The organism is Flavivirga aquimarina (assembly GCF_030540835.1).
Classification (GTDB): Bacteria; Bacteroidota; Bacteroidia; order Flavobacteriales; family Flavobacteriaceae; genus Flavivirga; species Flavivirga aquimarina.
The window spans coordinates 1-57,671 of sequence record NZ_JAUOEK010000071.1; the positions used below are offsets into that span (position 1 = coordinate 1).

Consider the following 57,671-nt stretch of genomic DNA (forward strand, 5'->3'; position numbering starts at 1 on the left):
ATTTACTTTTAGTTCACAAATCTTATTTGATAAATAGGAGTTCATGAATCTTCGATTTCTTTGCTCGTCCAAAGAAAAGTAACAAACCTGCCTGCCGGCAGGCAGGAGAAAAGACGCCCCTTCGAAGGAATTTCTTCTCTCGCTGCGCTTAAGAAAAACCAAAAACAAAATTTCGCGTCGCCCCATCACAGCATCCAAGGCTATGCTCCTGAGTTTCGAAATTTTGTTCTTTATTCTTACGAAGGGTCTGGGCTTGCCCTATGGTCTGTTCTTAACGATTATTTTTGAGCCTTTAAAAATTTATAAATAGCTATTCCTACTCCAATATTTGTGGGCACACCATAGCCGTCCGGCAGACGGGCGTTCAGTATTAAAGGCTCAGTGACCATAGCTCGATTAAGCTTAGTGACTGCACTTCCGCTATGATTTATACTATGTTCTTTTATTTAACTGTTAAAAAACCAAGTAAGTTTCTCAATTTACGGTAAGCCACTTTTTTATGATCTTTTACAGTATTGATAGATATGGAGAGTTCATCTGCTATCTCGTTATTCGAATAGTCTTCTATACTTAATCGGATAACTTTAGCGGCTTTGTCTGGTAGTTTTTTAATCGCATTTTCTATAACAGCAGTGGTTTCTATAACGACTGCGTCTGATACATAAAATTCTTCAGTTTCGTACGCTTCTAAGTTTTTAAGCTCATAACGTTCTGTAACTTTATAGGATTTACTTTTTAAATAATTAATGCATTTATTTTTTACAGCCTTATAGAAAAAACCTACAGCATGATTTTCACTTTTAAACGTGATTTTATCTTCCCATACTTTTATAAAAACTTCTTGAACCATATCTTTAGACATATCTAAATCGTCAAGATACTTGTATCCAAATACACATAATTGCGGATATAGACTCTCAAAAAATTTCTTATAATTTTTTAATGTAAATTCGGTTTCGCCTCCCCTCATGGCCCCTTTTTAGAATAAAATATTCGCTAAAACTAAGTTATTTTTTTTATAATTTTATAAACATTTGTTAATTTATTTAATTATATGTAAATTAATTCTGTTTCACAGAAGTGATTATACATATATATTATGTAGCTTTTTTCCTTCTTTAAATAATGCTTTTTAACTAACTAACCCCTTATAAATACAACTAAAAATAAAATCGGGTGGTATCATTTTTAAAAAACTTATTGTATTAACTTATAAAATAAATTTGCCCCCTATTATTGATTAATGATTATTGTTTAAAAATTAAACTCAGAACTCATCTTGACTTTTTGTTTTTAACCGAAAATGAGATAAAATTTGTTCAGATGAGACACTTTTTGAAAGGCATAGCATCACTAAGCATAAAAAAGTAACAAAATAAAGAAGGTTTCTATTTTATTATTTACTTTTAGTTCACAAATCTTATTTGATAAATAGGAGTTCATGAATCTTCGATTTCTTTGCTCGTCCAAAGAAAAGTAACAAAAGAAAAGACGCCCCTTCGAAGGAATTTCTTCTCTCGCTGTGCTTAAGAAGAACCAAGAACAAAATTTCGCGTCGCCCCATCACAGCATCCAAGGCTATGCTCCTGGGTTTCGAAATTTTGTTCTTTATTCTTACGAAGGGTCTGGGCTTGCCCTATGGTCTGTTCTTAGCGATTATTTTTGAGCCTTTAAAACTTTATAAATAGCTATTTCTGCTCCAATATTTGTGGGTACACCGTAGCTGCCGGCAGGTAGGAGAAAAGACGCCCTTCAAAGGAATTTCTTCTCTCGCTGCGCTTAAAAAGAACCAAGAACAAAATTTCGCGTCGCCCTATCACAGTATCCAAGGCTATGCTCCTGGGTTTCGAAATTTTGTTCTTTATTCTTACGAAGCGCCTGGGCTTGCCCTATGGTTTGTTCTCAGCGATTATTTTGAGCCTTTAAAAATTTATAAATAGTTATTTCTGCTCCAATATTTGTGGGTACACCGTTCCTGCCTGCCGGCAGGTTTTAGGAAATAGAAAAAGTCAAGATGAGTTCTCAAAGAAAAATCATTTAATTGTTAAAAAACCAAGTAGGTTTCTTAATTTACGATAGGCAGATTTTTTATGATCCTTTACAGTGTTAACAGATATGGATAACTCTTCTGCTATCTCGTTATTTGAATAGTCTTCTATACTTAATCTAATAACTTTAGCTGCTTTTTCTGGTAGTTTTTTAATGGCATTTTCTATAACAACTGTAGTTTCGATAGCTACGGCTTCCGATATATTGAATTCCTCGGTTTTATGTGCCTTCAAATTTGCCGATTCGTAACGTTCTGTAACTTTATAAGATTTACTTTTTAAATAATTAAGACATTTATTTTTCACGGCTTTATAGAAAAAACCTGTTGTATGATTTTCATTTTGAAACGTCATTTTATCTTCCCAAACTTTAAGAAAAACTTCCTGAACGATATCTTTTGACAACTCCAAATCGCTGAGATACTTATAAGCAAACACACATAATTGTGGATATAAACTCTCAAAAAGTTTTTTGTAGTTTTTTAATGTAAATTTTGTTTCGCCTTCCCTCATGGCCTTATTTAGAATGAAATATTCACTGTATATTAAGTAACCACTTAATAATCTTGTAAAAATATACGCAATTAACTGTTTATTTTACAAAAAAAATGCAATTATCTTTTTAAAGGTTATGTATCTTCGATAAAATACAAAATCTACTTAAATCCTATATTTGGTTTAGCTCATCTTCGTACAAAATAAGCTATAAATTTCACAAGTATCTACGAATTGAATTTCTTAAGGTAGTATTGTATTAACTCAAATTCGATTTAAGAATATACATGTAATTGAAAATCAAAACATTGAATTGAGATATCAGATTAAGCCTTTCGACTACACTCCTTTAGATTTGTTTTATATAAGAGAAAGGAAATAAAGTAAACCATAACAAGCGCTCTGAGATCATAGTCTCAACATGTGATTTAGACATTATGCTCTTTCATCAAAAACACATCATAAAACACGATGTTTATAAGGACTCTCTATTAATAAAGTTAAAAGGTGCCTTAACTTTCCCCTTTTTTCTATTAAGAATCATATCTGATAACGTTTCCCCCATAACTTTAAAATCTGTTGAAATAACAGTAATTCCTAATAGTTCTTTAAGTGCTGTATCATTATAAGAAATGATACCAATGTCTTTTCCTAATATAAATTCATCTTCTCTCAATTGCTTTATTAAATTAACTAAATCAAATTCTTCAATAGTTATAAATAAATCCCCTTTCTTAAGAATCATGTCATCATATATCTCATTAAGGATTTCGAAGTCCAATCCATATTCCACACAAAATTTTCTAAACCCATGTAAAATTCTTCTTGGATATGGGTAAATTGCCTTTTCTGGATAGATCAGAATTATTTTTTTATACTTCCTAATTTTTTTAAGCCCCTCTTTTAACGCATTATAAATATCATTTTCAAAATCCTGATAAATAGCATTAATAGCTTCATTATTTGTTAAATTAATATTGTCTACCAAAATCAACTTATCCTTGGGTATTTTATGAATCGCCTGTAATACGCTATCTGTATAACTTATATGCCGTAGATTTTCAGTTTTAAAATGAGGCATGATTATATAATAATCGTAAGCCGATTTATACTTGTCTAATAAATTTAAAAATAAAGATTCATCACAATGATAAATATGCAAATCTGTATGGCAATTTGGCCCTAAGCCATTAAGAAACGAATTGTATATTCTCATCTTATAAGAACTCAGTTTATTAATAAGAAATAAAATATTAAACTTAGAAATTAGTTTTGTTCTCGTAATATAATACCCCTTTCCTCTTATAGCAGAAATAATATGACGATGCTTTAAAATATTATACGCTTTCTCTACAGTATCTCTTGATAAATAAAATTCCTCACTAAATAAATTTATAGATGGCAGTTTTTGATCTATTTCAAGATTACCAACTGTAATATTATGTATAATAGAATCTACAATTTGTTGATACTTTGGTATTCTTGAGTTTTCGTCAATTTTTATAAATTTAATGATATCCATTTATAACTATTTATTAGATCATGTTATAATAACAAATATAGAAAAGAATATATGTTTTTAACCATATAGATAATAGCTTGATGTTATGTATGAACTAATCTTGACTTTTTACTTCTTACAATTTATTAAAGGAGTACGTCTACTTAGTTTATCTTGAGCACAGCCGAAGTGAACTGAAGTGTGATCATCTCACAACCCGCTTCCTCCTTTCCCGCCTCTAATGAAAAACAATTTTATGTCTCGGTTTCCAGAGGGCGTGAAAATGTCTCTATCTATACAGATGACGCTGAAGACTTATTAAGCCATGTTGAAAAACATGGAGATAGGCAAGGTGCAACGGAACTGATTAAAACGGAATTTTCAAAAACAATCGAAATTGAAAAAGAAATAAGCAGGGAAATAAAAAGGGAAATCGAACTAATAAAAACAGTCGATATCGAACCCGATATATAATAAAAACAAGTGTATAGAATTTACAAAACTGAATAAATTTGACAATAAAAACATAAATTTATAACATAAGAATATGAGTAATGAAAATTTAAAGCATATAGATGATTTAGCACTTGAGTGTAATAGAATAGGCGTGATTTTAGAGGAAACAATAACCCAGAGCTAATTGAAGCCTATGCCAAATATATATACATGTATGCAAGGCAACTTCCATCTGTAAAAAATGATGAAAACCTTAATAAAACCTAAAAAAACACAAAGCTTCAGATTTTAGTAAATTTATGTAATAGAAACATTGAAGATATATATGCTAAATGGCCTAAAACAAATAAAGTATGAGTCAGAATTATGAGTTTAAGAGTTTAGAAATTGCCAAAAACGGACAAGAAAAAGAACGAACACAAAAAGATCCAAATACTGTAACGGTTTTTGAAACAGGCGATACCCACACCATCGATTTTATTTTACTTGACGGTACACGCCAATGTTTCCTCTATTCCCACATGCTCACCGCTTGGATTGGGAAAGACGATAACGCCGAAAACGATGTCACAGAAAATGAACGGTATATAAAAATCTTCTTTGCCACACATCTCGTCACCATCAAAGGTTTCTGTCTCGACGAAATCTACAACGCACTCACAACCCTATCCCTCAAATCCACCAAAACCCACGACGAACGTTATTTAAGTGCTGTCAGTGACGACAACGCTTTTGTAACTAATATTAAAATCACTTGGAAAAAGGAAGATGGAGAAATTATAAATAACAGGGTTTAATTTTTTTGAAAAAACACACTATTTTTTAAATAGTTTAAATAAAAGTATACTGTTTTTAAGTACTGAGTAAGTACTTAATATCAAAGCAACACAAACCGATAACCAAATATATCTTAAAGCTTTCTGTGCTATCTGGTCGCAATTAGGGTGGGTAAGACACTGTGATATTTAAAAAAAATTATTTTATAAGTTCCTTATTTTGAGCTTTTTAATGAATGTTCAGAAAAAAAATTAAAATCTTACCCACCCACTTTGTGATTTTACCTTTAATAGTAGTGAACCCTTATTGTATCCATACCTTACTGATTTTGTTAACCAAAATAAATTATGCTAGAGAATATTACAGGCTGTAAAAATACTCTCTTCAGTCTCGTTTATAATAATATGTAAAAAAATATAAACCTCATTAACAGTAACCCCTATTGGTTCAATAGGGATTACTGTTAATGTATTAAAGAATTAAAAATATGACTAAAAGAATTAAGAAATTAAAGAGAATTGTGGTTGATTGGCTTAAGGATCATTCGTTTTGGGCATGGATTATAGGGGGAGTTATTTCACCTGCTATACTAGTGGGGCTTTTATATGACGGTTTCTGTTCTTTTGGACAATTTTTCATAGACTTGATAAATGATCTACTGCCTATAACAGTGGCTGTTATTGTTTTAGTTATGATAATATTTATGGTTTTTTTAATTATAAGGTTAGTAAAAATCAAAAGCATTAAAAAAAAGCAAATACAACTTAGAAAAAAGGAAGATAGTATTGATAATTTTGAAGCCATTAGTAAATTTATCATAGAGAATCACAAAAACTCATATAAACAATTAGGGGAAACTTTATTAAATAATTATAATGACCATATTACAACTCTTCCTATTAGGTATAGTTATTTTAAACTCGTTGGTGATTACCCAAAGATTGTATTTTTTTCAAGGACAAAGATAAATGTTAAGGATGATAAAGGAATCGCTTCGGAATTATTAAGGATTAGTCACATTTTTCCATTAGATAGAGATGTTGACGATTTTAGACATAGATTTAAATTCACTAAAAGGACAGAAATTAAAAGTTTAATAATTGACGGTAAAAATGAAACAAATTCAATAAAAAAAAGAACAAAGGACGATTATTTCGAAGTAGATTTTAAATTAGATAAAAAATTCCCAAGATATGAATTGTTAAAAACAACTGCACGGTTAGAGTTAGATTCATGCTTTATAAGTAAAAAAGAAGTTTTTGAATTCGGAAACAGTACGACACCCGTTCTTTATGAAAAAATTACTTTAACATTGACAAAAGTGCCTTCTAAATACGCATGCCAAAAAAAGATGAATGGTGTTTGGGTTTCAGCTGGAGATGATGCCATTCTATTAGATAAATCTGAATCTGGATCGGGTAACAAATTTTCGATAACATATTTAATCAATTATCAAAACATATCGAATATGAGAGAATATAAAAAACGCTTTAGAATTATTTGGCACAGATAATCTTGGGCTCTAGTAGTCGTGTCCTCCACCCATTTTAAAATTATGCTTTTTCATATTTTTTCCTTTTCTCAAATTTTTATAACTCATGTTTAAATTATGTGATTTATGCAAAAAATCAAGTTGTTTTTCAGCAAAAAGACAATCATTGTGTTAATTCTTTGGCTAAAAACATTTTTCATTGGTTTTAACGATAGCAATATATAGGAAAAAAATCAGACCACGATAATTTATAGATGTTTTTTATGATATTTTGTAACATAAATCCGACAAACGGTAATTGTTCCATTAAAAAAAGTAGTAAAAAACAGGGTTTTAAGAAAAATATGAAGTGATTTCCAAGTTAATCTTTAAGTAAAATCAAAAACCGATTCACATTTTAGTGAATTTATGCTATTCTCTAGCCATATCCTTAGTCAAAAGGTTTTTAAAGAATTTGGAATCGACTATAACCCCTGAGTTAAGTGGTGCCAGTTGTCGGACTTGAACCAAGCAAAGCGGTCTCTTTTTTATTTCGATAAAAATCAAATTTGTTGTACCTATGTTGTACCTGTGAAATACAAAAGGCTTTTACAGAAATGTTGAAGCCTTTTGTACTCAAGGTGAGAATCGAACTCACACTTCCGAAGAAACTGGATTTCGAAGTTTTGCACTTTATTCTAACAAAGGATCTGGGCTTTCCCTATGGTCTATTCTTAACGATTATTTTTGGGTTTTTAAAATATTGATCTATTTATAAAACTGTTATAACAACTCAACTTTTTACCCCTAGCGGTACAGTACAGGATGCATAATTTTAGACGGTTATTTATTTTTGGTACTATTATTTTAAAAATGAAAGATATTACATGAAGAATCACCACAAAGAATTTAAATATGTCGATTACCTATGGGATGAAGACAAAGCAAAAAAATTAAACGATGATCAAGTTGCTTTATTTTTATACCGCTCGAATATATTAGGGGCAGATTTAAGAATTACTAATTACGGAGGTGGAAATACCAGTTGTAAAACAATTGAAAAAGATCCATTAACAAATGAAGATGTTGAAGTTATGTGGGTTAAAGGCTCTGGTGGCGATATTGGCACTTTAACACGTTCTGGAATTGCGGGTCTTTACACAGACAGATTACGAGATTTAAAAAAAGTATATAAAGGGTTGCATGATGAAGACAGAATGGTTGGTCTTTTTAACCATTGTATTTATGATTTAGATAGTAAAGCCCCTTCAATAGATACGCCTTTACATGGCTTACTTCCTTTTGCTCATATAGACCATCTACACCCAGATGCTTTAATAGCAGTAGCAGCTGCAAAAGATAGTGAAAAAGTAACCAAAGAAATTTGGGGAGATACCATGGGATGGGTTCCTTGGCAACGTCCTGGTTTTGACCTTGGTCTTCAGTTAGAAAAATGTTTAGCAGATAACCCCGGAATTAGAGGTATCGTTTTAGGAAGCCACGGTTTATTTACATGGGGAGACACCTCTTACGAATGTTATATGAATAGTTTAGAAGTTATTGAAACTGCTTCTGAATATATTGAAAACAAAATTAAAGAAAAAGGAGCTGTTTTTGGTGGACAAAAAATTAAAAGTTTAGCTAAAGAAGCCCGTTTAGAAAAGGCAGCTCAATTAATGCCGTTACTAAGAGGTTTATCTTCATCTGAAAACAGAATGATAGGTCATTTTTCTGATAGTGATGTAGTTTTAGAATTTATAAATAGTCATGATTTAGACAGGTTAGCACCATTAGGTACATCATGTCCCGACCATTTTTTAAGAACAAAAATTCAGCCTTTAGTTTTAACTTTAGGAACCGATGAAAATTTAGAAGATACCAAAGCAGTTTTAGCAAAATTAGAACCTGCTTTTGAAACATACAGACAAGAATACGCAGATTATTACAATACCTGTAAAAAAGATAATAGCCCAGCAATGCGCGACCCAAACCCTGTGATTATTATTTATCCAGGAGTTGGTATGTTTAGTTTTGCAAAAAACAAACAGACTACCAGAGTTGCCAGTGAATTTTACATAAATGCTATTAATGTGATGCGCGGCGCAGAAGCTATAACAGCTTACACATCACTGCCAAGACAAGAAGCATTCGATATTGAATATTGGTTGTTAGAAGAAGCCAAACTTTCCAGAATGCCAAAAGAGCAACCTTTATCCCGTAAAGTAGCTTTAATTACTGGAGCTGGTGGTGGTATTGGTAAAGCTATTGCCGATAAATTAGCTGCCGAAGGTGCAAACATTGTACTAACCGATATTGATGAAGCTAGTTTAAAAGTAGCACAGGCCACTTACAAACGTGATGTTTCCACATATGCTGTTTGCAACGTAACAAGTGCAGATTCTATAAAAGAGGCCTATAAAAAAGCCTGTTTAGATTTTGGAGGAGTCGATATTATTGTTCACAGTGCTGGATTAGCAATATCGAAGCCAATAGAAGACACAACCGAAAAAGATTGGGATCTTTTACAAAATGTTTTAGTTAAAGGTCAATTTGAGTTGGCTAAACTAGGTGTAGAAGTTATGCGTAAGCAAAATTTAGGTGGTAACTTTATTAGTATAGCCAGTAAAAACGGATTGGTTTCTGGGCCAAACAATGTAGGTTACGGCACTGCAAAAGCAGCACAACAGCACATGTCGCGTTTATTAGCAGCAGAATTGGCTCCAGACAAAATACGTGTTAATATAGTAAACCCAGATGGGGTTATAGTAGGGAGTAAAATATGGGAAGGTGCTTGGGCAGAAGGACGTGCTAAAGCTTATGGTATTGCAGTAGAAGAGCTTCCTGCACATTACGCAAAACGAAATTTATTAAATGAAATTATATATCCTGAAGATATAGCCAATGGTGTATTCTCATTGGTTGCCATTTTAGATAAAACAACCGGAAACATTGTTAATGTTGATGGTGGAATGGCTAATGCATTTGTACGATAATTATTTAGAGTTAGTTTTTTTTGTTTATTAAAACTTCCATAACATATCGTTATATTTATGGGAGTTTTTTTTAAGAAATTCAAAAAACACCAATAAGTAAGACATCTATACCCAATAGTGTATATTGTATGTGCCCCCATAAGAACATAATAAACATCAAAGCATGAAATTAGAACATCATCATATTCAAGACGCTAATAATAAAGCGCTTAAATCACATAAAGATCATTTCCATTTTTTATCAAACCATTTAACCAACAAGGGCATTCATGTAGATACCATCATAAAAAAACTACAAGATTTTCAAGTAGCCATACCTAGCTGGGCATTAGGTGCAGGCGGTACTCGTTTTGGACGTTTTTCTTTTTATGGAGAACCTTCAAATCTGGAGCAAAAAATTCAAGATGTAGGTTTAATACATGCTTTAACCCAAACTGCGGGTGCAGTTTCTTTACATATTCCGTGGGATGTTCCAGAAGATTACAATGCCATTAAACAATTAGCAAATTCGTTAGACATTAAATTTGATGCCGTAAACTCAAACACGTTTCAAGATCAAAAAGAATCTAAAGAAAGTTATAAATATGGTTCTTTAAGTAATACCAGCGAAGCTGTAAGAGAACAAGCCATTCAACACAATTTAGATGTTATTAATATAGGTAACAAACTGGGTTCAAAAAGTTTAACCGTTTGGTTAGCAGACGGCTCTTGTTTTCCTGGACAGAATAATTTTCAAACAGCCCTTCAAAACACAGAAAACAGCTTAAAGACCATTTATAAAGGCCTTCCCGACGACTGGAAAATGCTTATTGAATACAAACCTTACGAACCTAATTTTTATAGTACCGTTATTCAAGATTGGGGCACATCGTTTATGTTGGCAAATGCTTGCGGCGAAAAAGCCTATTCTCTTGTAGATTTGGGCCATCATTTACCAAACAGTAATATTGAGCAAATTGTTTCTATATTAATGTTAAAAGGTAAATTAGGCGGGTTTCACTTTAATGACAGCAAATATGGTGATGACGATTTAACTGTTGGAAGCATCAAACCTTATGCCTTATTTTTAATTTTTAACGAATTGGTATATGGCATGCAGAACAATCCGCAAAATCCAGATTTAGCATGGATGATTGATGCCAGTCATAATGTAAAAGACCCATTAGAAGATATCATTCAATCGCTTGAAGCCATTCAAGAAGCCTATGCTAAAGCCCTTTTAGTTGACCAAAATTTGTTAAAGGCTGCCCAACTGGATAATGATGTTGTAACATGTCAGGAAATATTGCAAGATGCTTATAGAACAGATGTTAGGCCATTGCTTGAAAAAGCCCGATTAGAAAGTGGTGGTGCATTAAATCCAATCAATGCCTATCGTACTTTGGGCGTTAGAAATCAATTAATTAAAGAAAGAGGTAAAAATACGATAGCTACCGGATTGTAATAAAATGATAGATGTAACCGCCATATTCGATATAGGAAAAACCAATAAAAAATTCTTTCTTTTTGATAAGAATTATAAGGAGGTTTATAAAGAATACATACGTTTTGATGAAATTGAAGATGAAGATGGCCACCCTACCGAAAACTTAAAAGCACTTCAAGATTGGCTAAAAAGTGTATTCGAAAATATTCTTAAACAATCGGAATATAATGTAAAAGCTATTAATTTTTCTACCTATGGAGCTAGTTTTGTGCATTTAGATGAAAACGGAGAGGTCCTTACCCCTCTTTATAACTACACAAAACCGCTCGACAAAAGCATCATAGATTCTTTTGTTGAAAAATACGGCTCTAAAGAATCATTTATAAAAAGAACAGGTTGTTACGATTTAAGTATGCTAAACTCTGGCATGCAATTATATTGGCTAAAGCAAAGTAAACCGGAGGTCTTTAAAAAAATAAAATACGCATTGCATTTACCGCAATACCTTAGTTATATTTTTACAGGTATCGCTTTAAGTGAATATACTAGTATAGGTTGCCATACCGCACTTTGGGATTACCAAAAAAAGGATTATCATGAGTGGGTCTATAAAGAAGGAATAAATAACATACTACCAACCATTGTATCTACAGAAACCAGTATTAATATGAATTACAATGGTAAACGTATTAAAATTGGTGTAGGTATTCATGATAGTTCTGCAGCATTATTGCCTTATGTTAGAAGCATAAAGAAAAAATTTGTTTTAGTCTCTACAGGTACCTGGAGTATTGCTTTTAACCCTTTTACAGAACACCCCATTCCTAAAGACGTGCAACATGTAGACACGATAAATTACATGCGAATTAATGGAAAACCTGTAAAAGCAACACGTTTGTTTTTAGGAAACGAATACAAAATTCAAGTAAGCAAATTAGATGCTCATTTTGGTGTTTCTGAAGATTATCACCGTCATGTAAAATTTGATTACGATACCTTTTTCGAAATAAATCAAGATTTTGAATACCAATTTAAATGGGAAAGCATATCTGATGAAAATATGCCGTCTGAAACAAAAATACGTTATAACAAATTTGAACATGCTTACCATCAACTCATGATCGAACTGGTACTTTTACAAATAAAAAGTATAAAAAGAGTTATTGGGGATGATGCTGTGAAAAAATTATATATCGATGGCGGATTTAGCGATAATGACCTTTATATAAAATTGTTATCGCATTATTTTAGAGACAAAAAATTAAGAACAACAGATGCTTCTTTAGGGTCTGCTCTAGGAGCTGCCATTTCAATTTCCGATTCTAAATTAAACTCTAAGTTTCTTAAAAAGAATTATTCGCTTAAAAAGCATGTTCCCTTTATAATAAAATAATAATGTAGTAAAGAACTAACTAAAAAAACCATAATATGAGCCAACTAAACACAGATGAAATCGAAGACATAGCTGGAGGAGAATTTGAAAGACAAGCAGTTCCAGAATCCAAACTAAAAAGCTGGAAAAGTTTTTTAGGCATGTACGCTGGTGAACACGCTGCTGGTACGGAGTTTATGATTGGCCCCCTATTTTTAACAGCAGGTGTAAGTGCCTTTGACTTAATTGTAGGACTATTGATTGGTAATCTTTTAGCGGTACTTAGTTGGCGATTTTTAACAGCCGAAATAGCTGTTAAAAACAGACTCACATTATATTACCAATTGGAAAAAATCTGTGGTAAAAAACTAGTTACCGGTTATAATTTAGCCAATGGTATTTTATTTTGTTTTCTTGCCGGCGCTATGATTACTGTATCTGCTACAGCAGTAGGTATTCCTTTTAATATGGAAATGCCCAGACTAACCGATACCACGCCTAATGGTATTACCTGGGTCATTATAGTCATACTAATTGGAGCGGTAATCTCTTTAATAGCCGCCAAAGGTTATGATACAGTATCCAAAGCAGCAAACTGGATGTCTCCCATTATTGTCATTGCTTTTATAGCTTGTGGTATAGTCGCTTTAACGCAATTGAACGTTAACAGTTTTAATGATTTTTGGAATATTTGGGGTGAAGGTGGAGACCCTTTCCCTGGACAAATAAAATACACTTTTTGGCATGTGGTATTATGGTCTTGGTTTTGTAATGGTGCTATGCATATTGGTATGTCGGACTTATCTGTTTTCAGGTTTGCGAAAAAAGCAAGTTCTGGCTGGACAACAGCTGCCGGAATGTATGTAGGCCATTATATGGCGTGGATAGCTGCTGCTTTGTTATATGCTGTTTACTTAAAGTCACCAGAGGCATTAGCTTTTTTATCAAATGGAGAAGCACCTCCTGTAGCTCCGGGTCCTCTAGCTTACAATGCCATTGGAATTTTCGGAATTATAGCAGTGATATTAGCCGGATGGACTACCGCCAACCCAACTATTTATAGAGCTGGACTTGCTTTTCAAGCCATTATTCCAAAAGTTTCTACATTCTGGGTAACTATTATTGCAGGTTCTATTGCAACTATTGCAGGATTATTTCCCGCATTCGCTATGCAATTATTAGGATTTGTAGCTCTTTATGGATTTATTTTAGCACCCTTTGGTGCCATAATTGTATTTGAACACTTTTTTTACGAAAAAGCAGGTATTATTAAAAATTATGCTGAAGTAGCTCATATTAAGTTCAATAAAGCTGTCTTGTTTGCGTGGGCCATTAGTTTTGGCTTATTCTACTTTATATCTATAGAATTTGATGTGTTTTTATCTTTTGTAACACTGCCTTCTTGGTTATTATGTGGTGTTTTATTTTTAGTGTTTAGTAAGTATATGCAGAGAAAGGCTACATAAAAGGCTGACCCTTCCGTCTTTGATTTCTTTTGTTGAAATCAAATCCACCTTCCCTCACAAGGGAAGGAGTTGTATTATTTACTCTATTTTTAATTGTAGTTTAACGAGTTGACTCTTGTTAATTGTAATTTTCTCATTCCCCTCCTTTACTTCGACTCCCTGCCCGTCCGGCAGGCAGGCGCTCAGCAACCAGAGGAGTGGATTCTATAGTTAAATCAAAATAAAATATCATAAGACAATCAGCTATATATGCAGAGAACGGCTGCATAAAAGGCTGACCCTTCCGTCTTTGATTTCTTTTATTGAAATCAAAGCCACCTTCCCTCACAATGGAAGGAATTGTATTATTTACTCTAATTTTTAATTGTAGTTTAACGAGTTGACTCTTGTTAATTGTAATTTTTATTTAACGCTCCTCCTTTATTTCGACTCCCTGCCCGTCCGGCAGGCAGGCGCTCAGCAACCAGAGGAGTGGATTCTATAGTTAAAATAAAATATCATAAGACAATCAGCTATATATGCAGAGAAAGGCTGCATAAAAGGCTGACCCTTCCGTCTTTGATTTCTTTTGTTGAAATCAAATCCACCTTCCCTCACAAGGGAAGGAATTGTATTATTTACTCTATTTTTAATTGTAGTTTAACGAGTGACTCTTGTTAATTGTAGTTTCCTCATTTAATTCTCCTCCTTTAAAAGGAGGAGTGGATTCTATTTCAACACTTTGAAATAGGAGACGAGGAGGTTTTATTAATAATTATGCCGAAGTCGCCCATATTAAATAAAGTCGCCTTGGATTAAACTCCTAGCCTTTTCATAACTTCTTCTTTGTAAGTTTCTCCAATAGGAATACGTATATTATCAATAACTACATTCGTTTTTTGTAATGCCTCAATAAATCCAACATTTACAATATACGATCTGTGAATTCTTATAAACTGAGAAGCCGGAAGTTTATCCATAATATCTTTAAAACTAGACAGGGTTAAAATAGCTTTATTGGTTGTTGTAGAATAAATCTTTATATAATCTTTTAACCCTTGTATGTATTTAATAGTATCGATATTTATCTTAATGTTTTCATATTCCGATTTTACAAAAATAAAATCATCAAGCGTTTGTGTTGTTACTACTCCCGTAGATACTACATTTGTTTGTTTGTTTTGTTCCAATTCATATTTTTCTTTGGCTCTTGATATCGCTTTTAAAAAACGATGAAACGGAATTGGTTTTACCAAATAATCTGTTGCGTTTAAATTAAACCCATCTAAAGCATATTGCGGATATGCTGTTGTAAAAATAAACTGGGGGATATTATCTATGGCTTTTACCAAATCTATTCCTGTAAGGTTTGGCATTTCTATATCTAAAAAAACAAGATCTATTTTATGCTTACTTAATAGTGTTATGGCATCCAAAGGGTTTGTGCATTTAGCGACTATTTCTAAACCTCCTACTTGTTTAACATAAGATTCAATAACATCGATTGCTAATGGTTCGTCATCTATAATTACACATTTCATTAGCTTAATTTTAGCATTAAATTTACAATAAACCTGTCTTTTTCTTCTTCGACTACCAGTTCATGCATATTCGGATATAAAAACTCTAATCGCTCTTTTGTGTTTTTTAATCCTATGCCCGAACTGTCATTATCTTTTTTTCTATCACCTATTAAGTTTATACAATTAAACTGTAATTTGTTGTCATTTATATAAATCTCTATTTTCACTTCGGTATTACCTTTAAAATCTGTACCGTATTTAAAAGCATTTTCTATAAATGAAATGAGTAATAAAGGTCTTATTTTTTGATTTGATATTGTGCCATGTATATTTAAAGTTACATTTTCGTTATTTGCTATTCGCAGTCGCTGTAGCTTTAAATAATTTTGAATATACTCTAATTCTTTATTTAAGGGTACAAAATCATTGTTTGTTTCATACAACATATAGCGCATTAATTCCGATAGGGTTATCACTGCCTCTGGAGCATCATTCGATTTTTTGGTGGTAAGCGAATAGATACTATTTAAGGAGTTAAATAAAAAATGAGGGTTTAATTGGTTTTTTAAAAACGACAGTTCTGTAGCCGATTTTTGTGCTTCAATTTCTTTTTTATTTCTTTCGTTTTTATTCCATTCAGAATAAATTTTTAATGCTGTTCCTGTTATTATTAACGAAAAACCGAAAATAAAAGTACCTACTAGTTTTGTATTAATTAACGGGACTTTGTTTTTATGAAAAGATGGCGGTCGCATCCTGTGGTTTAAGTCAAATTCTGATGTTAGCTCTTTAGAAATTAATGTTACCGCTAATAAAAGAATGATAACAAAAGACACATAAGCGATTGTTTTTTTTTTAAGCAATAACCTATCTACTAAATATAAATAATTAATATAAAAAAGAACCACGTTCATTAGTAAAAAAATGACTATCCGTGAACTAATAAAATTAGAATACCTAGATTGTGGTAGTAATAAATTAAAAATAATAAATACAGTCCAGATAGAAATATGCAATAGTATTTGCCTATATTTTCTTTTATCTAAAAAAACTGTTCTTTTCATCTGCTTAAATTATATTATTGTAATTCACAACATCTTATAGCTTACTTTTTTGTTAAATTAGGTTTAATTAGGGCAGTTTAATTGAATTTTAAGTTTTTTTAACTCTATTAATGAAATTTTTGGGGTTTCTTTTTTCTCCAACTTTTCTTTAACTAAATCTGAAACTTTTTGCGCATCATTAAAACTGCAAAAAGGTTGATTGTTTTGAATTGCCGGAATGTTTTCTTGCTTAATTAATAGCTTATTATTATAACTTATACTATAACCAAAGCCTGTTTTTATTTTATAGATACTTGTTTTAAAATCATTTTTTATACTATTTATATCCGATTTTAAAACTATAAAACCAATTAAAGTAACGCTCAAAATTATTAAAAAAAAGACAAAATACTTCTTCATAAATATTTAGTTTCTAAGATTAAAAAATCCAAAGCAAATTATTTCTCATATGAGCTAAACAAAGTAAAAAAGAGAAACAAATGCTTTGGACAAAAAAACTACTATCTCAATCAAATAGTATCATCAAACTAATCTTCATCGTCGTATTCTTCTTGTGGAAATAACTCATAAATATCATCTAGATAATAAGTTCCACTACGACCAAATAAAACAAATCCTCTACTGCCTGTAGAAAAACTAACAGCATCTTGCCTTACAGCTCCTTCAAGACTTGTTATGTTTTCCCATAAATCGGTTGATGGATCATACTCCCATAAAGTTGATACAGCACCTCCATAGTAACCAGATGCTATATAACCTAATCCATTAATACTAAATCCAACAGCATTAGATCTAACAATAGAATAATCGTCATCATCATCCAAATCCAACTTACTAGTCCAAACTTCAGTAGCAGGGTCAAACTCCCAAAAATCCGTCACATAACTTCCATTACTCAAACCAGTTCCTAAATACACTTTATCGTCTATTACAAAAGTTGTCGCATCTCTTCTTTTATTTCCTCCAAAACCGTAAACCTCTGTCCATATGTCTGTATCCGGATCGTATTGCCAAAAATCTTTTCTCTCATTATCACCATCGTAACCGGTTCCAACATAGCCCACTCCATTGGCTCCAAACCCGACAGCAGCCATTCTTGTTCCTCCGCCAAAATCTGCTTTTTGAGCCCATAAATTTGTATCTGGATCGTATTGCCAAAAATCGCTCAATTCTACAAGTCCGTCATAACCTACTCCTATATAACCTTTTCCTTCTAGCGAAAATGCAGATGCAGACGTTCTGGCTACACCCGGAAAATCAGCTTTTTGTACCCAGTAATCACCTTCTACATTGTACTGCCAAAAATCATTTAAATAATCGTCTCCATCATACCCAGTACCAGCATATCCCATATTATCAATAACAAAACCAACGGCATTACTTCTTGGTATACCATCAAAAATGGAACGTTCTATCCAGTTGCCTCTTTCGTAATCATCATCAGATGAACAACTTGTTATTAAAACTACAAGGATTATTAATCCTAATAAACTTCTCATATTACTTTTCATAATCTATTTTTTGTTTGCTTTTTTTATATTAAATTTTATTCCTGCTGAAAAAATTGGTTTTGACACTGTATTAAAATCGAATATTTTATTATCTCCCGAATCGAGCAGCGTATATTTATTAGTAAATGAATACCCGCCTCTTAGCAAAATGCCCCAATTATCATCCATTTCATAATCATATTCTAACGCCAAAGAAGTTGACGAAAACGATGCTTTACTAGCTTGGTCTGTTAGATTGACAGAAATAGGGGTACTCAAATTTGAATAAAACCCATCTAACGATAACAATGATTTTAATGTGCCTAATTCACTTAATTTATAAACAACATATGTTTTAGGAAACCCAATTCCGTACGATAATTTATCATTCACCTGTTTCGCATAATTTATAGTGGGTAAAAACCTTGGTTCTCCTGTAATTGTAGTATAATTAACGCCTAATGTTAAAGACTCAGAAGTATCATTTGTACTTAATAATTTAGTAACCGACACATCTCCCCCAACAAATAAATCATTATAGCTTATATGACTTAGTGAATTTGAAACCAACGCTGCTATTACCTGTGCATTTAATTTCCATGTATTAGATAATGGATAGATATATTTTAACCCATAATTTAAACCATTAAATTTTGATATATCTGTAGTTGAAAAACTATAACTAGTACCATAATTCAAACTATAAAAATCTGCTTTAAAACTATTTATTAATAGTCCCTCTTTTAATTTAACTGGTATTGAAATTCCAAAATCGACCTTACTAAAATCAATATCATCATTCCCTATTGGTGCTAATGAATAATTAAATGAAAATATATCTTCATTTAATTGCCCTGCAGATTTATTCACAATAGAAATGATAAAAGCTACCATAAAAAATTTTCTCATTTATTAAATTGAAATTTCAACAAATGTATTTACAGCATCTTGGTAATAAAAAGATAATAGCTATTCTATGGATTAGTCTATACCAACTGGCCTTTTTTTTAGACAAACAAAGTAAAATAGATTTGGTAGCAAAAATCCTGCTGTTGGCATATTAAAAAATCGTTTCTGTATAACTCATTTCATTTACAATAAGGGTATAATTAAGTTCGCTTAAATTTAAATTATATTATGAGTATTAAGCAAGTAATTGCAGTCCCTTTAGTATTTCTAACAATTCTACTTTTGTGTTTAGTTTCTTGTGAAGAAGATAGCACGTTGCCCGTTGGAGAAAATTGGATAGATGTAAATACCAAAGTTTATTTTATAGACACATTAACTGTTAAAGCTACTACTTTTAAATTCGATTCTATAATTGTATCTGATGCAAGCCGATTATTAATAGGAGCGTATACAGATCCTGTTTTTGGTATTTCTAAAAGTAAGAGTTATATACAGCTTAGTAATTCTGTTTTCTCACTTGATGATGATGCCGTTTTTGATTCTATTACTTTAGTTTTAAAATATGACGATTACTTTTACAATGACACAATTCCTACTCAAAAGTTTAATGTCTATAGAGTGACTCAAAAAATAGAACCTAATGACGATGATGATTTGTTTTATAATACAACAGACTTCACTTATGATGACATGGCACCATTGGCAAGTGAAAGTTTTTTGGCATATCCAAAAAAAGAAGATTCGGTACTTATTCATTTAGATAACACTTTTGGAAAAACACTGTTTGACGATATTAAAGACAATGAAATTAATGATAGCGAAGAATTTTTATATAGATATAAAGGTTTACTAATTGAAGCCGATACCGATAACACGGCCATTTTAGGATTCTCGAGTGAAAGCCTTTTAAGAATTTATTACACCATTCCAGGCGAAATAGAAGATGTTTCATACGAATTCGATATAGCGTTTAATACCAATAATACTTTTAATAATATATCTAGTGATTATTTAGGCACCCATTTTGAATCTTTAAATGATCAAGACATCAACTTACCAAGTTCTTCAACAGATGATGCCAGTTATATACAAGCGGGAACTGGAATATCAACAAGGATCGAGATCCCCTATATTGAAAGAATTAATGAAATACAGGGTACCGGAACCATACTTGATGCTAATTTAAAAGTTTCAATAAAACAAAATTCTAGCACAGATAATCTATTCACCAAAGATTCTTTAAACATTTACATATACAACAAAAATGGTGAAGTTCTTAGCAACCTTGTAGATGAAGCTGGTGATACAGCCTTAGGGCTTATTGATTATGAAAGCTCCGAATATAATATTATAGTTTATTCTATCCCTCTTAAATACTTTTTAGATTTAAAATTAGAAACCATAAATGATGATAATTTGTTTTTAGCTATTTACTCGCAAAACTATAATGAATCTTTAGATCGGTATATCTTAAATGGAGAAAATGCTTCTGATGACTTGAAAGCAAAACTAGAATTAACCTACGCTATTTATGACAACTAAACATATTTTATATTATTTCTTTTTTTTGCTAGTTTCAATTGAAACCATAGCCCAAACTAATTCATTATCTAATTCTCCATATTCGTTATATGGACTTGGACAAATAAACGAAATCAACACAGGAAAAATTAATGGGTTGGGAAAATCTGGTATCGCTATACCGTCTACCACTTTTATAAATAATTCTAACCCGGCTTCATTTGCAAGTATTCCTTTAAAATCATTTTTCTACGATTTTGGTTTTAAAGCTGAAACCAACATCCTTACGGAAAATGGTCGTAAAAGCTCTAATATAATAGCTAATTTTTCTAATATAGCTATTGCATTTCCCTTATCTGAAAAATCTGGAGTTGGCATTACTTTAATTCCATATACCAGTGTTGGGTATACTTTAAATGATATTGAATCCAATATTGAAGGAAGCACTTATTCATTCAACTCAGATATTGAAGGTACTGGAGGGATTAATAATCTTAAGTTAAATTACGGATACGCTATAAATAATAAATTAAGATTGGGTATAACAGGTACTGTTTTATTTGGTCAAATAACTCAAACACAAACTAATTATATCCCCATTACATCTAATAATACGGTATCTACAAGTATCATTTCTTTATATGATGAAAATTACTACTCTGGTGTTCGTTTAGGTTCTGGTTTACAATATGACGTATTAAATAACATGTCTCTTGGAGCTATTGTTAATTTACCTACAAGTTTAAGCGGGGATAAAGAAAGAGTCGCTTCTTCATCAACAGAAACTTTAGAAAATAGTATTTCTAGTAATAATCTAGATATAGATGATTTTAAACTTCCTTTAGAATTTGGCTTTGGTTTTCAATCCAAGTTTAAAAAATTCTTTAGCTTTAACTTAGACTATAAAAAGAGTTTATGGGATAACACCAATCAATCAGATCAATTAGGCACCTATGTGAATCAAGATTTTTTAGGGTTAGGACTTCAATATTCTGCTAAAAAACAAGCTTCTAAATTTTTTAAAAATTTAGAGTATAGAGCTGGTTTTAATTATGATAATGGGAACTTAGAAGTAAACAAACAACGTGTTAAAAATTACGCCATAAACTTAGGTATTGGAATGCCTTTGAATAGCTACTCTAATTCCATGATTAATATTGGATATTCATACGGCAATAAAGGCCAAATTAATAATGGATTAATCAAAGAAAACTACCATTTACTTTCAATAAATTTAAGTTTCGAAGGCAAGTGGTTTCAAAAAAGGAAAATTGATTAGAAAGAAAGTGTAAAACCTGGTACTTCTCTAATTGCGACAACACTTTTTTTATTCAAAATCTTGTTGATAAAGCATTATGATTTAAGGCTTAAACGTGTCCGTTCTAAATGGATATGCTGGTAAATTAGCTTCATTAACTAAATTTACTTTTGGCACACCTGCAAAAGCATAGCGAACATAAAGTGGTTTACTCAATTCTGAGCTATGCAAAACTATTTTAGTTCCTTTTATTTTTGCAGTAGCCTTTACCCATTTCTTGGAATCATCAGACAACCAAAATCCTGTTGGTGATTTTCCATCAATTGTTTTAAGACCTTTTGCATAGTCGAAATGTACGACTAAGGTATTTTTATTTTGTTCAATATGATTCATTTTGGGGCCATGCGCCCCTATTTTATTATCAAAACTATTTTTTGTTGCTAACAACGTCAATCGTTCTCCTATGGGTAACTTATCTTTTGGGTGTATATTTTTAACATCTCCTAAGTCGATCGTATTAACAACTTCGGTATTTGGTAATTCTAAAGCTTTTAATTGAGATTCCCGCATCCATGCCCAAGAATGTGCCGTTGGACTTTCAGGGTTTTTATCACTACTGGTATTTAAGGTTTTCCCATAACCAGGAAGCATAATCACCATAAATTGTAAGTTATCGTTATTCCATTTTTTTCGATAATTTTTTATCCATTCTTTAAGCGTATTTCCATACATCAGCATGCCGGAGTTTCGAGAAAACCAAGGCTCTTTTAACATCCCAAACATAGATTGTGTATTTCGCTCCCCTTGATACCAAACAACACCTCTACAGGCATAAGGAATTAACGGATGCATCATCGCATTATATAAAATGTTTGACTGTCTACGTAAATAAATGTCATCCTTTCTGCTCCAAGGTTTTGGACCATCTATAATCGCTTTTATTTTATTTTGTGCTTCAATATTAGCATCAAACTCATCCATAATTGTTTTAAAATGAGGTACTGTTTCTGTCATATCACGAGGCATCCACGCTTCTAAAGAAGAACTTCCCCAAGCCGTTAGAATAATACCTACAGGTATATTGGCATATTTTTCTAAAAAATAAGCAAACGAAAACGCAACAGCGCTATTCGGGTATTTAGTAACCCATTCTCCTTCACACGTGTCTGTTTCTGTAAAAGAAACTGTTCTTTTTACACTAAAACTACGAATATTAGCAGCACTTGGAATTAATGCCTTTATATTTGGCACGCCTCCAACAGCCATTTGCATATTTGATTGCCCAGAACAAATCCATACCTCACCAATCAAAATATCAAAAATAAATAGGGGATTTTTTTGCATTGAAGAAGACACTGTCATTGTTCTAGATTCAAAGCTAGCAGGTAAAGCGTCAAGATATAACAACCATGTACCTTCATTATTTGCAGTAGTTTCTTTTTTCTGATTAGCAAATTCTACGGTTATTTTCGCGTTTGGATTAGCTTTACCCCAAACAGGAACTTGCAAATCGCGTTGTAAAATCATGTGATCTTTAAACAATGGTCCTAATTGTAAGATCGTTTCGGTTTGTGCTTTTAAAATTGGTTTTTCTTGTACAGCAAAACACAAATTAACATTCAAAAATAAAGAAGCAAGGCTTAAGCTTATACTTAAAATAACAATGTTTATTTTTTTCATTTCAATCTTTTAAATAGACGCTTTTTTATAAATAATATTGGTATAATTTCTCCTTGAGTTTAATACCAAGGAAGGCAAAAACAAACTTTAAATAAATAGGATTTTATTGTAATCTTTGATGTTATAAACATAATGAAAATAATATTCACACTCATTATTATTTATAGATAATTTAAGACGTTTTTATGTAAATACAAATGCCATTTTATATGCTTACGCCAAAGATAAAGAAGATGAAAAAGAATTTGATTATGCTGTTCGAAAACATTAAAAGTATTAAGGGTTAATTTCTTTACCCTGTAAATACACTTTTTCTATTTGATGGTCCCCGAATGTATATGGAATAAATGCATAAGAGCTCATTGGCTTGGTCAATAATAAATTAGCCTTTTTCCCTACTGTAATTGAGCCTACTTCTTTCTCAAGTCCCATGGCATAAGCTCCATTAATAGTTGCAGCATTAATAGCTTCTTCTGGCGTCATTTTCATTTTAATACAAGCTGTTGATATTACAAAATTCATATTTCCAGAAGGTGCAGACCCCGGATTGTAATCTGTTGCTAATGCTAAAGGTAACCCGGCATCAATCATTTTACGTGCTGGTGTATAAGGAATACCTAAAAAATAAGAACAGCCAGGTAATGCCACTGGCATTGTGTTAGTATTTTTTAGAGCATCAATATCTTCATCTCTCATTTCTTCCAGATGGTCTACAGAAAGTGCCTGATACTTTATACCTGCTTGTATGCCTCCTATCGCTGTAAATTGATTGACATGAATTTTAGGCGTTAATCCATGTTTACGCCCTGCTTTTAAAATAAGTTCTGTATCGGCTACCGAAAAATAACCTGTTTCGCAAAAAACATCTATGTATTCGGCTAACCTTTCCGATGCAATTTTAGGGATTACCTCGTCAATAAGCATTTGTAAGTATGCCCCTTTATTATTTTTGTATTGTGATGGCACTGCATGTGCTCCTAAAAACGTGGCTTTTATCTCAATAGGATAATGTTCTTTTAAACGTTGTGTGACACGAAGCATTTTTAGTTCGGATGCTTCTGTTAACCCATATCCCGATTTAATTTCAACAGCTCCTGTGCCTAACTGTATTATTTCTTCTAAACGTACTTTGCTTTGTGCATATAAATCGTCTTCAGTTGTTTTTTGAAGTTTCTTTGCCGAGTTTAAAATACCACCGCCCTTATTAGCAATTTCTTCGTACGACATGCCATTAATTCTATCTACAAATTCACCTTCACGATTTCCGGCATATACAATATGTGTATGAGAGTCGCACCAAGTGGGTAACACCATTTTCCCGGTAGCATCAATGATTTTATCTGCTTGTATAGGTGAAAAATGATCCATTAATCCAAAATCTAAAATACGGTCATCTTCAACAACTAAATACGCATTTTTTAGAGTCGGCAATTCTTTCATTTGAATTCCAGAAACAAACGAAATCGGTTCTGTTCGTACCTGCACCAATTCTTTTATATTTTTAAAGAGTGTAACCATTAAAAAAGGGTATTTAGTAATTCATCTTCTACTAAGTTAGGAATTGTAACTTTTAAGTTAGGCGTACGTTCCATTTCACGTTTTATTGCAAATATAGCCTCTTTATTTCTAGCCCAGCTTCTACGGGCAATGCCATTATTTACGTCATAGAACAACATGCTTTTTAATCGCCTTGCTGCTTCTGGGGTACCATCTAGAAGCATTCCAAATCCGCCATTCATGACTTCACCCCAACCAACGCCTCCGCCATTATGAATAGAGACCCATGTTGCACCTCTAAAACTATCGCCAATAACATTGTGAATAGCCATATCTGCTGTAAATTTACTACCGTCATAAATATTGGAAGTTTCTCTAAATGGAGAATCGGTTCCGCTTACATCATGATGGTCTCTACCTAAAACCACTGGGCCTATTTTTCCAGCTTCAATAGCATTGTTAAAAGCTTCTGCTATTTTTAATCGTCCTTCTGCATCTGCATATAAAATACGCGCCTGCGAACCTACTACCAATTTATTTTTCTTAGCATCTCTTATCCAAGTGATATTGTCTTGCATTTGCAATTGGATTTCTTCTGGAGAGTTTTCCATAATATCCTGCAAAACTTGCATCGCAATTTGATCTGTTTTATCTAAATCTTCTGGATTTCCTGATGTACAAACCCACCGGAAAGGCCCAAAACCATAGTCAAAACACATGGGACCTAAAATATCTTGTACATACGAAGGGTATTTAAAATCGATGCCGTTTTCGGCCATAACATCTGCACCTGCTCTTGATGATTCTAATAAAAAAGCATTACCATAATCGAAGAAATACGTTCCCTTTGCAGCATGCCTGTTTATGGATAATGCATGTCTACGCAACGTATCCTGAACTTTTTCTTTAAAAACTTCGGGTTCTTCTCTTATCAAACGATTAGACGCTTCATAAGTTATATCGGCAGGATAGTACCCCCCTGTCCATGGAATATGTAATGAAGTTTGATCGGATCCTACATGAATAAAGATATCTTCCCTATCAAAACGTTCCCAAACATCCACCACATTTCCTATAAAAGCAATAGATACTACTTCTTTGTTTTTTTGGGCTTGTTTAACTCTTGGTATTAAATCTTCTATATCGTCAATTAAAACATCTACCCAACCTTGTTCATAACGTTTTCTGGCCGCTTTAGGGTTTACTTCTGCACATACCGTAATACAACCAGCAATATTCCCTGCTTTTGGTTGCGCACCACTCATACCCCCTAAACCTGCTGTTAAAAATATTTTTCCTGCGGGTGTTTCTCCCTTTGGTAATATTTTACGGAACGCATTCATTACCGTAATAGTCGTTCCATGTACGATACCTTGTGGGCCTATATACATAAATGATCCTGCTGTCATTTGCCCATATTGTGTAACACCTAAGGCATTGAATTTTTCCCAATCATCTGGTTTTGAATAATTGGGAACCATCATGCCATTGGTTACGACTACTCTGGGAGCATTTTTAGAAGAAGGGAATAATCCCATAGGGTGTCCGGAATATATGTGTAAGGTTTGTTCGTCGGTCATATTAGCCAAATACTGCATTACTAAAAGATATTGTGCCCAATTTTGAAATACGGCTCCATTACCCCCATATGTAATTAACTCTTCCGGATGTTGCGCTACTGCAGGGTCTAAATTATTATGGATCATTAACATTAGAGCTGCTGCCTGCAATGATTTTGCTGGATACTCGGCAATATCTCTGGCGTATATTTTATAGTTTGGCTTAAATCGGTACATATATATGCGGCCATAATCTTGTAGTTCTTGTGCAAATTCTACCGATAATTCTTGATGCCATTTTTTCGGAAAGTACCGTAAAGCATTACGAACCGCTAACTGTTTTTCTTTTTTAGATAAAATATCTTTACGCTTCGGTGCTCGGTTTACTTCTACCGGGTATTCTCTTTTAGCTGGTAGTTCTGATGGTATTCCTTGTAATATTTGATCTTTGAACAGCATAATTTCAAGTATTATCATTTAACAATAAATGCCTGGTCTTTTACCAAGGTTATCATAGCATCGATATCGTTTTTCAACAGGCGGTCTTCTTCTAATTTTGCAACTTTTTTACGGATAATACCGAAGTTTTCTTCCAGTATTTCAGAGAAGGTATTTGGTCTTCTAAATTCCATTGCTTGTGCTGCATACATTAATTCTATGGCCAATATTTTTTCTATATTTCCTAATATCTGATTGAATTTACGCCCAGAAATACTTCCCATAGATACATGATCTTCTTGCCCTAATGACGTTGGCACACTATCTGCCGAAGGTGGAAAACAAAGTGATTTATTTTCGGTAACCAATGCAGCGGTAGTATACTGCGGAATCATAAATCCGGAGTTTAATCCACCTGCTTTAGTTAATGTTCTTGGCAAACCGTATTTCCCTTCTAATAACAAATAACAACGTCTGTCGGAAATGTTTCCCAATTCGGAAGCAGCTATAGCGCCGTAATCTAATGCCATGGCTATTGGCTGTCCGTGGAAGTTCCCACCAGAAATAGCTTCGGTTTCACTTATAACAATTGGATTATCGGTTACCGAATTCATTTCAATTTCTACAAGCTCATTTAAATGGTAATAGGCATTTCTGGATGCTCCATGTACTTGAGGGATACATCGTATTGAATAGGGGTCTTGTATGCGATCACATTCAAGATGATTTTCCACATTTTGTGAATCCTTTAAGAGCATACGAATACGTTCGGCAACTTTTAAACTACCTTTAAATGGTCGAACTTGATGCAATATCGCTTTAAATGGAGAGCTACTTCCTTGAAACCCTTCTAAACTCATAGCTCCGGCAACATCGGCTAAATCCAATACATATGCCATTTTCTTTAGCCCTTGTATGGCATGAGCTAAAATAAATTGTGTACCGTTAATTAGTCCCAGCCCTTCTTTAGCTTGCAGTGTTATTGGTTTTAAATTATGTTTAGCCAACACTTGATCGGCAGGAAGTATTTTATCATCTACCCAAAATTCGCCTTCTCCTAGTAATGGTAAAAACAAGTGTGACAGCGGTGCTAAATCGCCAGAAGCCCCTACAGATCCTTGTTCGGGAACTACGGGTAAAATATCATGTTCTATACAATATATAATTCGGTTTATCACTTCTAAACGCACCCCAGAAAAACCTTGACAAAGGGCATGAACTTTACAAATCATCATCATTTTAGAAAGTTCTTTCTCTATAGGGTTTCCAACACCTACAGCGTGGGTAATGAGTAAGTTTTCTTGTAGTTTGCTTGTTTCTTCTGGCGTAATTTGAACATCGCATAAGGGACCAAATCCGGTATTGATACCATATATTGCCTTTTCTGAATTAGCCATGTTTTCAACTTTCTTTCTACAGTCATTAACCTTAGTAATAGCAGCTTCTGTTAAGGTAGCTTTTAAAGTACCTTTTGAAATGGCTACGGCTTTATCTACAGTAAGATGATCTATTCCATATGCAAACATATACGTCTCATTTTATTTTTAACAAAGTTCTTCTTAATTTTGATACCTAACAAGATCATTTAATTTATCATTTAATAACTATGAGTTATCAAATAGAATTAAGACATTTACGATATTTTTTAGCAGTGGCCGAAGATTTGCATTTTAGAAAAGCTGCGGAAAAACTATTTATTTCACAACCAGGGTTAAGTAAACAAATAAAGCAACTGGAGGACGATTTAAACATACAACTCTTTGAACGTCACAACAGAAAAGTTGAATTAACCGAGGCAGGGTCATTTCTACAGCATGAAGTTTCGAAGAATCTAAAAGAATTGGATAGCATTTTGAATCATACTAAACTGATACATCAAGGGTACGATGGCAACTTAAATTTTGGTTATGTGGGCTCTGCCATGCAAGAATTGATTCCGAATATATTATTAAAGTTTAAGGAAGCGCATCCTAAAGTAATCTTTAATTTAAAGGAAATGGATAATGAACAACAGGTTAAAGGTTTATTATCTAAAAAAATAGATGTGGGTTTTGTTCGGTTGGAGCGTTTGCCCAGAAACTTAGAGGCTCGACCTATATTAAAAGAGAATTTTTGTTTGGTTTTACCTAAAAACCATCCTATCGATTCGGCTAATTTTAAAGGCTTAAACCAGTTTAAAGATGAATCTTTTATTCTATTTGACCCGTCTTATAGTCCGTCTTATTATGAAAAGGTCATGCAAATTTTTGACAAAAGCGGATTTACACCAATTATTAGCCACAATACCATTCATGCGAGTTCCATATACAGATTAGTTGAAAACAACTTAGGTATCTCCATAGTGCCAAAATCGCTCCAATCTGGTTATAATATGAACATAAAGTTTATAGAGCTTGACAAAATTAACCAACAAACGGTTCTATCGGCTGTTTGGAATAAAGACAATAGAAATCCGGCGCTTAATTTTTTAATTAAAAATATTGGTTAAGCTAAAAAAGACTAGAATCTGTTCAATTAAATTTCTTAGCACGCATTAAATTGTTTTTCGATTTAAATCATTATTTTTAAATTAATTAGATTTGTTTAAATTGAGATTCTCTTAACTAATTTACAGCCGCTAACCATGCAAGCCATTTTTAAAAACATCTTCCCTTTTGTCTTTATAATCTTGCTTATTGGTAAGTTAAATGCACAGTACACCCCGTTTTTTCAAAATTACTCATTAGCAGAATTCAATGTAGGTAATCAAAACTGGGATGTTTCAGTTGCAAAAAACGGAAAACTATATGTTGCTAATGATAAAGGCTTAGTAGAATTTGATGGATTAAAATGGCGTTTTTATCAGCTTCCAAATAAAACCATTATCCGGTCTGTATTAGCATATAAAGATGTTATTTATACAGGATCTTATGAAGAGTTTGGTTATTGGAAAAAAAACAAAAAAGGTGTGTTAATTTACACTTCGTTAAGTAAACTTCATAAACAAAATGAATCTTTAGACGAAGAATTCTGGCAAATACTACAACATAATGGCTCTATACTTTTTAGATCATTTTCAAACCTATACATATATAGAAACAATGAAGTTATTAAAGTAAAACCCAAATCTACTATAATTTCATGCGATATCGTAGATGATACCATATACGTTTCGACATTAAAAGACGGTGTTTTTATTTTAGAAAATGACACGTTAATGCCTTTGATTAATATAGATAAGTCAAACAATGTAAAAATTATTTCAATAACAAAATTCGGCAATCAATTACTTATTACCACAGCATTAAAGGGATGTTATTTATATGATGGCACTAGCATTAATCCTTGGGAACCTGAAATAAATACCATTATTAAAGAACATCAACTTAATAATTTCTTGACTTTAAATAATGGTAATATGGTTTTTGGCACCATAAAAAATGGCCTTTATATTACGAATAACTTAGGTAAAGTAATATATCACGTTAATAAAGAAAATGGTTTGCTAAATAATACCATTTTAAGTCAAGGATTAGGAAAAGACAATGAGTTATGGGTTGGTTTAGATAATGGCATTGCTTTAATAGACTTAAATTATAAATATACTTTTTATAATGACAATTCTGGAGAATTGGGTGCAGTTTATGACATTATAAACTATAAAAACACGATTTACATTGGTAGTAATACTGGCCTATTTTACTTAGATGATGACAATAAATTAAAATTTATTGAAGATTCACAAGGTCAAGTCTGGGAATTAAAAGAAATAAATGGCGAACTGTTTTGCGGACATAACAGTGGCACGTTTTTAGTTAAAAACAAGAAGTTAAAAGAAAAAATATCAAACTTCACAGGTGGATGGGTTATAAAAAAAGTCCCTGAATCTAATAATATGTTCATTCAAGGTACATATACTGGTTTGGTTAAATATAAATATGAAAATGGCAAATGGGTAGTAAACCATTTAGGTAAGCTTACAATTCCCATTAAATTTTTAGTATTTGAAGACTCACACACAGCATGGGTAGCACATGCTTATCAAGGTTTATTTAGAGTAAAGTTCGATAGCAATTATGAAAACATACAAGTTAAAGATTATAAGCATAAAGGGCTTTATTCAGACTTTAACGTAAGAGTACATAACATTAAAAACGATATTTGCTTTAAAACTAATAATGGTTGGCAAAAATATGAAGCTCTAATAGATAGCATCGTTCCAAACACATTACTAAATAAAACTTTTGGAATAGACACTAATATCATTTCAGAGCCAGACACTGACATATTAATAACAAAAAACAAAAAAGATAAAATAAGCTTAGTTTCTTTAACTAATGGAAAAATTGATTTAGAACTTGCAAATAAACTTTTTCAAAAGAAACTTGTTGTTGATAGTGAAAGCGTTTCGAAAATAAAAGATTCCGTTTATGCTTTAAATCTTTATGATGGTTTTATGCTAATAAATAAAACGAATCACACCAAAGAGGACACACTCCAAAAACCTATCATTGAGCGAATAGAAATTAATCAAAATTTAGTGCCCTTAAATAATTTAGATTCTTACGAGTCTTCTTTTAATAAGAATATAGCCATATCCATATCATCTTCCCGTTCCAGTAATCACTTTTTTGAATACGCACTTTCAAGTTCAGACACAGATACTTTAAATTGGTATAAAATGGATAATGAAAAAATAGAATTATCCCGTTTAACTGGTGGAGAATATGAAGTACGCTTTCGAACAGCGAATATATTTGGGACGACATCTTCGGTAAAAACACTCCAATTAAAAATATCTCCGCCCTGGTATAAGAACAGTTTTTTCTATTTAACAGTTATATTAATAATTAGCTTGACAATATATTGGCTTCACAAACTAAAAATTAATAAAGAACAAAAAGTTTTAGAAGAAAAACTCATAAAAGAACAGGAAGAGCTTTTAAAAGAAAAAGCTTTAGAGAACGACAAAAAAATAGTCCAATTAAAGACAGAATCTTTAAAAAACGAAATTAAACTAAAAAGCAAGCAACTAGCAAATACTGCAATGGCCTTAGTAAAGAAAAATGAGTCCATGCTTGAAATTAAAAATGAACTGATTCAAAATAAAAAGAACTTTGTGAATCAATTTAATTATAAAAGACTCATCAAAAAAATAGATAATTCTATTGGGCATGAAGATGAGTGGGAAATATTTGAGTATAATTTCAATCAGGTACACGAAGAGTTTTTCAATCAGCTCAAAAGCAAACATCCAAAACTTACACATAAGGATTTAAAGATTTGTGCCTACATCAAAATGAATTTATTAACAAAAGAAATTGCGCCATTAATGAATGTATCAATTAGAGGCCTTGAAACTCACAGATATAGATTAAAGCGTAAGTTGAATTTAGAAAATGATAAATCTTTGACCGATTATTTACGAGATTTCAAATAATTGACCTAAAATATTAGCATTTTTTAACATATAACACTACGCCATTATTACTTCATTTATTGCTCCATGAACTTATTTTTATAGATTTTACCACATAATACAATACGTCAAATAGCCCTTTTTTGATTTTTTGTATTATGACGTAATTTATGTGTATCTGTTTTTTTGATAAGGTTTTATCTAGTCCTTAGTTTTGGATAAACTAACAATTTAAACTAAATTATATGAGAACAAGATTTATTTTATTACTGCTATTTCTTTTTTCAATCAGTAGTTTTGCCCAAAACTTAAAGGTTTCAGGTACGGTTACTGGTTCTGAAGATAATATGCCACTTCCTGGTGTAAATGTAATAGTTAAAGGCACCAATCGAGGTGTTAGTACAGATTTTGATGGTAACTATACCATAGAGGTTAGTGCAGGAGAAGTTATTGAATTTAGCTATGTGGGTTATAACCCAAAAACTATAACTGTTAGTGATCAATCCACAATTAATATCGCATTAGAGACTAATATCGATGCTTTAGAAGAAGTTGTAGTTGTAGGTTATGGATCTGCAAAAAAACTCGATTTAACAGGATCTATTGTAAAAGTTGAAGGAGATGATGTAGCAGATAAACCAAATGCCAACCCAGTCGCTTCATTACAAGGGCGTGTATCTGGTCTATCTGTGGTCAATACTGGACGATTAGGTGAACAACCAGATATTAGAATACGAGGGACGAGTAGTAGGTACAGTTCAACCCCCTTATATGTTGTAGATGGAATTTTCACAGATAGTATAGACTATATCAATCCCAACGATATTGAATCGATGCAAGTTTTAAAAGATGCCTCATCTTTAGCCATTTTTGGGGTAAGAGGTGCAAACGGTGTTATAATTGTGACCACTAAAACAGGGAAGCTTGGGCTTACGGTAAATTTAAATACAACTATAGGCTTTAAGCAAATTTCTGACAAACCTGATTTAGCAAATGCAGCATTATTTAGAGAGCTTTATGATGAGCAATTGGCAAATGACGGTTTCCCTGCTTTTGGTTTTTATGACCAGTTTTCGGGAGATACCGATTGGGTAGATACAATTTCTAACAATTCTGGAGCCTTCCAAACTATCAATGCTAGTGTTCAAAATACAACAGAAAAAAATAAAATATATTTTGGACTAGGTTATAGAGATGAAGAAGGGCTAGTGAAAGAAGAAAAAATGCAACGAATAACGCTTAATTTGAATAATGAATTAAAAGTAAATGATAATTTAAAAATTGGAGCTAATGTAAACATACAAAAGGACAAATTACCAAATGGAGGTGGTTTTACAGCTGCGCTTAATGCAACACCAATAGTAGACCCAATTCATTCTGATACTCGCTCTGAGTATAATGGCTTATATAACCAATTACCAATTGAAATTGGAGGAGCTCAAATTGCTAATCCATTATTAGTAGCGGAGGTCACTAAAAATAAGAGATTGACTGAAAGAAAAAGGTTAGTTGGAAACATATTTACAGAGCTTAAATTTTTAAAGGGCTTTACGTTTAAAGCAACAATTTATGGTGATTTTAATAATTATTCAAGAAGATCATATACTCCGATTATAGATATATATACTGCAGAAACTGATGAGATTGTAGAGCTTAACGGGAATCAAATTACAAGAGTTGATCAACAAACTGTAAGCACAATTAATTTTCAACAAGATTATATATTAACGTATGATAAGGAAATTAACAACCATAAATTTAACCTAACTGCTGGTTTTACAACCACCGAAACAAAAATTGAGCAGCTCAGTGGGTCAGTAGAACATGATCCAAGTGTAGGTCTAATTCCAGATGATGAAAGATTTTGGTATGTTGGTGTTTTTCCATATGGAGACCCAGAAACGAGAATAGCAGATTCTAACCAATTTGATCGCGCAACATCTTCATTTCTAGGGCGTTTGCTTTATAGTTATGATGAGAAATACTTGTTAAATGCTTCTTACAGAAGAGATGCTACATCACAATTAGCCCCAGATAATCGCGCGCAAGATTTCTGGTCTTTAGGAGGGGCTTGGATAGTTACAAATGAAAATTTTATGGATAATTTTAATGCCTTAAACTTTTTAAAAATAAAAGGTTCAATAGGTCAATTAGGAAATCAATTTGTCCCAGTAAGCTATCCTTACTACCCCGGTGTAGATGAAGGCGCAACTGCAATTTTTGGTGGTGATGTTGTTCCTGGATATATACAAAGATTTGAAGAAAATCCCGATTTAAAATGGGAAACTGTAAAATCATGGGAAGTAGGTTTTGAGTCTACATGGCTAGATAACAGATTAAATTTTAATGCTACTTATTATAATAAAGATACTGAAGACTTATTGGTGTTTATAGATACTGGAACCGCAGAATTTTTTGATAACGCAGGTGAAATTAATAACAAGGGATTTGAGTTTGATGTGTCTTGGAATGATGAAATAAGTGAAAATTTTAAATACTCTATAGGAGGAAACATAACAACCACTAAAAACGAAGTAATTTCTGTTTATGAAGATGGTTTTAGAATTTTTGATGGACCATCAGTTACTGAAGCAGGATTACCAATAGGATACTTTTATGGTTATGAAGTTGAAGGTATATACCAAACTTATGCAGATATAGCAGAACATGAACCCGTATCAGATGATTTAGGAGCGTTTGATGTAGGAGATTTTAAGTATAGAGATGTAAATGGAGATGGAGAAATTACTGCCGATGATAGAACGATGATAGGTAATCCAACGCCAGATTTTACGTATGGTATTTTCACTAATGTGGAATACAAAAACTTTTTCTTAAATATGGATTTTCAAGGAGTTTATGGCAATGAAATATTTAGAAACTGGGGGAATGGCAGTTCATTTGCTCAATTTAATTTTAGAGGCGCTAGAGAAGGACGATGGACTGGACAAGGTACATCTAATTTTGAACCAAGACTAAGTAATATTTCAGGCTATAATAGATTGAACTCTTCTTATATGATTGAAGATGGAAGTTATTTCAGGATTCGAAATATACAATTAGGATATAATTTCAAACCATCTAGCATAAAAGGGGTTGAGTTTAAACAAATGAAGTTATATGTAAACCTGCAAAATGTGTATACTTGGAGTCATAATTCAGGCTTTACACCAGAGGCAGGAGGTTCACCAACGCAATTTGGAGTTGATGCTGGCGGATATCCCTTGCCAATTATTTCAACATTAGGTTTTAGTTTAACATTTTAAAAATAATCAAGATGAAAAAATATATAAAGATATTATTTATAACTATTTTAGGATTAAGTTTTTGGTCTTGTGGTGATGAGTTTTTAGATAGATTGCCTGAAGGTGAAGTTGCAAATCCAGAAGAACTTGGTGTGGGAGGTTTAGAAGCACAGGTTTTTGGTATTTATTCACTTTTAAGATCAACAAACGTTGGAAGTTGGCAACGCCATTGGTTTGGAAGTATTAGATCTGATGATGCAGAAAAAGGAAGTACAACTGCAGATTCTGCCACAAATGGTTCTGCATTTAACGATTTTCAGTATGCTGCAAGTAATGGCTTGAGTACAGGCTGGTGGGATGCGCATTACGAGGTGATTTTTGCTTGTAACGAAGTGATTAACATAGTGGTTGATGATCAATTAACAGATGAAGGGTCATTAATTAACGAAGCAGAGGCAAGGGCTATGCGTGCTTTAATGTATTTTGAATTAAGAAGAGATTACGGTGAAGTACCAATAATAACAGCAACAATTGATGAAATTGAAGATGCCATTGCGGCAAAATCATCGGTGGCAGATATAGATGCTTTAATTATTAGTGATTTAGAAATTGCAATTGAGCAATTGCCAAGTAATTGGACAACGCATCCAGGGAGATCAACTTCTGGTTTTGCAAACTCTCTTTTGGCTAAACTTTACTTATATCAAGAAGATTGGACGAATGCTTTAGCAAAATGTACAGAAGTTATTAACTCTGGAGCATATAGCTTGCATTCTAGTTTAGAAGAACTATTTGAATTTGAAGGAGATACAGGTGTTGAATCTGTGTTTGAAATTCAACAATTAGTCACAAGTAATGGAGAAAGATATGCTAATATTTATTTTGTATCTCAAGGCGTTAGAGGAACAGGTGATTGGAATTTAGGTTGGGGCTTTAACGTCCCAAATCAAGGATTAGTAGATGCATTTGAAGCTGGTGATTTAAGATTTGACAACACAATTCTGATTTCAGGGGAAGATGATGGCGGTTTTGGTGGTGGAACCTTACCAGAATCACCACCTTTAGCGCAACCTTATTGGAACAAAAAGGCTTACACTAAAGCGGCAAGAAGAGTTGAGTTTGGGACAAATGCCAATCGCTGGGAAAACATTAAAATTATACGCTACGCAGATGTTATTCTGATGGCTGCAGAATCTGCGAATGAACTTGGACAAACAGCCGATGCAATAAATTACATAAACCAGATTAGATCTAGAGCAGGTTTGGGTAATACAACAGCGGCTTCACAATCAGAAATAAGAGATGCTATAAAACAAGAACGAAGAGTAGAGTTTGCATTAGAGGAGTCTAGATTTTATGATTTAGTACGCTGGGGAGATGCTTTATCTACATTAGGTTCTCTGGGTTACGAAGATCGTCATGCACTGTATCCAATACCTCAAGATGCTATTGATCAGGCTGGAGGGTTATTAGTTCAAAACCCAGATTATTAATAAAATTAAAATCAAAAAAAAATGAAAAATAATAAATTAACATATCTTATAATTTTGGTTGCTTTGTTATTTCAAGCATGCCAAGATTTAAATCATCCTGAATTAGGAGATTTTCCATTAGACCCTCCAGTTATAACATTGTTTACACCAAACCTTAGTGGAACAACTTCAATACAGACGCCAGGAGAAACAGGTTCTGTGACTTTTAAATTTGATGTTACTGATGATCTCGGTCTCTCCAATATTTCTTTAAATTTAAATGGAGCAGAAATCTATAGTATCAGTGATTTTACTGATAATATGAGTTTTAGTTTAGACGAATTTGTTTATGATGATGTTCCCCTAGGAAGTCATACTGTTGAATTGGTTGCAACCGATACAGATTCTAACGAAACAATTATATCAACAACTTTAGAAATTATAGAACAATTATATTCTCCATTGTTTGATGGCGAATTCTTCTACATGCCTTTTGAAAATGATTATGAAGATTTAGTTTCGGCTTCATCAGCTGTAAGTGTAGGTTCACCAACATTTTCAGGAGACCCTTTTTTAGGTGTTGAAGCTTTTTCTGCGCCTACAGATTCTTACATTAACTTCCCTATTAACCAATTAACAGAAGCTTTAGGAGCTGAATTTAGCGGTGCTTTTTGGTACAAAGCAAGTGGTGATCCAGATAGAGCAGGAATTATTGTAGTGGGTGATGATGCAGATGATCGTCGCCAAGGATTCAGACTATTTAGAGAAGGAAGTGATACAGCACAAACCATTAAAATGAATGTTGGTACTGGTACTGGCGAAAGCTGGAATAATGGAGGTGTTATTGATGTAACTGCTGGTGAGTGGGTACATGTAGCATTTACAATTGCTCCAACAGAAACAAAAATTTATCTTAACGGAACTTTAGTAAATACTGCCACACCTGCAGGAGCAATAGATTGGACAAATTGTGAAAATATAACCATTGGTGCTGGAGGTGCAACCTTTAGCTATTGGGGTCATAACTCTGATACCGGAAGTTCTTTAGACGAATTGCGTTTCTTTAATAAAGCACTTGCTCAAAGAGATGTAAATGCAATGATTGCACAAGGCAGTAAGGTATTTAATATGGCATTCGATGGTGATTATCAAGAAGGTATGAGCGGAACAGACGCCACAACAGTTGGAACCCCAGGTTTTGCTGGTGAAGCTTATGCAGGCTCTGACGCTTTTAAAAGTGCTACAGATTCATATATTACCTTCCCTTTAGCAACAATTGGTTTAGGAACTGAGTTTAGTGCAGCTTTCCGTTATAAAGTAAATGCTAGTCCTGATAGATCGGGATTAATCGTGGTAGGAGATGATGCAGATGATCGCCGTCAAGGATTCCGATTGTTTAGAGAAGGAAGTGATACAGAACAAACAATTAAATTGAATGTAGGAACTGGAACTGGTGAAACTTGGAACAATGGTGGTGTTATTGATGTAACTGCTGGCGAATGGGTTCATGTTGCATTTACGGTTTCAGAGACAGAAACGAAAGTTTATTTAGATGGCGTTTTAGTAAATACTGGAACAATGGCTGGTCCAATCGATTTTACAGGTTGTACAGATCTTGTTATTGGATCAGGTGGACCAACTTTTAGCTATTGGGGTCACTTATCTGACGAGAGTCCAATGGACGAATTACAATTCTTTAATAAAGAGTTATCAGAAGAAGAGATACAGTCAATGCAATAGCAGCGATTATATTCATGCTTTTATAAATTATAAAGGCTGGTTTCTAAGGCAACGTAGAAATCAGTCTTTTTTCAAAAAACTTCAATAAATTTATTGAAGCTGGGAATTTTTATGGTCTTAACCATTGTTTAAGATATAAAAACAAGCACAAATAATATTCAACTTATATATAATATCATACTTTAAAATTTAAAAGCGACATAAATGAATATAAAAAATAAATCCGTTTTTTGGTTACTAGTTGTTGTAAGCTTAAGCTTCGGTTGTAAGAATAAAAAAGTAGATAATAAAGAGGTTACAAGTTTAACTATAAATGAAAATCATTTACTTTCAGAAGCCAACCTTCTCGATTTAGTGCAAAAGCAAACCTTCAATTATTTTTGGGATGGTGCCGAACCAAATTCAGGTTTAGCTCCAGAACGTTTGCATATGGATGATATCTATCCTACCTCTCCAAAACATACAGTAACAATTGGAGGTACAGGTTTTGGGATGATGGCTATTTTAGTTGGTGTAAAGCGAGGTTTTATAACTAAAGAACAAGCATTTAACCGTTTTGTTAAAATGGTAGATTTCCTTGAAAAAGCAGATAGATATCATGGTGTATGGCCACATTGGTTAGACGGACAAACGGGTAAGATGATGCCATTCAGTAAAAAAGATAATGGAGGAGACTTGGTGGAAACCGCTTTTTTAATTCAGGGTATGTTAACAGTAGCTGAGTATTTCAAAAATGGCAATGAAGAAGAACAAAAATTAGTAGAAAAAATTGATAAACTTTGGAAGGAAGTTGAGTGGGATTGGTACACAAAAGGTGAAGATGTACTTTACTGGCATTGGTCGCCTGAGTATGAATGGGATATGAATTTTCCAGTAGGAGGCTATAACGAATGTTTAATCATGTACGTTCTGGCTGCGGCATCACCTACACATCCTGTAAGTGCCGATGTTTATCACAAAGGGTGGGCTAGAAATGGAGATATTGTTTCGAACGAAAAATATTATGATGAGGATTTAATTTTAGATTATTACGAACACGATAAATCACCTATAGGTCCTATGTTTTGGGCGCATTATTCTTATACTGGATTAAATCCAAAAGGCTTATCTGATAAATATGCCGATTATTGGAAGTTATTGGAGAATCATGCAAAAATTCATCATAAACATTCCATAGAAAACCCTCACAATTACAAAGGGTATGGTGACAGCATTTGGGGGTTAACCTCTAGTTACTCTGTCAAAGGTTATAAAGGCCACAGACCAGATAAGGATTTAGGGGTGGTGTCTCCTACAGCTGCGTTATCATCTTTTCCTTATACACCAAAAGCAAGCATGAAAATGCTTAAAAAGCTTTATAAAGATCACGACAGTTTAATTGGTAAATACGGCCCATATGACGCGTTTAGTTTTGAACATAATTGGTACACACCACGATATTTGGCTATAGACCAAGGCCCCATTCCTGTAATGATTGAAAACTACCGCTCTGGTATGCTATGGAAATTATTTATGCAGAACAAAGATGTAAAAAACGGATTAAAAAAGTTAGAATTTGAAGTCTCTGAAGAGAAATAAAATATTAGGATTAATTGTATTTATAACCTTGTTAATTAATTGTGGTGGAAAAGATGATTCGGTCAGCATACCACCATCTATTGAAGAGCTATCCTTATCCTATATTCGTTTAGACGATCAATCGCTTTTTAATAATCCAACAATAAAACTAGGAACTCAAATTTTTATAGGATTCAATAAAGCGGTAAACCCAACGTCAACAGCATTTTTGTTCACTCAAGGTTCAATTAATGCGCCATTTGTAATAAAGCAAGGAGAAAGTAACACAGAATTAATACTCACACCAAACAATGCATTAGAAGAAGGTGTAAGTTATACTTTAACAATTACAAACTCATTTATAGCAAACGATGGCTCTACATACAACGGTAGTTCTTTTCCGTTTAAAATTGAAAGTATTCCATTAACTATTGAAAATGCAACTGTAGATGGAGCAAACCTTGAATTATCAACTCCAAATCAAGATATTGCACTTTTGCCAAAATTTAAATTTACATTTTCTCATCCTGTTACCGAGACAGAATTACAATCAAACTTGCAATTTTCCCCATCCACAAATTTTACAATAAGTCAAATAGATGCAAATACAATAGAAGTAATACCATCTACTGCGTTAACTTATTGGAAAAACTACCAACTTAAAATAAATAGTAGTTTAGGTGCCACTGTGGGACGTGATTTTAACACATCGACATACGATTTATTTACAATCCACGATTTAATAGATAAATTCCCTATAATTTCAGATGAGGAACTGTTAACCAAAATTCAAAAAGAAACCTTTAAATATTTTTGGGAATTAGGGCATCCAATTTCAGGAATGGCATTAGAACGAAATACCAGCAGTAATGTAGTTACAACAGGAGGTACAGGGTTTGGCCTAATGGCAATGATTGTTGCTGCAGAACGTGGTTTTATAACGCGAGCTGAAGCTATAAATCGTTGGCAGACAATCGTAGGTTTTTTGGAAACTGCAGATCGTTTTCATGGTGTTTGGCCACATTGGTTAAATGGGAATACAGGAGTAGTACAACCTTTTTCTGCACAAGATGATGGAGCCGATTTAGTAGAAACAGCTTTTCTTATTCAAGGACTATTGGCGGTTAGAGAATACTTAAATGATAATGATGTACAAGAGGCAGCAATTATTGATAAAATAACACAACTTTGGGAAGAAGTTGAATGGACTTGGTTTACTAAAGGAGATGAAGATGTACTCTATTGGCATTGGTCGCCAAACCATGGTTGGGATATCAATTTAAAAATTCAAGGACATAACGAAACACAAATCATTTATGTTCTTGCAGCAGCTTCGCCAACTTATCCTATTGACGCAGATGTTTATACAAACGGCTATACAAGTAATGGAAGTTTTAAAAATGGAAATAGTTATTACAATTATAATTTACCAGTTGGCCCTAATAAAGGTGGTCCTTTGTTCTTTTCTCATTATTCATATTTAGCTTTAGATCCACGTAACCTACAAGATGCCTATGTAAATTATTGGACGCAAAATGTTAATCATTCAAAGATTAATTATTCCTATTGTGTAGATAATCCAGAAAATTATATTGGATATTCAGCACAGTGTTGGGGCTTAACAGCAAGCGATAATCATGAAGGTTATTCGGCACATAGCCCTACCAACGATAAAGGCGTAATTACACCAACTGCAGCCATTTCTGCATTGCCATATGCACCAGACGAATCAATGGAAGCAATAAAATACTTTTATTACAAAATTGGCGATCGAATTTTAGGAGATTATGGGTTTATAGATGCATTTAACCCAACAGAAGAGTGGTATGCAACATCCTATTTAGCAATCGATCAAGGTCCGCAAATAGTAATGATTGAAAACTATAGAACACAATTGCTATGGAATTTATTTATGCAAATTGATGAGGTACAAAACGGATTAGATAATTTAGGATTTACCTATTAAACTTTTTAGATTAAGATGAAAAACAAACTTAGCTTATTAATCTTGTTTTGCGTAAACAGCATATTTGCACAGGATTTAGATAAATTATTTGAAAAGAAAACTTTTGTTCAAGGTTCTAATACCTTGCAATACCGAATTATGTTTCCAAAGGATTTTGATGAATCCAAACAATATCCGTTAGTGTTGTTCCTTCATGGTGCTGGCGAAAGAGGTAACAATAATGAAACACAATTGGTACATGGAAGTACTTTATTTGCTAATGAAAAAAACAGAAATGATTTTCCGGCAATAGTCATTTTTCCACAATGTCCTAAAGATGATTATTGGTCTAATGTAAAAGTAGTTCACTCTAAAAAAGGGGTAGAAAAGTTCAAATATCAAAAAAGGGGAAAACCAACTAAATCTATGGAACTAGTTTTAAAACTAATTGATGACATGCTTGATAAACCCTACGTGAAAAAAAGTCAAATTTATGTTGGTGGACTCTCTATGGGCGGTATGGGAACCTTTGATATTTTAAAAAGGAGACCTAATATGTTTGCTGCTGCTTTTCCCATTTGCGGAGGTGGAAACCCAAAATCTGTTAAAAAATATGCTAACAATGTTTCTTTTTGGGTATTTCATGGCGGAAAAGACGATGTAGTACACCCCTATTTTTCTTTAAATATGGTAACTGCACTTCAAGCAAAAGAAGCCGATGTTAAGTTAACATATTTTGAAAATTCTAATCACAATAGTTGGGATGCTACATTTGCCGAACCGAAATTACTGCCTTGGCTATTCTCTAACTCAAAAACATTAAAAAATGAATAAAAAGCTAACCAAAATCGCTCTTCTTATAGCTATAACAGCTGTTTTTAGTTGTAAAACAGATTCAAAAAATAGCATTACTAATTCTGAAGAAACACCCTATGATACTAAGGTAGATTCCTTAATGAGTTTAATGACCTTACAAGAAAAAATAGGGCAAACTGTTATGTATAGTGGAGGCTGGAGTGTAACAGGTCCGGTAGTTAGTTCCAATAACTTAAAGTTTATTAAAGAAGGTAATATTGGAGCCATGTTAAATGTATATTCAGTAAAAGGAACAAGAGATCTACAAAAAATAGCTGTTGAAGAAACCCGTTTAGGCATTCCATTACTATTTGGATATGATGTTATACACGGGTTTAAAACTATTTTTCCTATCAATTTAGGATTAGCAGCAAGTTGGGATTTAGAGGATATAGAAAAAGGCTCAAGAATTGCCGCAGAAGAAGCTTCTGCAGAAGGCATACATTGGACCTTTGCCCCAATGGTAGATATTGCAAGAGACCCGCGTTGGGGACGAATTTCAGAAGGATCAGGAGAAGATGTGTATTTAGGAAGCGAAATTTCAAAAGCTTATGTAAAAGGGTTTCAAGGAGATGATTTATCTAAGCACAATACCATTTTAGCATGTGCAAAACACTTTGTAGGTTATGGAGCAGCTCAAGCGGGTCGTGATTATCACACTGTAAACATGGGACAAGATGAACTTAGGAATGTGTATTTACCTCCTTTTAAAGCTGCTGTAGATGCTGGAGTTGAAACGTTTATGACTGCCTTTAATGAAATAAATGGTATTCCTGCTACAGGAAATAAATTCATTTTTAACGATATTTTACGTGACGAATGGGGCTTTAACGGTTTTGTAGTGACCGATTATACTGCAATAAATGAAATGGTTGAACATGGTTTTGCTGAAAATGAAAAACATGCAACAGAACTAGCTATTAAAGCAGGAATTGACCAAGATATGATGAGTAGTGCTAATCGTTTATATCTTGAAGAATTAGTAAATGAAGGAAAAGTAGATGTAACCTTAATTAACCAAGCTTGTCGAAGAATCCTTTTGGCTAAATACAAATTAGGGTTATTTGACAATCCATATAAATATTGTGATGAACAACGGGAAAAAGAAGTTGTTTACAAACCAGAATTTTTAGAAGCTGCACGAAAATCTGCTGCAATGTCCTCAGTATTATTAAAAAATGAAGACCACACACTGCCATTAAACAAAGATCAAACCATTGCATTAATAGGTCCTTTGGTAAAAGACAAAGAAAATATCTTAGGAAATTGGGCAGCAGCAGGAGATAGAAAAGGAAAAGCCATAAGTGTTTACCAAGGTGTACAAGAATATGTAAACGATTCTAAAATTCTTTTTGCTAAAGGTTGCGAAATTGAAGGAGAAGATAAAAGTGGTTTTAATCAGGCAATTAATGTTGCTAAAAAGGCTGATAAAATTGTGATGGTTCTGGGAGAAGATTATGATATGAGTGGTGAAGCAGCTTGTAGAACTAACATTAAACTTCCTGGACGTCAAACCGATTTAATTAAGGCTATTAGAAAAGCAGTACCTAACAAGAAAATTGTTTTGGTGTTGATGAATGGTCGCCCATTAGATTTATCTGAAGAAGATACTTTGGCAGATGCTATTTTAGAAACTTGGTTCCCAGGAACAAGTGGCGGTTATGGTGTAGCAGATGTAATGTTTGGCACTTATAATCCTTCTGGCAAATTACCAGTAACATTTCCAAGAACTATTGGACAAATTCCTATTTATTATAACATGAAGAACACAGGTAGACCAATTCCACCTGATAACCCAAAAGAAGATTACAAATCTAATTATATAGATGTGCCAAATACACCATTATATGTTTTCGGCCATGGGTTAAGCTATACTACATTTGATTATTCAGATATTGAATTATCTGCGCCTACCATTGGTTTTTCAGATACATTGTCGGCATCTGCCACAATTACAAATACAGGAAATTATGATGGATACGAAGTGGTACAATTGTATGTACACGATAAGGTAGGGAGTCTTACACGACCTGTAAAAGAACTCAAAGGTTTCAAAAAAGTATTCCTTAAAAAAGGAGAAAGTAAAACGGTAAACTTTAATATAACCATCGAAGACCTAAAGTATTACAATGCCGACATGGAATTTGATGTTGAGCCCGGAGAGTTTGAAATAGCCATTAAAGGCACTTCAGATTTTGATTTTAAGCACACATTTACGTTAGAATAGTTAATAGCAAAAACCTGCAAGGTTATAAAAACCTTGGAGGTTTAAATAATTTTTTTCACGCTTTAAAATGAACAAGATATTTAAATATGGATTTATTGTTTTTGTTTTGATATGGGGTTTTTCTTCGATTGAAATAAAAGCCCAAACGGTTACCATAAATTCTGGGTGGCAATTTGTTTTGGGTGAAAAAACTTCTGAAAACCATAAAATTGTCAATATTCCGCATACTTGGAATAAAGATGATGCTTTTGATGATGAAAAAGGATACCACAGAGGTATTGGTTGGTATAAAAAGCAACTATTTTTTTCAAAAAAGCAAAAAGACTTAATTCATTATTTACACTTTAAAGGAGCCAATCAAGAAACTGATGTGTATGTAAATGGACATCACGTAGGAAACCATAAAGGAGGTTATACCGCCTTTAATTTTAATATTTCGGAATGGGTTAATTATGGTTCATATAACTTAATTGAAGTAAAAGTTGATAATAGCCCTAACAAGAATATTCCGCCATTAGATGCCGACTTTACCTTTTATGGAGGTATTTATCGTGATGTACAACTTATATCAAAACCAAAACAACACATTTCTTTATCAGATTTTGCGTCAGATGGTTTCTATGTCGATTATTATCATGTTTCAGAAGAAAAGGCTGGTGTTGAAATTAAAATTTTGGTTAACAATTTTGAAGATAAACCTATAAATACTCGTATTAAAGTTACTATTCTTGATGCAGAAAATAAACCTGTATTTGATAAGAAATTAAACTTAAAAAACAGTGCAAAAGCTTCTGAGGCAATAAACATTAAATTTTCAGAACTGTACAATCCCAAATTATGGTCACCAGCATCACCATATTTATACAAGTTACATCTTCAATTGTTAGATGAAAAAGAAACTGTTTTAGATGAAAGACATCAGAATATAGCATTCCGTTGGGTAAGCGTCGATGCTGACAAAGGCTTTTTTTTAAATGATAAACCTATTAAACTTATTGGTGTAAATCGCCATCAAGATTATGAAAACTATGGCAATGCAGTACCTATTGAACTGCAAAAAAAAGATATTCACTTGATAAAAAAAATGAGAGCTAATGTTTTAAGAAATGCCCATTACCCACAATCTCGTGAGCTATATGATTTATGTGATAAACTTGGAATTTTAGTTTGGACAGAAATACCCATTGTAAATAAAGTAACAGATACAAAAGATTTTTTTGAAGTTTGCCATACTATGCAAAAAGAGCATATAAAACAGTACTACAACCACCCTTCTGTAGTCATGTTTGGTTACATGAACGAGATATATTTAAGATTGGCTTTTGATAATAAATCTTCTGAAATTGAAAAAGAAAATCAGAAAAAATCGGCATATAAATTAGCAACACAACTAGAAGAATTAACACGAAAATTAGCGCCCAATCACATTACGGTAATGGCAGGGCATTTAAATGAATTATATAATGAAACTGGTATTGCTGATTTACCCATGCTTTTTGGTTGGAATTTATATTTTGGTTGGTATGATAAGGACATTCCGGATTTAGGAATATTTTTAGATGAACAACACAAAAAACACCCAAAAAGGTCTTTATTGTTATCGGAATATGGTCCAGGAGCCGATATTAGAATTTTCACCAAAACACCAAAGAAGTTTGATTTTTCAGTTGAATATCAAGCAAAATTGCATCAATCATATTATCAACAAATAACAGATAGAGCTTATATGACAGGAATGACCGCTTGGAATTTTACCGATTTTGGTTCAGAATTTCGTGGTGATGCCATTCCGCATGTAAATCAAAAAGGATTACTACTATATAATAGAGAACCAAAAGAAATTTATCATTGGTACAAAGCTGTTCTCAATAACGAAAAACCATTTGCTCATATAGCTATTTCGTATTTAGATAAGCTAACATTATTCGGCAATAATACGTATCCCATTCAATTATACGCTAATCAAAATACAGCAGAAATATATTTAAATAATGAAAAACTTACAGCCGTTTCTTTTAAAAATGGTGTAGCCAATCTGCAAATACCATTTAAAAATGGTTTAAACACAATCAAGTTGATATCAGACATGGTTTCTGATGAAAAAACAATTAATGTTTTAAAAATTAACAGTTTAGACTTTGAATCATTTAGTCGCTTTGGAATTAATATAGGATCTCATTTCTATTTCAAAGACAAAACACATCAAATTACATTTGTTCCAGACCAACCTTATAAAAAGGGATTGTTTGGTTATGTTAATGGAGAAAGTTACCAGTTAAACAAAGATAAACATCAAGGTATTCCATATAACATCAGAAATACCAATTCCGACCCTTTGTTTCAAACCATGTTAGAAGGTTGTACCAATTATAAATTAGACATCCCAAAAGGACATTATAAAGTAACATTGTTTTTTGTTGAACCTAAAATAAAACCTTCAGAAAACATCTATAATTTGAAGAATGATAATCAAATTTCAAATAACGATAAACCTCAGCGCATTTTCGATGTGTTTTTAAACAAAACCTGTATTCAAAGCCATTTTAATTTAGCAGAACAGTTTCCAGAAAAATATGGTATTCAAAAAGAAACTTTAGTAAAAGTTAAAGACAATGAAGGACTAACTATAACACTAAAACCTATTGAAGGTAAACCTGTGATAAGCGGTATTTTAATTGAAAAGATGAACTAAATGAAACATACTCTTTTTATCGTTGCTTTTTTAGTGAATACTTTTATGTTTTCTCAAAACATGAAAACTTATGTCTATAGTATAAAAGGTTCAGACACTTTAAAATTGGATGTTTATACCCCTAAAAACATAAAAACAAATGACAGCTTACCTGTAGTTTTGTGGATGCATGGAGGTGGTTTTTCAGGAGGAAATAGAAATAACCCTGATGAAGTTAAACTAATGAAATATTTAACTCAAAAAGGATTCATTGGCATTTCTATTTCATACAGATTATTATTAAAAGATTCAAAAACAGGCTCAGGATGTGAGTGTCCTAAGACCTTCAAACTAGATATTTTTAGACAAGCAGCAATTGACTATTTAGATGCAGCAAAATATATTGTTCAAAATAAAACCAAGCTTCAAATAGATCCAACACACATTATCGCTGGAGGCAGTAGTGCCGGAGCAGAAGGTGTTTTGAACGCAGTATATCTAAAACATTTTTTTGTTGATGATGCTTCAAAATACGAAAATGCAAATTTTGCAGGGATAATATCTTTAGCTGGGGCTTTGGTAAATGCAAATTACATTTCAGAAGAGAATGCTATACCAACTGTATTGTTTCACGGTACCGACGATAACTTAGTGCCTATTGGTAAAGCACCTCATCATTATTGTAAACCCGACCAGTTAGGGTACATGATTTTAGAAGGTTCTGATATTATTGCAAACAAACTACATGAGTTACATACGCCTTACTATTTACATAAGGTAGTGGGTGGCAGACATGAATTGTGCCAAATTCCGTTCTCAAAATTAGACGAGATTCTCGATTTTTTTAATAAGACTATAACCGATAAAGAAATTATCCAGACGAAACACATTATTCAAAAAAAATGATGAAAAATATATGTTACATTTTACTTTTTACTTTAATTTTTCAATCCTGTAAAGAAGAAAAAAAAGAAGTTAAAACTGATAAAACACAAAGACCAAATATTGTTTTTATTATGGCAGATGACCATGCTGCCCAGGCCATTAGTGCTTATGGACACCCTATTAGTCAATTAGCACCAACACCTAATGTTGATAGGTTAGCAGATGAAGGCACCATTTTTAAAAATAACTTTTGTACCAATTCTATTTGTGGCCCAAGCAGAGCGGTTATTTTAACAGGCAAACACAGTCATATTAACGGTTTTAGAATGAACGGAGATCGCTTTGATGGCAACCAACAAACATTTCCAAAATTATTACAAAAAGCAGGCTATAAAACCGCCATGTTTGGTAAGTGGCATTTACATGGCCTTCCGCAAGGATTTGATTATTGGAACATGATACAAGATCAAGGCAATTATTATAATCCGAATTTTATAACAGTAAACCAAGACACTAAAAAAGTAGATACGACCATGGTTATGGGTTACGCTACAGATATTGTAACCGAAGATGCCATTCGCTATTTAGATGAAATTAAAGATAATGAGCAACCGTTTATGCTAATGGTTCAACACAAGGCACCTCATAGAAACTGGATGCCGGCTTTAAGGCATACAAATAAATACGATAATGTAAAGTTTCCTGTTCCAGATACCTATTTTACCGACCATCAAGGGTCAACAGCTTCAAAAGAACAACTGCAAACCGTCTATATAGATATGTACGAGGGACATGATTTAAAAATGACTAAAAAGAAAGGCAGTCCAGAATTGGCACATAACCCATGGAAAACAGATTTTGAACGTATGACTCCCGAGCAGCGTGCTACTTGGAATAAGGCTTATCAAGCTAAAAATGATGCATTTCATGATGCAAATTTGTCTGGTAAAGATTTAGATTTATGGAAATTGCAACGCTATTTACAAGATTATTTGGCAACCATAGCCGCAGTTGATGAAGGCGTTGGAAGAATTTTGGATTATTTAAAAGAAAACAATTTAGAAGAAAATACTATTGTGGTTTACACCACAGATCAAGGATTTTATTTAGGCGAAAAAGGTTGGTTCGATAAGCGTTATATGTATGAAGAGTCCCTTTCAATGCCAATGCTAATGAAATATCCGAAAGAAATTAAAGCAGGAACAGAAGTTACTGCATTAACCCAAAATTTAGATTTTGCTGAAACTTTTTTAGATTTTGCTGGAGTACAAATTCCAGAAGATATGCAAGGAAAATCCCTAAAGCCACTTATAACTAATCAAATAACAGATGATGATTTTCGGGATGCCATCTATTATCATTATTACGATTTCCCAGCATTTCATATGGTAAAAAAAATGAATGGTGTTCGTACAAAAAGATATAAATTAATTCATGCATTTGATGATATTGATGAATGGGAATTATACGATTTAAAGAAAGACCCTAGTGAGATTAATAATTTAATTAATGATGAAAGCTATGATGAGATCGAAGCAAAACTTCGTGAGCGGTTAAAGCAATTACAAGAAGAATACGAAGTTACCGATAAAGAATTTGAACAGGCCGATAAAGAAAAAATAAAACGAGCTTATAAAAGTTTTGAAAGATTAAGAGGCAAACCTATAAAAGCTTATGAACATTAGAAGCATTTTATGAGGAAGTATATCACACTAATATATGTTTTTATAATACTTTTTTTAATGGCATGTACATTAAAAAAAGCGCATACTAAAACAGTTTTATCCTCTCCGGATAAAAATATAGAAGTTCAATTTTTTCTATCTGAAAAAGGAGAACCCCATTATATAGTTAATTATAAAAACGAAAAGATAATTGACACATCTAAAATGGGTTTTCAGCTAAAAGACGCTCCACATTTAAAGCTCAATTTCGAAATCACAGACACAGAGATGTCTTCAATTGATAAAACATGGAATATGATTTGGGGAGAAGATGCTCAGGTTAAAAATCATTATAATGCATTAAAAATTCAATTACAAGAGACTTCCGAGTTACAAAGAAAACTTAACATTGTGTTTAAAGTTTATGATGATGGTGTTGGGTTTCGATATGAATTTCCAAAGCAAGAAAATTTAAATGACATTATAATTACTGATGAAAACACCGAATTTAATTTAACAGAAGACCATAAGGTATGGTGGATTCCCGGAGATTGGGATATTTATGAGTATTTATATCAAACCACCCTATTTTCCGAAATAGATGCTTTAAAGCATTATCAACCGGGGACTCATTTAGGTCAGACGTATGTTCCCGAAAATGCCGTTAACACACCCGTTACCATGAAAACGGATTCGGGTATATATCTTAGTTTTCATGAAGCAGATTTAACCGATTACGCAGGTATGACTTTAACTGTCGATACTATTAATTTAAAAATGACAAGTGAATTGGTGGGTAATCGTGAAAACATCAAAGTAAAACAGCAAACGCCTTTTGAAACACCGTGGCGTACCATTCAAATAGCAGAAAAAGCAGGAGATTTAATAGAATCTAAACTCATTCTTAATTTGAATGATCCAAGCATAATTGATAATATGCCATATTTTAAACCTAAAAAGTATTCTGGTATTTGGTGGGATATGCATATTGGCACTGGAAGTTGGGATTACTCTGGTAAAAATCATGCAGCAAACACCAAATATGCCAAGAAGTTAATCGATTTTTCTTCAGAACATAATATTGAGGGCATACTAGTTGAAGGTTGGAATATTGGCTGGGAAAAATGGTGGAATAAGAAGACTAAAAAAGTGCATTTTGATTTTGTAACTCCTTATCCAGATTACGATTTAGAAGAGATAATACGTTACGGAAAATCAAAAGATGTAGAACTAATAATGCATCATGAGACTTCGGCAGATATTCTGCTATATGAAAAGCAAATGGATACCGCTTTTGCATTGATGAAATCGTTGGGTATTCATTCCGTTAAAACAGGTTATGTAGGTAGTGTAATTCCAGAAGGTGAATACCATCATGGACAATATATGGTTAACCATTATCAAAAAGTGTTAGAAACAGGTTTGAAAAACCAAGTGGCGATAAATGCACACGAACCAATTAAAGCCACAGGGAAACGACGTACTTATCCAGTTGCTATTGCTCGTGAAGGGGTTCGAGGTCAAGAATATAATGCGTGGTCTAAAGACGGTGGAAATCCGCCAGAACATTTAACCATAGTGCCTTTTACTAGAATGTTAGGAGGCCCCATAGATTACACACCGGGTATTTTTAATACATCCTTAAAACCTTATAGACCAGAAAACCAAGTAAACACTACATTGGCGCATCAATTGGCATTATATGTCGTATTGTATAGTCCGGTACAAATGGTACCAGATTTAATGACCCATTATAACGGGCATCCTGCTATGCAGTTTATAAAAGATGTTGGAGTAGATTGGAAGCAATCAAAAGTTTTAGATGGTGAAATTGGCGAATTCATTATAATGGTTCGGCAAGAAAAAAGTACAGAAAATTGGTTTTTAGGAGCTATTACTGATGAAAACAAACGCTCTGTAAAGGTGAAACTCGATTTTTTAAATGATGGTGACATCTATATTGCAAAACTTTATAAAGACGCTCCCGGTTCTCATTATATAAACAACCCGGAAACTTTTGTTATTGAAGAAAAAGAAGTAAACAAAAACACCATTTTAAACCTTAATTTAGTAGAAGGTGGTGGATGTGCTATTTCACTACATTTAAAAAAATAACATATGCAAAAATTAAATTATTTACTGATATTGTTTTTCTGCTTCGGGTTCGTATTTGGACAAAAAACCACCAATATAATGACCTACAATATTAAGTTAGACTACCCAAAAGAAGGCGATAATAGTTGGGTTAATAGAAAAAGTGACCTTGTAGATCAAATCAATTTTTACGAACCAGATATATTTGGTGTTCAGGAGGCTTTGCCTAACCAAATGAAATATTTGGATAGTACACTTGTAGATTTTGCGTATATAGGTGTTGGTCGCGACGATGGAAAGAACCTAGGTGAATACTCTGCTATTTTTTATAACAAAAAACAATTTAAAGTTATTGATAGCGGCACATTTTGGCTATCTGAAACACCAGACAAGGTATCCATGGGGTGGGATGCGGTTTGTAACCGTGTTTGTACTTATGCCCTTTTCGAAAATAAAAACACAAAGCAACAATTATGGGTGTTCAATACACATTTTGACCACGTTGGAAACGTAGCAAAAAAAGAGAGTCCAAAACTTATTCTAAAAAAAATAAAATCACTTAACGATGCGGGTTTACCTGCAATCTTAATGGGGGATTTTAATCTTGAACCAGAAACTGAAAACATCAAATCATTCTACTTCTACTTCAACGATTCAAAAACAGTTTCTAAAACATCCCCCTTTGGACCAAAAGGCACTTTTAATGGGTTTCGTTTTGATAAACCGGTAACCCGAAGAATCGATTATATTTTTGTGAGCAAAGGCGATTTTAACGTTAAAAAATATGCCGTATTGAGCGACCCTAAAAATTGTAAATACCCTTCAGATCATTTACCTGTTTATATAAAGGTGCAACTAACTAAAATTAAATAAGAATTATGAATAAAAAGACCTATTTATTACTTATTACTGCTGTGTCTGCATTAGGCGGATTATTATTTGGTTATGACACGGGTGTTATTAACGGAACTCAATTTTATTTAAGCAAGTACTTTGATTTAGACGCTACCTTAAAAGGCTGGGTGGTAGGTAGTGCCTTGCTAGGTTGTTTGGTTGGAGCCATTATAGCCGGTCCCCTAAGTATCAAGGTAGGTAGAAAAAAATCTTTGATTTTCTCAGCAATTCTATTTTCAATATCTGCTTATGGTTCTGGGTTGCCATCAATATTACCAGAAACGGTTTCTATGCTTGTTGTTTTTAGAATTATTGGCGGTTTAGGCATAGGGATTGCTTCTATGAACGCGCCTATGTACATTGCTGAAATTGCACCTAGCAACATAAGAGGTAAATTGGTTACCTATTACCAATTGGCAATAGTCGTCGGCTTTTTTTTAGTGTTTTTGGTAACGTATTTTATCGGGAATAGCCTATCTGAATTGCAAAATATAACGTTTGGATGGAAACATATGTTTTGGTCAGAATTAATCCCTAGTCTTTTATTTTTATTACTGTTATTCTTTGTCCCCAAAAGTCCGAGATGGTTAGCTTTAAAAGGAGAAGAGGACAATGCTCTAGAAATCTTAACCAAAATACATGGTTCGGAGGAAGCAAATAAAGAAATAACAGAAATAAAAAAATCCATTAAAGCAAGCAATAATATTAAAGTAAATTATTTCTCAAAAGTCATATTGGGAATCATTATTATAGGATCGACACTATCTGCATTACAACAATTTACAGGGATAAATGCCGTATTATATTATGGTGCTGATATTTTTGAAAAAGCACTGGGTTTTGGTAAGGAAGATGTTTTAGCACAACAAATACTGTTAGCATTTATTAATCTTATATTCACTTTTGTTGCCATGTTTACAGTAGATAAATTTGGAAGAAAACCATTAATATATATTGGCTCTTTAGGTATGATTATCGGTTTTTTATTATTGGGAATAACGTTGCAACAAGAATCGGTAGGCATACTATCATTATTAGGAGTATTTATTTTTATAGGTTCATTTGCGCTTTCAATGGGGCCTGTTGTATGGGTTTTGCTTTCAGAAATGTTTCCAAATAAAATACGTAGTGTAGCCATGTCGGTAGCAGTAACAGCACAATGGGCGGCAAACTATGTCGTTTCACAATCTTTTCCGATAGTAATGGATAGCGAGGTAAATAATAGTGACACTTGGAATGGATCTTTACCTTATTTTATATTTATGGTATTTATCGTCATTATTATGTTTATAACCTACAAATATATTCCTGAAACTAAAGGAAAATCTCTTGAAGAAATTGAAGGTTTTTGGAAAAAAAAGTAAAAGTTATCCTTTACTTATTGTTATTTAGATTAATCTAAACTCGATTTAACAATAAGCTCATTTTTAGGTTAAACCCAATAATATTGTTACTTGTCACCTTGAGTACTTCGACTCCGCTCAGTATTAACTAAAGTCGAAAGGTCATTAAAATTTACAAGTTTAAATAGGTTTCGACTTTAGCCTGTCTTGAGCGGAGCCGAAAGGCTCAACCTGACATTTGAATATAATAAACTCAATTTCAATCAAATACACTTACTATTAAATCGAGTTTAGGTTAGATTCGCATAAACAGTTATTACTATATGGCTATAAGCTTTATTATATTATTATTTCTAATAGGAATTGCAAATGGTTTTTACTCAGGACTTATGGGAACTGGAGGTAATGTAATCCTAATCCCTGCTCTAGATTTAATATTGTCCCATTATGGTATTCCAGAATCTGAAATCGTTAAATTTATTATCGCTCATTCACTTTTTATTACCTTTTTTAATGGCCTTTTTGTAAGTTATAAACAGTATAAAATCAATAATTTTTATTACAAAGAAGTTCTATTAATTGCTTTTCCTGCAATGGTCTCTGGGTTTATAATGTCAGAAATCATTAAAATCTCATCATGGTATGACAAAATTTATTTTGACCTCATCTTTTTATTTTTGGTAGTACTAATTGCTACTAGGTTTTTATTTTTCAAAGAAAAAGTCATCAACAAAGTTGAGACAAATAAAGTAACCATAAAAAAGGCCTTTAGTTTTGGATTGGGTACTTTAACAGGTCTTACCACTGCCCTATCTGGTTTTGGAGGTGGTATAGTATTAATTCCTGCCTTAACTGAATTTTGTAAAATATCAATTAAAAAAGCAAGTTCTATTTCTATAGGTGTTGTTATGTTTTTAGCTATATCGATAAGTATTAGTTATTTAAATATTGGGGCTACCAACAATATTAAAAGCTTATTACCAAATCAGTTAGGGTATATTTCCATAAGTTTGATTACTCCTGTTTTGTTTGGGGTCTTTATTGCTGCACCATTTGGCGTAAAAGTTGCCCAAAAAACCGCGCCTTCTATTTTGAGGTATCTATTTGGTTCTGTCATGGTCTTAATATGTCTTAAAACAGTTGTTAGCTTACTTTCTTAAATTCTAAATTAAATACTTATAATAATGGATACATTATATAAGATCTCTATTCTTTAGTGCGTTTTATTTGCAAAATAAATTAATGCAATTGAGTTGCAATAATGTGAAATAATGATATATTTGCAAAACACAATTAATGCAATCAAGTTGCAGTAGTGATTTTTAGATCAGCTGAAAGAGATAATTAGGAGATATAGCCCATTTTTAAATAGAAAATGAATATCATAAATATTGAGTACCTCTTTTTGGAGTTTTATATACTAAATGAAAATAAGTCATATTAAAAATAGCATAACCCTTTTTTTTCTTGCTCTTTTCCTTACAATGAAAATGGCAGGACTTCATGTTCTAGTCCATACAGACGATAGCGATCATGATTTAGATTGTGTTATTTGTGATTATGCCACTACGTGTAATTTACCCCTAATATTAAATACTGATTTACAGAATTTCACCATTGAAAATATTGAATTTATTGTTCAGCGAAAGGCCTCTAAAAACTACCGTTTTATTGCCGTAAGTACTATTGCTAAAAATGAATTATTTTCCAGGCCCCCTCCTTTTTTATTATAACCTCCCTATTATATTTTTTTAAGATTTCGATTAGCAATTAACTTAGAAACTGTTTAAGTTTTGTTTTTGGAATTAGTTTGGGTGGATTACGTTCTCAGTCAAGGCAAAATAAATGCGAATAGCATCGCTATTTAAAGAAATTTTACTGCAGAATGAGGGCTTAGGACGACAAAATAAACTAAAGGATAAAATTTAAAACAGTTTCTTAATATTTATATTATTAAGTTATTCATTTGACATCTAAGAACACTCAAAAGAATTGATACAACTCTTTAATTCTGTTCATTAGCCAAATTGATAGCCACCCGTTAGCCTAAAGTCAATATAGAAGGGGTTTATATTTTCAATCACATAGATTCTACCGTGGTCCTTTTTTTGGGGACAAATGTTCACATTTTACAGTATCTCATTATGTTTCATAAAACACTGAGTATATGGTTATTTTTTAGCCTATGCTCTATGGCATTTTCACAAGATTCTTTTCAAATAAAAGGATCTGTGATGAATGCCAGAACCTTACAACCTATAGAAGGTGCCAATATTATTGGTAAAGGTATATTTTCAATTTCATCGGTGACAGGTGCATTCACCATAAACAATGTGGTTAAAGATTCTTGCTCCTTTATTATATCCCATATAGGTTATGTGTCCAAAACAGTTACAGTCATCAAGAAACAAAAAATGGAAACTTTATTGGTTTACTTAAATGAATCTTCCACAACTCTTGAAGAAATTGAAGTACTTGGCAAATCAGAGCGAAGAGTAGTAAAGGAAACACCCATAGTTTCACATACAGTTTCTAAAGAGTTTCTTAATAAGAATAGAGAAAATAGTCTAATGCAGACCCTAAGTAAAATCCCTGGGGTAAGTACAATCAATATTGGTTCGGGGCAATCTAAACCAGTTATTAGAGGCTTGGGATTTAATAGAGTCTCTGTTGTGCAAAATGGTATAAAACACGAAGCTCAGCAATGGGGTAATGACCATGGGCTGGAAATAGACCAATATGGTATTGAAAATATACA

The 57,671-nt window shown here is 32.8% G+C and carries 39 protein-coding genes (1 of these 39 running past the window's edge); 27 read left to right on the forward strand and 12 right to left on the reverse strand.

Annotation, left to right across the window (positions count from 1 at the left end; genetic code table 11):
- Positions 1–442: 442 nt before the first annotated feature.
- The 3 genes from Q4Q35_RS06275 to Q4Q35_RS06285 form a co-directional block, all read right to left on the reverse strand.
- On the reverse strand, positions 443–970 hold the full coding sequence (locus Q4Q35_RS06275) for a sigma-70 family RNA polymerase sigma factor (RefSeq protein WP_303277096.1): 528 nt from the start codon (positions 968–970) through the stop codon (positions 443–445).
- A gap of 1,063 nt (positions 971–2,033) precedes the next feature.
- Positions 2,034–2,561 (reverse strand): RNA polymerase sigma-70 factor, encoded by a 528-nt coding sequence (locus tag Q4Q35_RS06280; protein ID WP_303277097.1) that lies wholly within the window; start codon positions 2,559–2,561, stop codon positions 2,034–2,036.
- 457 nt (positions 2,562–3,018) lie between these two features.
- On the reverse strand, positions 3,019–4,065 hold the full coding sequence (locus tag Q4Q35_RS06285) for a GntR family transcriptional regulator (RefSeq protein ID WP_303277098.1): 1,047 nt from the start codon (positions 4,063–4,065) through the stop codon (positions 3,019–3,021).
- Positions 4,066–4,245: 180 nt separating this feature from the next.
- Between Q4Q35_RS06285 and Q4Q35_RS06290 the strand changes: the two genes are divergently transcribed.
- The 7 genes from Q4Q35_RS06290 (at position 4,246) to Q4Q35_RS06320 (ending at position 14,005) form a co-directional block, all read left to right on the forward strand.
- Complete coding sequence (locus tag Q4Q35_RS06290; protein WP_303277099.1) at positions 4,246–4,518, forward strand: hypothetical protein; 273 nt, start codon at positions 4,246–4,248, stop codon at positions 4,516–4,518.
- A 335-nt stretch (positions 4,519–4,853) separates the two neighbouring features.
- Positions 4,854–5,297: a hypothetical protein gene (locus Q4Q35_RS06295; RefSeq protein WP_303277100.1), complete on the forward strand. Its 444-nt coding sequence runs from the start codon at positions 4,854–4,856 to the stop codon at positions 5,295–5,297.
- Between the two features lie 467 nt (positions 5,298–5,764).
- On the forward strand, positions 5,765–6,790 hold the full coding sequence (locus Q4Q35_RS06300; protein ID WP_303277101.1) for a hypothetical protein: 1,026 nt from the start codon (positions 5,765–5,767) through the stop codon (positions 6,788–6,790).
- 845 nt (positions 6,791–7,635) lie between these two features.
- Positions 7,636–9,741, forward strand: a complete 2,106-nt coding sequence (locus tag Q4Q35_RS06305; protein ID WP_303277102.1) for a bifunctional aldolase/short-chain dehydrogenase — start codon at positions 7,636–7,638, stop codon at positions 9,739–9,741.
- Between the two features lie 163 nt (positions 9,742–9,904).
- Complete coding sequence (locus Q4Q35_RS06310; RefSeq protein ID WP_303277103.1) at positions 9,905–11,185, forward strand: sugar isomerase; 1,281 nt, start codon at positions 9,905–9,907, stop codon at positions 11,183–11,185.
- Positions 11,186–11,189: 4 nt separating this feature from the next.
- Entirely contained in the window at positions 11,190–12,560 is a 1,371-nt protein-coding gene (locus Q4Q35_RS06315; RefSeq protein ID WP_303277104.1) for an FGGY-family carbohydrate kinase, read from the forward strand.
- 35 nt (positions 12,561–12,595) lie between these two features.
- Complete coding sequence (locus tag Q4Q35_RS06320; protein ID WP_303277105.1) at positions 12,596–14,005, forward strand: purine-cytosine permease family protein; 1,410 nt, start codon at positions 12,596–12,598, stop codon at positions 14,003–14,005.
- 794 nt (positions 14,006–14,799) lie between these two features.
- Here Q4Q35_RS06320 and Q4Q35_RS06325 read toward each other — a convergent pair.
- The 5 genes from Q4Q35_RS06325 to Q4Q35_RS06345 form a co-directional block, all read right to left on the reverse strand.
- Entirely contained in the window at positions 14,800–15,525 is a 726-nt protein-coding gene (locus Q4Q35_RS06325) for a LytR/AlgR family response regulator transcription factor (RefSeq protein ID WP_303277106.1), read from the reverse strand.
- The gene (locus Q4Q35_RS06330; protein ID WP_303277108.1) at positions 15,525–16,571 is read right to left on the reverse strand and encodes a sensor histidine kinase; all 1,047 of its coding nucleotides are present in this window, start codon (positions 16,569–16,571) and stop codon (positions 15,525–15,527) included. The genes Q4Q35_RS06325 and Q4Q35_RS06330 overlap by 1 nt, the downstream gene beginning before the upstream one ends.
- Before the next feature lie 63 nt (positions 16,572–16,634).
- On the reverse strand, positions 16,635–16,970 hold the full coding sequence (locus Q4Q35_RS06335; protein ID WP_303277109.1) for a DUF4907 domain-containing protein: 336 nt from the start codon (positions 16,968–16,970) through the stop codon (positions 16,635–16,637).
- A gap of 128 nt (positions 16,971–17,098) precedes the next feature.
- Positions 17,099–18,082 (reverse strand): Kelch repeat-containing protein, encoded by a 984-nt coding sequence (locus tag Q4Q35_RS06340; RefSeq protein ID WP_303277110.1) that lies wholly within the window; start codon positions 18,080–18,082, stop codon positions 17,099–17,101.
- Between the two features lie 3 nt (positions 18,083–18,085).
- A complete protein-coding gene (locus Q4Q35_RS06345) occupies positions 18,086–18,970 on the reverse strand; it encodes a DUF6268 family outer membrane beta-barrel protein (protein WP_303277111.1) in 885 nt (294 codons plus the stop codon).
- A gap of 228 nt (positions 18,971–19,198) precedes the next feature.
- On the opposite strand from Q4Q35_RS06345, the gene Q4Q35_RS06350 reads away from it, so the two are divergent.
- Positions 19,199–20,512: a DUF4270 family protein gene (locus Q4Q35_RS06350; protein ID WP_303277112.1), complete on the forward strand. Its 1,314-nt coding sequence runs from the start codon at positions 19,199–19,201 to the stop codon at positions 20,510–20,512.
- Positions 20,502–21,770, forward strand: coding sequence for a BamG family beta-barrel-assembly machinery protein (gene bamG / locus Q4Q35_RS06355; RefSeq protein ID WP_303277113.1), 1,269 nt, complete (start codon positions 20,502–20,504; stop codon positions 21,768–21,770). The genes Q4Q35_RS06350 and bamG overlap by 11 nt, the downstream gene beginning before the upstream one ends.
- A gap of 81 nt (positions 21,771–21,851) precedes the next feature.
- Here bamG and Q4Q35_RS06360 read toward each other — a convergent pair whose 3' ends face one another.
- From Q4Q35_RS06360 to hutH, 4 genes are all read right to left on the reverse strand, one after another.
- Positions 21,852–23,429, reverse strand: coding sequence for a sialate O-acetylesterase (locus tag Q4Q35_RS06360; RefSeq protein ID WP_303277114.1), 1,578 nt, complete (start codon positions 23,427–23,429; stop codon positions 21,852–21,854).
- Positions 23,430–23,705: 276 nt separating this feature from the next.
- On the reverse strand, positions 23,706–24,947 hold the full coding sequence (gene hutI, locus Q4Q35_RS06365; RefSeq protein ID WP_303277115.1) for an imidazolonepropionase: 1,242 nt from the start codon (positions 24,945–24,947) through the stop codon (positions 23,706–23,708).
- Complete coding sequence (gene hutU / locus Q4Q35_RS06370; RefSeq protein ID WP_303277117.1) at positions 24,947–26,944, reverse strand: urocanate hydratase; 1,998 nt, start codon at positions 26,942–26,944, stop codon at positions 24,947–24,949. The genes hutI and hutU overlap by 1 nt, the downstream gene beginning before the upstream one ends.
- A gap of 14 nt (positions 26,945–26,958) precedes the next feature.
- On the reverse strand, positions 26,959–28,449 hold the full coding sequence (gene hutH / locus Q4Q35_RS06375; protein WP_303277118.1) for a histidine ammonia-lyase: 1,491 nt from the start codon (positions 28,447–28,449) through the stop codon (positions 26,959–26,961).
- 80 nt (positions 28,450–28,529) lie between these two features.
- On the opposite strand from hutH, the gene Q4Q35_RS06380 reads away from it, so the two are divergent.
- From Q4Q35_RS06380 to Q4Q35_RS06465, 18 genes are all read left to right on the forward strand, one after another.
- The gene (locus Q4Q35_RS06380) at positions 28,530–29,411 is read left to right on the forward strand and encodes a LysR family transcriptional regulator (protein ID WP_303277119.1); all 882 of its coding nucleotides are present in this window, start codon (positions 28,530–28,532) and stop codon (positions 29,409–29,411) included.
- Positions 29,412–29,546: 135 nt separating this feature from the next.
- Positions 29,547–32,342: a helix-turn-helix and ligand-binding sensor domain-containing protein gene (locus Q4Q35_RS06385; RefSeq protein WP_303277120.1), complete on the forward strand. Its 2,796-nt coding sequence runs from the start codon at positions 29,547–29,549 to the stop codon at positions 32,340–32,342.
- A gap of 224 nt (positions 32,343–32,566) precedes the next feature.
- Positions 32,567–35,587, forward strand: coding sequence for a SusC/RagA family TonB-linked outer membrane protein (locus Q4Q35_RS06390; RefSeq protein ID WP_303277121.1), 3,021 nt, complete (start codon positions 32,567–32,569; stop codon positions 35,585–35,587).
- Between the two features lie 11 nt (positions 35,588–35,598).
- Positions 35,599–37,059, forward strand: a complete 1,461-nt coding sequence (locus Q4Q35_RS06395) for a RagB/SusD family nutrient uptake outer membrane protein (protein WP_303277122.1) — start codon at positions 35,599–35,601, stop codon at positions 37,057–37,059.
- A gap of 21 nt (positions 37,060–37,080) precedes the next feature.
- Complete coding sequence (locus Q4Q35_RS06400; protein WP_303277123.1) at positions 37,081–38,778, forward strand: LamG domain-containing protein; 1,698 nt, start codon at positions 37,081–37,083, stop codon at positions 38,776–38,778.
- Between the two features lie 204 nt (positions 38,779–38,982).
- A complete protein-coding gene (locus tag Q4Q35_RS06405) occupies positions 38,983–40,356 on the forward strand; it encodes a glucoamylase family protein (protein WP_303277124.1) in 1,374 nt (457 codons plus the stop codon).
- Complete coding sequence (locus Q4Q35_RS06410) at positions 40,334–42,301, forward strand: glucoamylase family protein (RefSeq protein ID WP_303277125.1); 1,968 nt, start codon at positions 40,334–40,336, stop codon at positions 42,299–42,301. Before Q4Q35_RS06405 ends, Q4Q35_RS06410 begins: the two co-directional genes overlap by 23 nt.
- 15 nt (positions 42,302–42,316) lie before the next feature.
- The gene (locus Q4Q35_RS06415) at positions 42,317–43,114 is read left to right on the forward strand and encodes a carboxylesterase family protein (RefSeq protein WP_303277126.1); all 798 of its coding nucleotides are present in this window, start codon (positions 42,317–42,319) and stop codon (positions 43,112–43,114) included.
- Complete coding sequence (locus Q4Q35_RS06420; RefSeq protein ID WP_303277127.1) at positions 43,107–45,362, forward strand: glycoside hydrolase family 3 N-terminal domain-containing protein; 2,256 nt, start codon at positions 43,107–43,109, stop codon at positions 45,360–45,362. Before Q4Q35_RS06415 ends, Q4Q35_RS06420 begins: the two co-directional genes overlap by 8 nt.
- Positions 45,363–45,429: 67 nt before the next feature.
- Positions 45,430–48,054: a glycoside hydrolase family 2 TIM barrel-domain containing protein gene (locus Q4Q35_RS06425; RefSeq protein ID WP_303277128.1), complete on the forward strand. Its 2,625-nt coding sequence runs from the start codon at positions 45,430–45,432 to the stop codon at positions 48,052–48,054.
- Positions 48,055–48,939 carry an alpha/beta hydrolase gene (locus Q4Q35_RS06430; protein WP_303277129.1) on the forward strand — a complete coding sequence of 295 codons (885 nt, stop codon included), beginning with the start codon at positions 48,055–48,057 and terminating at the stop codon, positions 48,937–48,939.
- A complete protein-coding gene (locus tag Q4Q35_RS06435; RefSeq protein WP_303277142.1) occupies positions 48,939–50,603 on the forward strand; it encodes a sulfatase family protein in 1,665 nt (554 codons plus the stop codon). The genes Q4Q35_RS06430 and Q4Q35_RS06435 overlap by 1 nt, the downstream gene beginning before the upstream one ends.
- Before the next feature lie 57 nt (positions 50,604–50,660).
- Positions 50,661–52,697, forward strand: coding sequence for a glycoside hydrolase family 97 protein (locus Q4Q35_RS06440; protein ID WP_303277130.1), 2,037 nt, complete (start codon positions 50,661–50,663; stop codon positions 52,695–52,697).
- A 78-nt stretch (positions 52,698–52,775) separates the two neighbouring features.
- Positions 52,776–53,549, forward strand: coding sequence for an endonuclease/exonuclease/phosphatase family protein (locus tag Q4Q35_RS06445; RefSeq protein WP_367892732.1), 774 nt, complete (start codon positions 52,776–52,778; stop codon positions 53,547–53,549).
- 5 nt (positions 53,550–53,554) lie between these two features.
- Positions 53,555–54,934: a sugar porter family MFS transporter gene (locus Q4Q35_RS06450; protein WP_303277132.1), complete on the forward strand. Its 1,380-nt coding sequence runs from the start codon at positions 53,555–53,557 to the stop codon at positions 54,932–54,934.
- Positions 54,935–55,236: 302 nt separating this feature from the next.
- Positions 55,237–56,073 carry a sulfite exporter TauE/SafE family protein gene (locus Q4Q35_RS06455; protein WP_303277133.1) on the forward strand — a complete coding sequence of 279 codons (837 nt, stop codon included), beginning with the start codon at positions 55,237–55,239 and terminating at the stop codon, positions 56,071–56,073.
- A gap of 330 nt (positions 56,074–56,403) precedes the next feature.
- Positions 56,404–56,646: a hypothetical protein gene (locus Q4Q35_RS06460; protein ID WP_303277134.1), complete on the forward strand. Its 243-nt coding sequence runs from the start codon at positions 56,404–56,406 to the stop codon at positions 56,644–56,646.
- Positions 56,647–57,105: 459 nt separating this feature from the next.
- Positions 57,106–57,671, forward strand: partial view of a TonB-dependent receptor gene (locus Q4Q35_RS06465; protein WP_303277135.1) — the 5' portion only. 1,762 nt of this gene lie beyond the right edge of the window; only the first 566 of its 2,328 coding nucleotides appear in the window; the start codon lies at positions 57,106–57,108; its stop codon lies off the right edge, out of view.

Excerpts from the sequence above, each read along its gene's own strand:
- Q4Q35_RS06275 (WP_303277096.1), bottom strand. The coding sequence starts at position 970 with ATGAGGGGAGGCGAAACCGAATTTACATTAAAAAATTATAAGAAATTT.
- Q4Q35_RS06280 (WP_303277097.1), bottom strand. The coding sequence starts at position 2,561 with ATGAGGGAAGGCGAAACAAAATTTACATTAAAAAACTACAAAAAACTT.
- Q4Q35_RS06285 (WP_303277098.1), bottom strand. The coding sequence starts at position 4,065 with ATGGATATCATTAAATTTATAAAAATTGACGAAAACTCAAGAATACCA.
- Q4Q35_RS06295 (WP_303277100.1), top strand. The coding sequence starts at position 4,854 with ATGAGTCAGAATTATGAGTTTAAGAGTTTAGAAATTGCCAAAAACGGA.
- Q4Q35_RS06300 (WP_303277101.1), top strand. The coding sequence starts at position 5,765 with ATGACTAAAAGAATTAAGAAATTAAAGAGAATTGTGGTTGATTGGCTT.
- Q4Q35_RS06305 (WP_303277102.1), top strand. The coding sequence starts at position 7,636 with ATGAAGAATCACCACAAAGAATTTAAATATGTCGATTACCTATGGGAT.
- Q4Q35_RS06310 (WP_303277103.1), top strand. The coding sequence starts at position 9,905 with ATGAAATTAGAACATCATCATATTCAAGACGCTAATAATAAAGCGCTT.
- Q4Q35_RS06315 (WP_303277104.1), top strand. The coding sequence starts at position 11,190 with ATGATAGATGTAACCGCCATATTCGATATAGGAAAAACCAATAAAAAA.
- Q4Q35_RS06320 (WP_303277105.1), top strand. The coding sequence starts at position 12,596 with ATGAGCCAACTAAACACAGATGAAATCGAAGACATAGCTGGAGGAGAA.
- Q4Q35_RS06325 (WP_303277106.1), bottom strand. The coding sequence starts at position 15,525 with ATGAAATGTGTAATTATAGATGACGAACCATTAGCAATCGATGTTATT.
- Q4Q35_RS06330 (WP_303277108.1), bottom strand. The coding sequence starts at position 16,571 with ATGAAAAGAACAGTTTTTTTAGATAAAAGAAAATATAGGCAAATACTA.
- Q4Q35_RS06335 (WP_303277109.1), bottom strand. The coding sequence starts at position 16,970 with ATGAAGAAGTATTTTGTCTTTTTTTTAATAATTTTGAGCGTTACTTTA.
- Q4Q35_RS06340 (WP_303277110.1), bottom strand. The coding sequence starts at position 18,082 with ATGAAAAGTAATATGAGAAGTTTATTAGGATTAATAATCCTTGTAGTT.
- Q4Q35_RS06345 (WP_303277111.1), bottom strand. The coding sequence starts at position 18,970 with ATGAGAAAATTTTTTATGGTAGCTTTTATCATTTCTATTGTGAATAAA.
- Q4Q35_RS06350 (WP_303277112.1), top strand. The coding sequence starts at position 19,199 with ATGAGTATTAAGCAAGTAATTGCAGTCCCTTTAGTATTTCTAACAATT.
- bamG (WP_303277113.1), top strand. The coding sequence starts at position 20,502 with ATGACAACTAAACATATTTTATATTATTTCTTTTTTTTGCTAGTTTCA.
- Q4Q35_RS06360 (WP_303277114.1), bottom strand. The coding sequence starts at position 23,429 with ATGAAAAAAATAAACATTGTTATTTTAAGTATAAGCTTAAGCCTTGCT.
- hutI (WP_303277115.1), bottom strand. The coding sequence starts at position 24,947 with ATGGTTACACTCTTTAAAAATATAAAAGAATTGGTGCAGGTACGAACA.
- hutU (WP_303277117.1), bottom strand. The coding sequence starts at position 26,944 with ATGCTGTTCAAAGATCAAATATTACAAGGAATACCATCAGAACTACCA.
- hutH (WP_303277118.1), bottom strand. The coding sequence starts at position 28,449 with ATGTTTGCATATGGAATAGATCATCTTACTGTAGATAAAGCCGTAGCC.
- Q4Q35_RS06380 (WP_303277119.1), top strand. The coding sequence starts at position 28,530 with ATGAGTTATCAAATAGAATTAAGACATTTACGATATTTTTTAGCAGTG.
- Q4Q35_RS06385 (WP_303277120.1), top strand. The coding sequence starts at position 29,547 with ATGCAAGCCATTTTTAAAAACATCTTCCCTTTTGTCTTTATAATCTTG.
- Q4Q35_RS06390 (WP_303277121.1), top strand. The coding sequence starts at position 32,567 with ATGAGAACAAGATTTATTTTATTACTGCTATTTCTTTTTTCAATCAGT.
- Q4Q35_RS06395 (WP_303277122.1), top strand. The coding sequence starts at position 35,599 with ATGAAAAAATATATAAAGATATTATTTATAACTATTTTAGGATTAAGT.
- Q4Q35_RS06400 (WP_303277123.1), top strand. The coding sequence starts at position 37,081 with ATGAAAAATAATAAATTAACATATCTTATAATTTTGGTTGCTTTGTTA.
- Q4Q35_RS06405 (WP_303277124.1), top strand. The coding sequence starts at position 38,983 with ATGAATATAAAAAATAAATCCGTTTTTTGGTTACTAGTTGTTGTAAGC.
- Q4Q35_RS06415 (WP_303277126.1), top strand. The coding sequence starts at position 42,317 with ATGAAAAACAAACTTAGCTTATTAATCTTGTTTTGCGTAAACAGCATA.
- Q4Q35_RS06420 (WP_303277127.1), top strand. The coding sequence starts at position 43,107 with ATGAATAAAAAGCTAACCAAAATCGCTCTTCTTATAGCTATAACAGCT.
- Q4Q35_RS06425 (WP_303277128.1), top strand. The coding sequence starts at position 45,430 with ATGAACAAGATATTTAAATATGGATTTATTGTTTTTGTTTTGATATGG.
- Q4Q35_RS06430 (WP_303277129.1), top strand. The coding sequence starts at position 48,055 with ATGAAACATACTCTTTTTATCGTTGCTTTTTTAGTGAATACTTTTATG.
- Q4Q35_RS06435 (WP_303277142.1), top strand. The coding sequence starts at position 48,939 with ATGAAAAATATATGTTACATTTTACTTTTTACTTTAATTTTTCAATCC.
- Q4Q35_RS06440 (WP_303277130.1), top strand. The coding sequence starts at position 50,661 with ATGGCATGTACATTAAAAAAAGCGCATACTAAAACAGTTTTATCCTCT.
- Q4Q35_RS06445 (WP_367892732.1), top strand. The coding sequence starts at position 52,776 with ATGACCTACAATATTAAGTTAGACTACCCAAAAGAAGGCGATAATAGT.
- Q4Q35_RS06450 (WP_303277132.1), top strand. The coding sequence starts at position 53,555 with ATGAATAAAAAGACCTATTTATTACTTATTACTGCTGTGTCTGCATTA.
- Q4Q35_RS06455 (WP_303277133.1), top strand. The coding sequence starts at position 55,237 with ATGGCTATAAGCTTTATTATATTATTATTTCTAATAGGAATTGCAAAT.
- Q4Q35_RS06460 (WP_303277134.1), top strand. The coding sequence starts at position 56,404 with ATGGCAGGACTTCATGTTCTAGTCCATACAGACGATAGCGATCATGAT.